This window comes from Pseudomonas sp. 21, from assembly GCF_000955805.1.
In the GTDB taxonomy this organism is placed as follows: domain Bacteria; phylum Pseudomonadota; class Gammaproteobacteria; order Pseudomonadales; family Pseudomonadaceae; genus Pseudomonas.
Genome location: NZ_JYOA01000003.1, coordinates 364,282 through 419,374 on the forward strand (window position 1 = coordinate 364,282; position 55,093 = coordinate 419,374).

Genomic DNA, 55,093 nt, shown 5'->3' on the forward strand with positions numbered 1-55,093 from the left:
TGGCCCGCTCCTACAGGGGGAGCCGGGGAGGGGCTAGAGATCCGCCAGCGGATGCTCGCCCTCCCAGGTCGCGTCGAAGTGCGCATTCACCACAGCATCAGGTATGGCAGCGATATCCGGCCAGTGCCAGTGCGGGGTGTTGTCCTTGTCGATCAGCCGGGCCCGCACGCCCTCCGGGAACTCCGGGTGGCGACAGCAGTTCAGGCTCATCGCGTACTCCATGCGGAACACCTCGGCAGTCGACAGATGGCGCGCGCGGCGAATCTGTTCCCAGACCAGGTGAGCGGTCAGCGGGCAGCCCGAGGCGAGAGTCTTCGCCCCGCGGGCGATCAGCGTGTCCTCGTCGTTGACCAGCGCGGTCAGGGCATTCCAGGCCTGGGCGATATTGGCGCTGTCGAGCACCGCATCCAGGCGTGCGCGGCGCGGCAGCAGCTGGGCTTCGGGCAGTTCGCCGCGGGCTTCATGTTCCAGTGCCTGAAGCAGGCTGTGCAATTGCACGTCGGCCTGTTCGCGCCAGTTCAGTTGCACCAGGCCTTCGATCAGGTCGTCCTGCTGGGTGTCCAGCAGGAAGCGGTCGGCGAGGTCCAGGTCCAGCGCGTCGCGGGCATTCATCTGCGTCGCGGTCAGCCCGAGGAACAGGCCGAGGCGGCCAGGCAGGCGGGCGAGGAACCAGCTCGCGCCGACATCCGGGTACAGGCCGATGTTGACTTCCGGCATGGCCAGGCGGCTGCTGGGAGTGACGATGCGCACGCCGGCGCCCTGCATCAGCCCCATGCCGCCGCCCATCACGTAGCCGTGGGCCCAGCAGATCAGCGGTTTGGAATAAGTGTGGATGAGGTAGTCCAGGCGGTACTCGTCGGCGAAGAAGCGGCGGGCCAGCTCCGGCACCTCGCCGGGCTTCTCGCGGCAGGCATCGACCAGCTTGCGCACGTCGCCGCCGGCGCAGAAGGCCTTGCCGCCGTTGCCGCGCAGCACCACGCAGGCAATCTGCGCGTCGTCCTGCCAGACGCGCAGCTGGTGGTTCATCGCCTCGATCATCGGCAGGCTCAGGGCGTTCAGGCTCTTCTCCGCGTCCAGCGTCACCACGCCGATGCGGAAGCCGTGCAGGCCGGGGCGTTCCTCGAAAATCACATTCATGGTCAGGGCCTTATTGGTTGCGCCAGTGTGGGTCGCGTTTCTCCAGGAAGGCATTCACGCCCTCGCGGGTGTCGTCGGCGTCGAACAGGTCGACGAAGCGCTCGCGCTCCTCCGGCAGCCAGGTGGTCGGGCCGCGCTCGCGGGCGCCCTGGATCAGCGGCTTGATGGTGCGCACCGCCACCGGGCTCTGCCGCGCGACCTTGGCCGCCAGCAGCAGGGCGGTGCCGCGGGCTTCGCCGGTATCGACGATCTGCTCGATGAGGCCGACGCGCAGCGCGGTCTCGGCATCGACGCGCTCGCCGCAGAGGATCATGCGCTTGGCCCAGCCTTCGCCCACCAGCCACGGCAGCGCCTGGGTACCGCCGGCGCAGGGCAGCAGGCCCACGGTGGCTTCGGGCAGGGCCATCTGCGCCTGGCGCTCGGCGATGCGGATGTCGCAGGCCAGCGCGCACTCCAGGCCGCCACCCATGGCGTAGCCGTTGATCGCGGCGATGGACACGCCGCGGAAGTCGCGCAGTGTCTCGAAGGCTTCACCGAAGCGGCGGGCCATCTCGCGGGCGCGGGCCTTGTCGCCGTCGGCGAACATGTTCAGGTCGGCGCCGGCGGAGAAGAATTTCGGGCCCTGGCCGGTCACCACCAGGGCGTAGATGTCGTCATCGCGGTTCAGGTGCTCGACCACCTGGCGCAGGCCGATCAGCGAGTCGCGGTCCCAGGTATTGGCCGGCGGGTGGTTGATGGTGATCAGCGCGGTGTGGCCGTGCTTTTCCACGGTCAGCTTGTGGGTCAGGTCGAAGACTCCGGGCTTGTAGGGTTCCAGGGCGTTGCTCATGGGCATCTCCTTGTCGGTCATGGGCATGGACTCTAGGGGCGTGCGGCGGGGCGCGTCCATGTCCGATCTGTTCGATTGCGCCCGCAGGGGCGGGCGGTTTTTCCAGTGGCAGGTTCTTCGTAGGAGCGAGCTTGCTCGCGAACGAACCCCCGCTGCGGAGATGGTTCGCGAGCAATAACGATGGCGTCCCCCTCGCTCCTACACAAAGGTGGTCACAGCAGGCGGTCCAGCATGCCGCCCTGTTCCAGCAGGCGACGGGCGACGATGACCCGCATGATCTCGTTGGTACCCTCGAGGATCTGGTGCACGCGGCTGTCGCGCACCCAGCGCTCCAGCGGGTAGTCGTTGAGGTAGCCATAGCCGCCGTGCAGCTGCAGCGCCTCGTTGCACAACGCGAAGCAGCGATCGGTGGCGAAGCGCTTGGCCATGGCGCAATACAGGGTTGCCTCGCCGTCCTTGTGGTCCAGCTTGTGCGCGGCCAGACGCACCATCTGCCGGCTGGCGGTGAGGTCGGTGAGCATGTCGGCGAGCTTGAATTGCAGCGCCTGGAACTCGGCCAGCGCCTTGCCGAACTGCTTGCGCTCCTCGACGTAGCGCAACGACTGCTCCAGCGCTGCCTGGGCCGCGCCCAGGGAGCAACTGGCGATGTTCAGGCGGCCACCGTCCAGGCCTTTCATGGCGTAGACGAAGCCCTGGCCTTCCGGGCCGATGCGGTTGCCGGCGGGGATGCGCACGCCTTCGAAGGTGATGGTGCGGGTCGGCTGCGCCTTCCAGCCCATCTTGTCCTCGTTGCGCCCGTAGCGGATGCCCTCGGCGTTGGCCGGCACCAGGAAGCAGGAGATGCCCTTGGCGCCTTCCTCGCCGGTGCGCGCCATGACGATCAGCACGTCGGTGGAGCCGGCGCCGGAGATGAAGGTCTTGGCGCCATCCAGAACGTACTCGTCACCGTCACGCCTGGCGCGAGTGCGCAGGCGCGCGGCGTCGGAGCCGGCGTCCGGCTCGGTCAGGCAGTAGGAAGCCAACAGCTGGCCGCCGATCAGCCCCGGCAGCCACTGCTCCTTGAGCGCGGCGTCGCCGAAGCTGGCAAGCATCCAGCTGGCCATGTTGTGGATGGTCATGTACGCGGTGGTGGCGACACAGCCGGCGGCCAGTTGCTCGAAGATCAGCGAGGCGGACAGGCGCGACAGGCCCAGTCCGCCGTCTTCCTCGGCGATGTACAGGCCCAGGTAGCCCTGTTCGGCGGCGCGGCGGATCACTTCCACCGGGAAGTGGTGCTGGCGGTCCCAGTCGGCGGCGTGGGGCGCCAGTTCGCGGCTGGCGAAGGCGCGGGCGCTGTCCACCAGCAGGCGTTGTTCTTCGGACAGATCGAAATGCATGCAGCTACCTCTGATTGTTCTTGTCGGCTACAGCTGCGCGCTCGTGGCGCGCGCTCTCTATGGCAAAGAGGCTCTTGGGTAAAGAGTCCTTCGGTTATAGCCGTTGTGCCATCGGCTGTGGATTGACGATCTTGTGCTGGGGATGGACGATCTTGGTATTGCCGATCCTGGATGCCTGCCCATGTCCCGCCCATTGATTTCCACCTGGCCGCTGCCGCAGCAGGGCGTGCGCTTTATCACCCCACCGCGCCTGCGCCGTGCGCTGGATCGTCATCCGCTTGGTCAGGCGTGCTATCCGCTGGCCCTGGGCTATTATCCGGCGGCGGTGGGACATCGTATGGAGCGGGAAAGCCCGGACGATCACCTGCTGATCTACTGCAGCGCAGGGCTCGGCTGGCTGGAAACGGCGGATGGACGATTCGAGGTAACCGGTGGCGATCTGCTGGTGCTGCCCAAGGGCCGTGCCCACGCCTACGGGGCCGACGCCCAGCGACCCTGGTCGATCTTCTGGGTACATCTGGAAGGCCGGCTGGCCGAGGACTTCCTGCGCCCCCTGGGCAAGTCGCCGCGCCTGCGCGTGGGCGTGCAGCCGCGCCTTCTGGGAGAGTTCGACGCGCTATTGGCGCTGCGCCGCCAGGGCCTGAGCCTGCCGCACTTCATCCACGCCGCCCATCTGCTGCAGAGCCTGCTGACGTCGCTGGCCCTGCGCCCGGCGCGGGCGAGATTGAAATCCGGGCGGGTGCTGGACGTCGAGGCGGTGCAGGCGATGATGCACGAGCACCTGCACGACGCTCTGAATCTCGACGAACTGGCGGCGCAGTTTCGCCTGTCGCGCTTCCACTTCGCCAAGACCTACCGCGCCCTGACCGGCCAGGCGCCGATCCAGGATTTCATCCGCCTGAAGATGACCCACGCCTGCCGGCTGCTCGACCAGGGCAATCTCGAAGTGCGCCAGGTCGCCGAGCAACTGGGCTACGCCGATCCGTACTACTTCTCGCGATTGTTCAAGAGCGTGGTGGGCATGGCGCCCAGCCATTACCGGGCGCTGCATACCGGCTGAGTCATTGCAGGGTCAGTGGCTTGCCGGCGGCGCTGCGTTCTGCCTGCCATTCGGCGAGGGAAGGGGCCGCCTCGGGGCCGTCCATGTGCTCGACGATCTCGAAGTAGTCCTGGTGCAGCGGGTCGCGCAGGACCTCGTCGCGCGGTTTCACCTTCACCACGTAGACGCGCTGGATGTTCTGGTGGTCGAAGTCGCGCCATTGCTGCTCGCCCTTGAGCAGGCTGTAGCGGTGGCCTTCCAGCGCCTTGACCAGCGCGTCGCTGTCCAGGCTGCCGCTGCGCCGGGCGGCGTCGGCCCACTGGTAGACGATGCTGTAGGCCGAGGCGGCGGAGCTGGCGGGGTAAACGCCGTAGCGCTGGGTGAAATCGCGCACGAAGGCCTGGCCGCGCGCCGAGCCTTCGCGCTCGGGCACCTGCCAGGTCCAGGGTTCGGTGCCGATCACGCCCTGCATCAGGCCGGGGCCGGCCAGCTCGACCATGCTCTGGGTGAGGTTGGGCGCGATGATCTGGTGGTTGCGCGTCAGGCCCAGTTCGTCGGCGATGCGCATCGCATGCACCAGGTCCTCGCCGAACAGCGCCAGGACCAGCACGTCGGCCTGGCTCGCGGCCGCCTGGGTCAGCGCGTCGCGGTAGTCGGAGAGGCGCGCGCCGGGGAAGGGCACCTTGATTGACGGGTGCCGGGCGGCGTCCTCGGTGCCGGTGTAGTGGCGCAGCGAACTTTCGGTGGTCAGGCCCCAGGTGTAGTTGGCGGTGACATAGAAATAGCGTTTGCCCGGCAGCGTTCGGCCCAGGTAGCTGCCCAGGGCGCGGGCGCTCATCCAGGCGCTGTTGCACTCGCGGAACATGTAGCGCTGGCCGTCCTTGCCGGTGGTGTCGTTGGAGTAGGTGAGGGTGCCGAAGTACAGCAGCTTCTTCTGCGCCGCCCGTTCGCCGGCGGCGATGGCCACCGCGCTGGAAGCCCCGCCAAAGAACATCGCCGCGCCGTCGGCGGCCATGGCGTCGATGTTGCGCAGGGCTTTTTCCGGACGCGAGGCGTCGTCCTTGCTCAGCAGGTGCAGCGGGCGCCCGAGCACGCCGCCCTGGGCATTGATCTCATCGATGGCCAGCAGCGCGCCGCGCATCTGCGCGAGTCCTTCTTCCTTGTAGGAGCCGGTGCGGGGGTAATTGAGGCCGAGGTTGATCGGTTCGGCGGCTTGCGCCAGGCCGCTGAGGGCAGCCACCAGCGAGAGTGCGGCAGTCAGAAATCGCATGTTCGTTCCCTGTTGTTTTTATTGGCGGGTGAAGCGAAGAAGGGACTGTGCACAGACTGGCCGGCCACTCCCATTGGCCTTTGGTCGAATCCTGGCGTGGCCGATGGACGCAGGGTGGCGCGCGGCGTCGCCTGCGCTGGCGTGCCCGACCGTGCGCGCAGCGGCGTGGCTGGCTAGTCTTCGCCGACTACCCGGAGAAGGACCCGCCCGATGCTGCCCGTGATTGCCGAACTGTTGTTGACCCTGGCCTGCGCCGTTGCCGCCTGGCGGGCCCTGCGCGAAGAACAGGGATGGCGGGCGCTGGGGGTTGCGTCGATGGGCGTTGCCGCCTTTCTCGGTGCGTTGGAGTACGGCGGTATCGCGGCGCTGAGCGAGCCTCACCATCTGGCGAGTGTGGTGTCCGGCGCGGTTGGCTTGCCGCTGATCGCTCTTGGTCGGCTGTCCGGCGCACCCGTACAGCGCGCCCTGGTGTTGCTGGTATGCATGGCGCTGGTGATGCTGCCTTCGCAGGTCACGCTGGCGAGCAACCTGATTGCCTTGCTGGTGATCGCCTGGCCCGGTCGTTCGCGCCGCTATCCGCTGGCGCTGCTCGGCACGCTGTTGTTCATTGGCAGCGGTTTGCTGATCGGCACCCGGGGCGAGCTGGCGGGCGTGCCGCGTCGCGAGCTGTTTCATCTTGGCTTGACGATAGCTATCGTCGCCTGGGTAGTTGCCGGGCTGGGCAGCGGGCAGCCGCGCCTGTCGCGGTCGCCGGCTGCGCGGCACAAGTCGCCTTGACTTGGCCGGGGCGCTTGCTTAGCGTGCCGGTTCGTTTCACCAGGCAGATGCACCATGACCAACGAAGATCGGATCAAGCTGGAACCCAGCTGGAAAGAAGCCCTCCACGAGGAATTCGACAAGCCCTACATGAAGCAGTTGGGTGAATTCCTCCGCGCGGAGAAGGCCGCCGGCAAGGTGATCTTCCCGCCCGGCCCGCTGATCTTCAACGCGCTGAACACCACGCCGCTGGAGCGCATCAAGGTGGTGATCATCGGCCAGGACCCCTACCACGGCCCCGGCCAGGCCCACGGCCTGTGCTTCTCGGTACAGCCCGGCGTACCGACGCCGCCGTCACTGCAGAACATCTATAAAGAGCTGCAACGCGACCTCAACCTGCCGATTCCCAATCATGGCTACCTGCAGCATTGGGCCGAGCAGGGCGTGCTGCTGCTCAACACCTCGCTGACCGTCGAGCAGGCGAACGCCGGCTCCCATGCCAAGGCCGGCTGGCAGCCCTTCACCGACCGGGTGATCGAAGTAGTCAGCGAGCGCTGCGAGAACCTGGTGTTCCTGCTCTGGGGCTCCCATGCGCAGAGCAAGCAGAAGCTGATCGACCCGCAAAAGCACCTGGTGCTCAAGTCCGCGCATCCGTCGCCGCTCTCGGCCTATCGCGGCTTCCTCGGCAACGGCCACTTCAGCCGCACCAACAAGTTTCTCGAGCAGCACGGGCTCGAACCCATCGACTGGTCGCTGCCGCCGGTGTGATGCCGCTGCTCCGGCGTGGGTGGCTGGTGATCCTGCCGGGCCTGGTGCTCGGCGGGAGCTGCCTTGCTGGCGACACGCTCATCGAGTCCCAGCGTTCCACCGCCACCACCCACGGGCTTTACGAAATCGACCAGGCAGCCCGCGCCTTCATCGCCTCCGAGAATGCTCGCCTGCGGGCGAACTGGACGGTTGCCGATCCCAATCCGAAGATTCTTGTCGCGCGCTGCACGGTGCCGCTGGACAGCCGCTGGGGCGAGATTCGCCTGTTCGCGCCGGATGGGCGCGAGCTTGTGCGCAAGGTTGTGGAAGTCGTTTGCGCCAAGCCGGTCAGCGGCGAGAGCTGGACGATTACGCTGCGCGTTTCCCACGCCACCTGACTCAGTCAAAAAAAGAGGCCCGCACGAAGGCGGGCCTTGAAAGTCGCCGCGCGTCTCGACGCGGCGAGCGTGGTTGCTTTTACGCGGCGTCAGCCAGCGCCTCGCGGGAGCGGCGGGCGCGTTTGCGCCAGGCGCGGACCAGCGGCAGGCCGAGCATCAGCGCGACCAGCGCCCAGGTGCCGATGGCGATGGGGCTGGACCAGAGGATGCCCAGTTCGCCGTTGGAGATGGACAGCGCGCGGCGCAGGTTCTGCTCCATCAGCCCGCCGAGGATGAAGCCCAGCAGCAGCGGCGAGAGCGGGAAGTCCAGTTTGCGCAGGATGTAGCCGAGGATGCCGATGGCGACCATCAGGAACAGGTCGAAGGTGGTGGCGTGCACGGCGTAGACGCCGATCGCGGTGATGATCGCGATGCCCGGCACCAGCGCCCAGTTCGGCACCGAGAGGATGCGGGTGAACACCCGGACCATCGGCACGTTGAGGATGATCAGCATGACGTTGGCGATGAACAGCGAGGCGATCAGGCCCCAGACGATGTTCGGCTGCTCCTGGAACAGCAGCGGGCCGGGGGTGATGTTGTACAGGCTGAGCGCGCCGATCATCACCGCCGTGGTGCCCGAGCCGGGGACGCCGAGGGTCAGCATCGGCACCAGGGCGCCGCAGGCGGAGGCGCCGATGGCGGTTTCCGGGGCGGCCAGGCCGCGCAGGTCGCCCTTGCCGAACTTGCCCGATTCGCCGGCCATTTTCTTCTCGGTCATGTAGGCCACGGCGCTGGCCAGGGTCGCACCGGCGCCGGGCAGCACGCCCATGATGAAGCCGAGCAGGCCGCAGCGCAGGTTGACCACCGCCACCGAGGCGGCTTCCCTGGCGTTGAACAGCATGCGTCCGCTGGCCTCGACCATCTTGTGGCCGTGGTGGGTCTTCTCCAGCAGCAGGAGGATTTCGCTGACCGAGAACAGGCCCAGTACCAGCACGACGAACTGGATGCCGTCGGAGACGTGGATGTTGTCGAAGGTGAAGCGGTACACGCCGCTGTTGGCGTCGATGCCGACGCTGGAGAGGAACAGCCCGAGCAGCGCCGCCAGCAGTGTCTTCAGCGGCCGGTCGCCGGCCAGCCCGCCCAAGGCGACGATGGCGAAGACCATCAGCACGAAGTATTCCGCCGGGCCGAAGGCGATCGCCCATTTCGCCAGCAACGGGGCGAACAGCACCATGCCGCAGGTGGCGATGAAGGCGCCGATGAACGAGCTCCAGGCCGACAGCGACAGCGCCACGCCGGCCAGGCCGTTGCGGGCCATGGGGTAGCCGTCGAGGGTGGTCATCACGGTGGACGCTTCGCCGGGGATGTTCAGCAGGATCGAGGAAATCCGTCCGCCGTACTCGCAGCCCAGGTACACGGCGGCCAGCAGGATCAGCGCCGATTCCGGCGGCAGGCCCAGGGCGAAGGCGACCGGGATCAGCAGGGCCACGCCGTTGATCGGGCCCAGGCCCGGCAGCAGGCCGACGACGGTGCCGATCAGGGTGCCGATCAGTGCGGTGATCAGGTTGTACGGGGTCAGGGCGACGCCGAAGCCCTGGCCGAGGTAGCTCAATGTTTCCATGACGGTTTCCTCAGAGCAGGGGGTCGAGGATGCCCAGCGGCAGCGGGACGTCCAGGGTGCGGTCGAACAGCAGGTAGAGGCCGATGGCGAGCAGCGTGGCGGTGACCACGCTGGCGAGCGGGCGGCCGCCGTAGATCAGCGCGATGAAGGTGCCGACCAGGGCGCTGGCCGGGATGAAGCCGAGCGGCTCGAACAGGCCGGCATAGACCGCCAGCAGGACGACGCAGAGCACCACCTTGCCCAGCAGCGCGCCTTCCAGCGCGGGCTCGTCGTCCTCGCGCTTGATCGGCGTGGGCCGCACGATCAGCCAGGCCAGGCCGGCGGCCATCAGGCCCAGGCAGAGCAGCGGATAGGCGCGCGGGCCGACCGGTTCATAAGAGAAGGGCGCCTGCAGTTGCCAGGCGATCAGGGCGAAGGCGACGCAGGCGAACAGCCAGGCGCCGGCGAACAGCCGCTGGAAGAGGCTGGTACGGGACATGGGGAGTCTCCTTGCGCCGCCTTCGCTGAAGGCGGCGCCACACGGGGCGTTACTGGATGAGGCCGAACTCGCGGGCCAGCTGCTTGTACTGGGCGACCTGCTGCTTCACGTAGGCGTCCAGCTCCGGGCCGGTCATGGCGAAGGGGAACAGCTCGCGCTGGTCGCGCAACTTGGCGAAGTCTTCCGAGGCCAGCAGCTTGTCGAAGGAGGCCTTCCAGAACTGGTAGTCCTCGTCGCTCACCTTCGGCCCGACGTAGAAGCCGCGCACCACCGGCCAGACGATGTCGAAGCCCTGCTCCTTGGCGGTGGGGATGTCGGCCATGCCTTCATCCTTCAGACGCTCCTCGGAGAACACCGCGAGGATGCGCATCTTGCCGGCGCGGATGTGCGGCATGGAGTCGGAGATGTCCGTGCTGCCGACCTGGATGTGCCCGCCCAGCAGCGCCGTGGCGATCTCGCCGCCGCCTTCCAGGGCGACGTAACGCAGCTGCTTCGGATCGATGCCGGCGGCCTTGGCGATCAGCGCGGTCTGCATCCAGTCCTGGCTGCCGACGGTGCCGCCGGAGCCGATCACCACCTTGCCCGGGTCGGCCTTCAGCGCGGCGACCAGGTCACCGAGGTTCTTGTACGGCGAGTCGCTGGGGACCGCGATGGCGCCGTAGCTGGTGCCGACGGCCGCCAGCCACTTCACGGCGTTCTCGTCGAAGCGGCCGAACTTGCCCTGGGCCAGGTTCAGCAGCGAGCCGCTGGAGAAGGCGGTGATGGTGTTGCCATCGGCCGGGCGCTGGGCGACCACCGCGTTGTAGGCCACGGCGCCGACACCGCCGGGCATGTAGGTGACGCGCATCGGCCTGGTCAGCAGCTTCTCGTCCACCAGGGCGCTCTGCGCCAGCTTGCAGGTGAGGTCGAAGCCGCCGCCGGGGGAGGCCGGGGCGATACATTCCGGGCGCTTGGGCTCGGCCATCAGTTGGCTGGCGGCGAGCAGGGTGGCGCCGGCCAGGGTCAGGTTGCGCAGGACGGTGGACATGGTGCGATTCCTCTCTTGTTGTTGTCGGTTTACCAGATCGCCAGGGAGTAGCTGAGGTAGATACGTGTCTCGTCGGCGTCCCGCGCGAAGCTCGAACGGTAGGTGGCGTTACGCACGCGCACTGCCACGTCCTTGAGCGGGCCGCTCTGGATCACGTACTTGATGTCGGTGTTGCGCTCCCATTCCTTGCCGTGACCGTCCATGCCGTTGATTTTGGCATTGTCACCGCTGATGTAGCGATTCATCAGGGTCAGGCCGGGGATGCCGAGGCCGGCGAAGTCGTAGTCGTGGCGCACCTGCCAGGAGCGCTCGTCGGCCTCGGCGAAGTCGCCGACCTGGACGAAGTTGACGAGGTAGGGGTTGCTGCCGTCGATGTAGGGGAAGGCGCTGTCGCCGCTCATCTGCTGCCAGCCGAGGCTGAACTTGTTGGCGCCCAGGACGTAGCCGAGCAGGCCGTTGAAGGCGCGGTTGTCGATTTCGCCGCCGCGCGCCTCGCCCTGGTCGTCGCTGATGGCCAGGCGCACATCCGCGCTGAACTTGCCTGGGCCGAGCGGATAGCTGGCGAGCAGGCCGACGAAGTGCTGGCGGTAGACCTCGTCCAGCTGCGCGTAGTGGTAGCGGCCGGTGAGGTGGTCGGTGAACTGGTAGTCGCCGCCGGCCAGGTCGTAGTGCTTGCCCTCGGCGCTGCCGCCGGAGAAACGGCGGTTCTTGTTGTTCAGCGCCAGGTCGGTGTAGTCGGTGGAGTCGCGGTCCTTGACCTTCTCCAGGCGCCCGCCGGTGAAGTTCAGGCCCGGCAGGTCGGTGGAGTTGAGCAGGCCGCCCTCGAAGGTCTGCGGGAACAGGCGGCTGTCGTTGGGCTGCAGGGTGGGCAGGTCGGGGATCAGGCTGCCGATCTTCAACTCGGTCTCGGAGGCCTTGAACTTGGCGGTCAGGCCCAGCTTGCTGTACTCGTCGGCGGCGCGGCCGTCGTCATGGGTCGGCAGCAGGCCGGTGCCGGTGCGATCCGGCGAGGAGTCGAGCTTCAGGCCGAGCATGCCCATGGCGTCGAGGCCGACGCCGATGGTGCCGGGGGTGTAGCCGGACTGGAAATCGAGGATGAAGCCCTGCGCCCATTCTTCGCGCTTGGACTGGCCGGCGCCGTCACGGAAATCACGGTTGAAGTAGATGTTCTGGGTGCTGAGCGTGGCGCTGCTGTCTTCGACGAAGCCGGCGGCATCGCATAGCGGGGCGACCCCGGCGAAAGCCAGCAGGGCGGGTGTCAGGCAGCGGGAGTTGGGCTTGGCAAAAGCCGGTGCAGCCAAAGGCTGGGCGGTGGGCATCTGTGGTCTCCGTTCTTGTTGTTGTCGCGAAAGGGCACCACGCCGCCTTTCGCTCTGCTGACGGTCTTTGCCGTCGTCGAGTCCGCTGTTCCCGCCGTTGCGCCTGGGCAGTCGGCGCGAAAAAATCGGGGTTGGGAGGCGGCTCGTTGGCGATGCTAACGGGCTAAGCTTTCGCCAGGCTTTCAGTCTCCTTTCGCAGTGATTTCAGCGAATTTCCCCCATTCACAGCGGCTCGCGGATGGGTAAACTGCCGGCCCGAACCTGTAGTCCGAAGGGGTAGTCCTACGTGCGAATCCTCCTGGTTGAAGACCATCCGCAGCTTGGCGAGAGCGTTGCCCAGGCGCTCAAGGGCGCGGGTTGGACGGTGGACCTGCTGCAGGACGGCGTGGCTGCCGACCTGGCCCTGGCCAGCGAGGACTATGCGCTGGCCATCCTCGATGTCGGCCTGCCGCGGCTGGACGGCTTCCAGGTGCTGGCGCGCTTGCGCGAGCGCGGCAAGACCCTGCCGGTGCTGATGCTCACCGCCCGTGGCGAAGTGCGTGACCGCGTGCACGGGCTGAACCTGGGCGCCGACGATTACCTGGCTAAACCCTTCGAACTCACCGAGCTGGAAGCGCGGGTGAAGGCCCTGCTGCGCCGCAGTGTGCTCGGCGGCGAACAGCAGCAACGCTGTGGTGAGCTGGTCTACGACCTCGGCGCGCGGCGCTTCACCCTCGCCGAGCAGGCGATGAACCTGACTTCCCGCGAGCAGGCCGTGCTGGAGGCGCTGATCGCCCGTCCGGGACGGGTGATGAGCAAGGAGCAACTGGCGGCGCAGGTGTTCGGCCTGGACCAGGATGCCAGCGCGGACGCCATCGAGATCTACGTGCATCGCCTGCGCAAGAAGCTCGAGGGCAGCTCGGTGCGCATCGTCACCTTCCGCGGCCTGGGTTACCTGCTGGAAGCCCAGGATGGTTGAACGGCGCTGGGGTTTTCCTGGCACGGGAAGCCTGCGCGGGCGGCTGCTCTGGCGCCTTGGCGGGCTGCTGCTGGTGCTGCTGCTGATCGGTAGCGCGGCCACTTACTGGCGCGCCCGGCACGCTGCCGACATAGCCTATGACCGCACCCTGCTGGCCTCCGCGCGGGACATCGCCGACGGGTTGTACGCCAGCGACGGCACCCTGCGCGCCAACGTGCCCTATGTGGCGCTGGACAGCTTCGAGTACGACAGCGCCGGGCGCATCTTCTACCAGGTGATCGACCCCCAGGGGAAAATGATCTCCGGCTACGAGAACCTGCCGGCGCCGCTGCCGACCACGCCGCGCACCGACGATTACCCGGCGCTGGCCAAGTTCTACGACGCCACCTACGAAGGGCAGGGTGTGCGGGTGGTCAGCCTGCTGCAGCCGGTGAGCCAGCCGACGGTTAACGGCATGGCGGAAATCCGCGTCGCCGAAACCATGGGCGCGCGGGAGCGACTGGCGCGCAACCTGCTCGCCGACACCTTGCTCAACCTGGCGCTGTCGGCCATCGCCGCGCTGATGATGGTCTGGTACGCGGTCAGCGCCGGATTGCGCCCCCTGGACCGCCTGCGCGAGGCGGTGGAAGAGCGCCAACCGGACGACCTGCGGCCGTTGCCGGAAGTCCGCGTGCAGAAGGAGCTGCGCCCGCTGGTGGCGGCGCTCAACCACTTCACCGTGCGCCTGCGCGGGCTGTTCGACCGGCAGTCGCAGTTCATCGCTGAGGCGTCCCACGAACTGCGCACCCCGCTGGCGGCGCTCAAGGCGCGGCTGGAGCTGGGCCTGCGAGAGCAGGACCCGCAGCAATGGCGTGCGACGCTGGCCGAGGCCGTGCAGAACACCGACCGGGTGACCGGGTTGGCCAACCAGCTGCTGTCGCTGGCGCGCGTGGAAAGCGGTGCCCGCGCCATCGCCGAAGGCGCGGGGGAACGTATCGAGCTGGCCCAGCTGGCCCGCGAGCTCGGCCTGGCGCTGGCGCCGCTGGCGTATTCGCGCGGTGTGTCGCTGGCGCTGGAGGCGGACGATCCGGCCTGGGTGAAGGGCGATCCGATGTTGCTCAACGAACTGCTCAGCAACCTGGTGGACAACGCCATCGCCCACGCCCCGGCGGACGGCAACGTCATCATCCGCGTGCGCTCGCCGGCAGAACTGGAGGTCGAGGACGACGGCCCCGGCATCCCGCCCGAGGAGCGCGACAAGGTGTTCCGCCGCTTCTACCGCCGCCGCCAGCAGGGCACCGGCCTGGGCCTGGCCATCGTCGGCGAGATCTGCAGCGCCCACCGTGCCCGCATCGAGTTGGGCCAGGGCGAGCTGGGCGGGCTGCTGGTGCGGGTGACCTTCCCGGCGGAAAACGCCTGAGCCAGAAACACGAAACCCGCCGATCAAGGCGGGTTTCGGTGTGGGGCGTGGCCCTCTCCCTAACCCTAACCCTCTCTCTGAAGGGAGAGGGGACTGTCCCGAGTGCTTGGAAAACCAGGTGCTCGCCGGCTGACTCTGCTATCGCCTCGATACGCCGAACGGCTCCCTCTCCCTAACCCTCTCCCTGAAGGGAGAGGGGACTGTCCCGAGCGCTTGGAAAGCCAGGTGCTCGCCGGCTGACTCTGCTATCGCCTCGATACGCCGACCGGCTCCCTCTCCCTAACCCTCTCCGTGAAGGGAGAGGGGACTGTCCCGAGCGCCTGGAAAGCTAGGTGCTTGCCGGCTGACTCTGCTATCGCCTCGATACGCCGACCGGCTCCCTCTCCCTAACCCTCTCCCTGAAGGAGAGGGGACTGTCCCGAGTGCTTGGAAAGCTAGGTGCTCGCCGGCTGACTCTGCTATCGCCTCGATACGCCGAACGGCTCCCTCTCCCTTCAGGGAGAGGGCGGGGGAGAGGGAGGGCACGGCACGGAATTGCCTGAGGCGTAGGAGCGGACTCCGTCCGCGATCGATCACCGGCGGCGCAATTGCCAGCCGTTACTGCAACATGCTCATCGCCGCTTCCATGGCCGCGGAGAGGTCTTCGTCTTCCTTCACGTCCGCCTTCGGGTCCAGGCCCAGCTTGGCGAACGCCGGGATGGTGGCCCAGTCCAGCTCGGTGTAGGGGTGCTGGCTGCCGAGGTAGCTCTGCAGGGTGGCAACCTGGACGATGTCCACGTAGTCGACCTTGACCGAGTCGCGGCTGAAGTCCAGGTGCTGCCCCGGCACGGCGGCGATCGGCGCCGGGAAGTCCCAGGCCTTGAGGATGCGGTCGCCGATGACCGGGTGGATGCGCTCGATCACGTGGTTGAGGCTGATGGAGTCGGCCAGCAGCTCGCTGTGCTCCTCGGCGTAGGTGAGGATCGGCAGCACGCCGATCTGATGCACCAGGCCGGCCAGGGTCGCCTGATCCGGCGCCAGGCGGGTGTAGTGGCGGCACAGGGCGTGGCAGATGCCGGCAATCTCGGTGCTCTTGTTCCACACCTCGCGCATCTTGCGGTCGACCACATCGGAAGTGGCCTGGAACATCTGCTCCATGGCCAGGCCGGTCGCCAGGTTGCAGGTGTAGTTGATCCCCAGGCGGCTGATCGCCATCTGCAGGTCGGTGATTTCCTTGTTGGTGCGCAGCAGCGGGCTGTTCACCACCTTGATGATGCGCGCGGTCAGGGCAGCGTCGTTGCCGATCACCTTGCTGAGGTCCTGGATGCTGATGTCCGGGTCTTCCGCCGCTTCACGGACGCGCAGGGCGACTTCCGGCAGCGTCGGCAGCACCAGCTCATCGTTGTCGATGGCCCGCAGCAGTTCCTGTTGTACTTTTTCGGCAAGCTTGCTCATGAAGTGTCCTTCAGGGAAAGCCGGGCTCCCCGCCCGGCACGAAATTCAGCGCTGGATCTCGCGGTCGCTGTCCAGAACGTAAGGCAGATCCAGCAGGCGCAGGGGCTGGCCTTCGCCCAGGCGCACGTTGCCGTCGGCAGCGGCGTCGTCCTGCAGCACGGCGAGCAGCTCCACGCCATCGGTCGCGCGGGCGGCCAGTACCACCTCGCCGACGCTGGAGGAGTGCACCGGCGAGAACAGCTCGCGGCCCGGCTCCGGCAGTTCGGCGCTATCGAGTTTCAGGCGCTGCAGGCGGCGCTTGAGGCGGCCGAGGTACTGCATGCGCGCGACGATTTCCTGGCCGGTATAGCAGCCCTTCTTGAAGCTCACGCCGCCCACGGCCTGCAGGTTGATCATCTGCGGGATGAACAGCTCGCGGGTGGCGCCGAACACCTGGCCGACGCCGGCACGCACCTGGCCGAGCAGCCAGTCGTTGAGCTCGGCGTGGGGCAGGCGGGCCTGCAGCAGGTCGGCGATGGCGGCGGCGCGTTCGGCCGGCGCCCAGAGTTCGACGCGGCCCTGGCCGAGGCCGATGGCGATCAGGCCGTCGGCTCGCGCCACCTGGTCGGCTTCACCGGAGAGCGTCAGGCCCAGTTCGGCGAGGACGGCCTCCGCACCGCTCAGGCCGAAGCGCGCCCACTGGGTGCTGTCATCGGAGAGGGTTGCCTTGGAGAACACCGCGTACTTCTTCAGGTCCGTCAGCTGGCTTTCCAGCAGATCGTTGGCCATGGCCAGCAGGAAGCCTTCGCCCTCGGCGAGGATGCGGAAGCTGGAGGTCATGCGGCCCTTGGGCGTGCAGCGGCCGCCGAGGCTGGAATACTCGGCGTTGAGGTAATTGAGATTGCAGGTCAGCTGGCCCTGGAGGAATTTGGCGGCGTCCGCGCCACGGACGGCGAGAATCCCTTCGTGATTGAGTTCGGTGTAGAAAGCAGAGTCGGTCATCACGATTCGCTGGAAGAAAGTTAGGGGCCTCATGATAGAGCCCAGGCCCAGCCTTGTCAGCGGGTGCCGGGTGAGCCGAGCATGCGTATAATGCCGCTCGGCTCGCGCCGTCCGTCGACTTCGCGAGCGACAACACGTATTCGCCCGCTGTTAATCGAGGTGCCCGCAGATGACTGACGAAATCGAACTCAAACGCCTTTTCTGGCACAGCCGCCGCGGCATGCTGGAACTGGACGTCCTGCTGGTGCCTTTTGTCCAGGAAGTCTACCCGGGCCTGCCCGCCGATGATCAGGCGCGCTTCCGCAAGCTGCTGGAGTGCGAGGACCAGGACATGTTCGGCTGGTTCATGCAGCGCGGCGAGCCGGAAGATGCCGACCTGCGCATCATCGTTCGCATGATCCTGGACCGTGTCCAGCCGAAGTGACCCCTTCGAGTGCCGCTGGCAACCGTCCATCGGTTTGCTGGCGGCCTATCTCGCCGCGCAGTTCGGTGCCGTCCTGGCGCTGCTGCTCGCGGAGATTCCCCTTCACGTCAAGACGCTCGGCCTGAGCCTCTGCCTGCTGCATGCCTGCCGGGTCGTGCCTGGGCGGATTCTATTGCGTGCGCCGGATTCGGTGCGTGCGCTGCGCCACAACGCCGAGGGCTGGCAGCTGTGGAGCGAACGGGAAGGGTTCCAGCCGGTGCAGTTGATGCCGGACAGCCTGGCGCTGCCCTCGCTGATCGTCCTGCGTTTCCGCCGTCCCGGCGACTGGCTGGCGCGCAGCGTCTGCGTGCCGGCCGATGCCCTGGCGCCGGAGTTGCACCGGCGCCTGCGCGTGCGGCTGCGCTTCAGTCGCAATAGGTGGACGGCGCCAGGATAGTGTCGCGGGCCTCGGGCAGCAGGTCCGGGTAGTCCAGCGTGTAGTGCAGGCCGCGGCTTTCGTGGCGCTGCATGGCGGAGAGGATGATCAGCTCGGCCACCTGGGCCAGGTTGCGCAGCTCGATCAGGTCGCGGCTGACCTTGTAGTTCGAGTAGAACTCGTCGATCTCGTCCAGCAGCAGGCGTACCCGGTGCTGGGCGCGCGCCAGGCGCTTGTTGGTGCGCACGATGCCCACGTAGTCCCACATGAAGCGCCGCAGTTCGTCCCAGTTGTGGGCGATGATCACGTCCTCGTCCGAGTCGGTCACCTGGCTGGCGTCCCAGCAGGGCAACGCGACCAGGGTCTGGGCCTTGGGCAGTTCGGCGAGGATGTCGGCGGCAGCGGAGCGGGCGTAGACGAAGCACTCCAGCAGCGAGTTGCTGGCCATGCGGTTGGCGCCGTGCAGGCCGGTGAAGGTGGTCTCGCCGATGGCGTAGAGGTTCGGCACGTCGGTGCGACCCTGGGAATCCACCAGCACGCCGCCGCAGGTGTAGTGCGCTGCCGGCACTACCGGGATGGGCTCGCGGGTGATGTCGATGCCGAAGTCCAGGCAGCGCTCGTAGACGGTGGGGAAGTGCTCGCGGATGAACTCGGCCGGCTTGTGGCTGATGTCCAGGTAGACGTAGTCGATACCCAGGCGCTTCATCTCGTGGTCGATGGCGCGGGCCACCACGTCGCGCGGGGCGAGTTCGCCCAGGGCGTGGAAGCGCGGCATGAAGCGCTCGCCATTGGGCAGGCGCAGCAGGGCGCCTTCGCCGCGCAGCGCTTCGGTGATCAGGAAACTCTTGGCCTGCGGGTGGTACAGGCAGGTCGGGTGGAACTGGTTGAACTCCAGGTTGCCGACCCGGCAGCCGGCGCGCCAGGCCATGGCGATGCCATCGCCGGAGTTGCCGTCGGGGTTGCTGGTATAGAGGTAGACCTTGCTGGCGCCGCCGGAGGCGAGCACGGTGAAGCGAGCACTGAAGGTGTCCACTTCGCCGGTGGCGCGGTCCAGCACGTAGGCGCCCAGGCAGCGCTGACCGTCCATGCCCAGTTTCTGCTCGGTGATCAGGTCGACGGCGACCCGTTGCGACAGCAGTTCGATGTTCGGCCGCTGGCGGGCCTGTTCCAGCAGGGCGTTGAAGATCGCGGCGCCGGTGGCGTCGGCGGCGTGGATGATCCGGCGGTGGCTGTGGCCGCCTTCCCGGGTCAGGTGGAATTCGAAGCCACCGTCCTCGCGGCCCGGCTCATGGTCGCGGGTGAAGGGCACGCCTTGTTCGATCAGCCACTGGATTGCCTCGCGGCTATGCTCGACGGTGAATTTCACCGCGTCCTCGCGGCACAGGCCGGCGCCGGCGACCAGGGTGTCTTCGACGTGGGACTCGACGGTATCGGTGTCATCCAGCACGGCGGCGACGCCGCCCTGGGCCCAGAAGGTGGAGCCCTGGGAGAGTTCGCCCTTGCTCAGCACGGCGATCCTCAGGTGCGAGGGCAGCGTCAAGGCCAGCGTCAGGCCGGCGGCCCCGCTGCCGATCACTAGGACATCGTGCTGGAAATGCTGACTCATACCCGGCTCCACAAAATGGCGCCCTAGTATATAGAAGGGGGCCGCGGCACAATACTGGCGAACCGATGACACCGAAGGCGCGTGCGGCGGGGCGGCAGTCGCAGGGCGGGAGACATTCTTCCCCGCTCAAGCCGGCCCGGCGGGCGTCCGGGTGGCGTCGAAATCATTGAAGGACCAAGGCAAATCCCCGGAACTTTTTCAGGCGTTCCGGTTCGAACGCGGAATACCCAATCAGCTTTGCGCGCAGATTGACATTGCGCGGAAGGGGAGCGGGTGTTCCGCCCGGTGCAGTTGAATTTGACGGGCTTCGGACGCATGTCGGGGTCCGATTGCCGCCAATGTGAAAAAACTGTGCGGCGCATGCTTGGAGGGGAGAACTTTTGCAAAAGACCCGAGTCTATCTTGGCAGGACGATTCACCAGGGTGCTCGAAGCTCCTCCAGGTTTTCAGAGGAGCATTCATGCTAACCCAGGAAACGGATCAGCAACTGGTTGAACGGGTACAGCGCGGAGATAAACGGGCATTCGACCTGCTGGTGCTGAAGTACCAGCACAAGATTCTGGGGCTGATCGTGCGATTCGTGCACGACGCCCAGGAAGCCCAGGACGTCGCACAGGAAGCGTTCATCAAGGCGTATCGCGCCTTGGGTAACTTCCGCGGTGACAGTGCCTTTTATACCTGGCTGTACCGTATCGCCATCAACACCGCGAAGAACCATCTGGTTGCGCGCGGTCGGCGGCCGCCGGACAGCGATGTCACGGCAGAGGATGCGGAATTCTTCGATGGCGACCACGCCCTGAAGGATATCGAGTCGCCGGAAAGAGCCATGCTGCGGGATGAGATCGAGGAAACGGTCCATCGCACCATCCAGCAGCTGCCCGATGATTTGCGCACGGCTTTGACCCTGCGTGAGTTCGAAGGTCTGAGTTACGAAGATATCGCCACCGTGATGCAGTGTCCGGTGGGAACCGTCCGCTCACGGATCTTCCGTGCGCGGGAAGCGATCGACAAAGCTTTGCAGCCTTTGTTGCATGATGAAGTCTGATACAGCGGCAGAAGCCAAGAGAGGTACCGCTATGAGTCGTGAAGCCCTGCAGGAGTCGCTGTCCGCTGTTATGGATAACGAAGCGGATGAGCTGGAGCTGCGGCGTGTGCTTGCAGCCTGCGGCGAGGACGCCGAATTGCGGGCCACCTGGTCCCGTTACCAACTGGCCCGTGCAGTGATGCACCGCGAGCCGGCCATGCCCAAGCTGGACATCGCCGCCGCTGTGTCCGCCGCACTGGCTGATGAAGTCGCACCGGCACCGCGCAGCCGTAATCCCTGGCGCAATGTCGGCCGCCTGGCTGTCGCCGCCTCGGTGACCCTGGCCGTGCTGGCTGGTGTGCGCATGTACCACCAGGACGACAGTGTTGCCAACGGCCTTGCCCAGCAAGGCGCCACTCCGCAGATCGCCCTGCCGCAAGTGCAAGGCCCGGCGGTACTGGCAGGCTACACTCAGGACGAGGCGCCGCAGGTGATCACCAATGCCCAGGGCGGGCAGACCACCTGGCATGAGCAGCGTCTTCCGGGTTATCTGCGTCAACACGCGCAGCAGTCCGCCGTCAGCGGCACCGACAGCGCCCTGCCTTACGCACGCGCCGCGAGCCTGGAAAGCCGCTGATTTGCGACCTTAAGGAGCGACATGCGCGCGACAACAGCACTGTTGTTCTTCCTCGGTGGCCTGCTGGCATTGCCAGTCCAGGCCGCCGATGCGTTGGACTGGATCAAGCGCCTCTCCGAGGCTGATCAGCAACAGAACTTCCAGGGTACTTTCATCTACGAACGCAGCGGAGCCTTCTCCACCCACGATGTCTGGCATCGGGTGGAGAGTGATGGTTCGGTGCGCGAGCACCTGGTCCAGGTCGATGGGCCGCGCCAGGAAGTGGTGCGCGTCGATGGCGCCACCCAGTGCGTAGGTGGCGGTATGTCGGGCCAGGTGTCGACCGGCGAGATGTGGCCGGCGCGCAAGCTCAATCCGAGCGAACTGTCCGCTTACTACGATGTTCGTGTCGCCGGCGAGTCGCGCATTGCCGACCGCCCGGCGGTGGTGCTGGCGGTGATCCCGCGTGACCAGCATCGCTATGGCTTCGAGCTGCACGTCGACAAGGAAACCGGCCTGCCGCTCAAGTCCCTGCTGCTCAACGACAAGGGCCAGATCATCGAGCGCCTGCAATTCACCCGCATCGACATGGCAGCGCCGGACGATGGCGAGTTGCAAGCGAGCGCGGCCTGCAAGCCGGTGAAGGAAGCCAAGGTTGCCGAAGTGAAGACCAGCTGGCATTCGGAATGGGTGCCGCCGGGCTTTACCCTGAACAGTACGCTGCAGGAGCGCAGCCCGGTCTCCAATGACCAGGTCCTGTGCCTCGCCTACGGCGATGGCCTGGCACGCTTCTCGGTGTTCCTCGAACCTCTGCACGGCGCCAAGGTCGACGATGCCCGCACCCAGCTGGGCCCGACCACCGTGGTGTCGAGGCGCTTCGCCAGTGAAGATGGCGGCACCATGGTGACCGTCGTTGGCGAGATACCCAGTGGCACGGCCGAGCGCGTGGCGTTGTCCATGCGGCCAACGGGAGCCCAGCCACAGTGATCCATGAGCGGGGGAGGGTGATTGCGGTCGAGTCTGGAGCTGTCCAGGTCGAAACGCTGCGCCGCTCCACCTGCTCGGGATGTTCGGTCAACGCCGGTTGCGGCCAGGGTCTCCTGGAGCGACTGGGCGTCTCCCGGGGGCGTGGCCAGGTGCGAGCGCTGACCCCGCCGGATCTGGCCTCCTTGAATCTGGCGCCCGGCGATGAAGTCGTGCTGGGCGTGGATGAAGACCTTCTGCTGAAAAGCGCCCTGCTTTTCTATCTCTTCCCGCTGATCGGGCTGTTCGCGCTGGCGCTGCTGGCGGAGCGCCTCGATCTGGGGGAACCTCTCATCATCGTGGCCGGGCTGGCGGGTTTCCTGTTGTCCTGGCTGCTGGTGCGTCGCTACACGCGACGCCATGCGGATGATCCGGCGATGCAACCGGTTGTGCTGCGTGCGCTGGTCGGTGGGCCGCCCGGCCCTGTTTAGTGATCTTCCCAATCAACATCACGGGAGCTGTAGTCAATGCAAACCCTGAAACGCAGCATGGCTGCGCTGGTCGCCCTGCTGGCCCTGAGCCTGTCGGTCACCGCGCGGGCTGAACTACCGGACTTCACTCCGCTGGTCGATAAGGCCTCGCCGGCGGTGGTCAACATCAGTACCACCCAGAAGCTCCCCGATCGCTCCAACGCGCAGATGGGCATTCCGGACCTCGACGGCCTGCCGCCGGGCCTGCGCGAATTCTTCGAGCGCAGCATTCCCCGCGGCCAGGGTGGTCAGGGGCAGGCGCCCCGTGGCCAGCAGCGCGAGGCCCAGTCCCTGGGGTCGGGCTTCATCATTTCCGATGATGGCTACATCCTCACCAATAACCACGTGGTGGCCGACGCCGACGAGATCCTCGTGCGCCTGTCCGACCGCAGCGAGCACAAGGCCAAGCTGGTCGGTGCCGACCCGCGCAGCGACGTGGCCGTGCTGAAGATCGACGCCAAGGGCCTGCCGACGCTCAAGCTGGGCGATTCCGACAAGCTGAAGGTCGGTGAGTGGGTGCTGGCCATCGGTTCGCCGTTCGGCTTCGACCACTCGGTGACTGCCGGCATCGTCAGCGCCAAGGGCCGCAGTCTGCCGAACGAGAACTACGTACCGTTCATCCAGACCGACGTGGCGATCAACCCGGGCAACTCCGGCGGCCCGCTGCTGAACCTGCAGGGTGAAGTGGTGGGTATCAACTCGCAGATCTTCACCCGTTCCGGCGGCTTCATGGGCCTTTCCTTCGCGATCCCGATCGATGTGGCGCTGAACGTCGCCGATCAGCTCAAGGCCGGCGGCAAGGTCAACCGTGGCTGGCTGGGCGTGGTGATCCAGGAAGTGAACAAGGACCTGGCCGAATCCTTCGGCCTCGACAAGCCGGCCGGCGCGCTGGTGGCGCAGTTGGTGGAAGACGGCCCGGCAGCCAAGGGCGGCCTGCAGGTAGGCGACGTGATCCTCAGCCTGAACGGCCAGACCATCAACGAATCCGCCGACCTGCCGCACCTGGTGGGCAACATGAAGCCGGGCGACAAGGCATCCCTGGAAGTCATCCGTGACAACAAGCGCCAGACCCTGAGCATGACCATCGGCAGCCTGCCGGACGACGACGATGCCGTCGCCGCCGTCGAGGGCAAGGGCGCCGAGCGCAGCAGCAACCGCATGGGTGTGACCGTGGCGGAGCTGACTGCCGAGCAGCGCAAGTCCCTGGATATCAAGGGCGGCGTGGTCATCAAGGAAGTGCAGGGCGGCCCGGCGGCCATGATCGGCCTGCGTCCGGGCGACGTCATCACCCACCTGAACAACCGCGCGGTGGATTCCTCGAAAACCTTCAGCGAGATCGCCAAGGCGCTGCCGAAGGATCGTTCGATTTCCATGCGCGTACTGCGTCAGGGGCGTGCGAGCTTCATCACGTTCAAACTGACCGAGTAAGGTCGATGCACCAGAAAAGGGCGACTTCGGTCGCCCTTTTTCATGCCTGACCGTCCGGCGCGGCGTGACGCATCAGGCTGTAGTCAGGTAAACTCCCCCGCTATTTTTCGGCGGACCGCCGCCTTCAGCCTTCCGAGTGTGTTCGCCGTGAGTGACCTGAGTCATATCCGCAATTTCTCCATCATCGCCCACATCGACCATGGCAAGTCGACGCTGGCAGACCGCTTCATCCAGATGTGCGGCGGCCTGTCCGACCGCGAGATGGAGGCCCAGGTACTGGACTCCATGGACCTGGAGCGTGAGCGCGGCATCACCATCAAGGCGCACAGCGTCACCCTTCACTACAAGGCGAAGGACGGCAAGACCTACCAGCTGAACTTCATCGACACCCCCGGCCACGTCGACTTCACCTATGAAGTCAGCCGTTCGCTGGCGGCGTGCGAAGGCGCGCTGCTGGTGGTGGATGCCGGCCAGGGCGTGGAAGCGCAGTCGGTCGCCAACTGCTACACCGCCATCGAGCAGGGCCTGGAAGTGATGCCGGTCCTGAACAAGATGGACCTGCCGCAGGCCGACCCGGACCGCGTGAAGGACGAAATCGAAAGCATCATCGGCATCGACGCCACCGACGCCGTGGCCTGCTCGGCCAAGAGCGGCATGGGCGTGGAAGACGTGCTGGAGCGCCTGGTCACTGCCATTCCCGCTCCGGAAGGCGAGATCGACGCGCCGCTGCAGGCGCTGATCATCGACTCCTGGTTCGACAACTACCTGGGCGTGGTCTCGCTGGTGCGCGTGAAGCACGGCCGCGTCAAGAAAGGCGACAAGATCCTGGTGAAGTCCACCGGCAAGGTCCACCAGGTGGACAGCGTCGGTGTCTTCACCCCGAAGCACACCGAGACGCCGGACCTCAAGGCCGGTGAAGTGGGCTTCATCATCGCCGGCATCAAGGACATCCTGGGCGCGCCGGTGGGCGATACCCTGACCCTGAACAACACGCCCGATGTGGACGTGCTGCCGGGCTTCAAGCGCATCAAGCCGCAGGTTTACGCCGGCCTGTTCCCGGTCAGCTCCGATGACTTCGAGGACTTCCGCGAAGCGCTGCAGAAGCTGACCCTGAACGACGCCGCGCTGCAGTACGAGCCGGAAAGCTCCGAAGCCCTGGGCTTCGGCTTCCGCATCGGCTTCCTCGGCATGCTGCACATGGAGATCATCCAGGAGCGCCTGGAGCGCGAATACGACCTGGACCTGATCACCACCGCACCGACCGTGATCTTCGAGATCGTGCAGAAGAACGGCGAGATCCTCTACGTCGACAACCCGTCGAAGCTGCCCGACCTCTCGTCCATCGACGAGATGCGCGAGCCGATCTGCCGCGCGACCATCCTTGTGCCTCAGGAGCACCTGGGCAACGTCATTACCCTGTGCATCGAGAAGCGCGGCGTCCAGCGCGACATGCACTTCCTCAGCGGCCAGGTCCAGGTGATCTACGATCTGCCGATGAACGAAGTGGTGCTGGACTTCTTCGACCGCCTGAAGTCTACCAGCCGTGGCTATGCTTCGCTGGACTACAGCTTCGACCGCTTCGAGCCGGCCAACCTGGTTCGTCTCGATGTGCTGATCAACGGCGAGAAGGTTGACGCCCTCGCCCTGATCGTCCACCGCGACAACGCCCCGTACAAGGGTCGTCAGCTGGTGGAGAAGATGAAGGAATTGATTCCGCGGCAGATGTTCGACGTCGCGATTCAGGCCGCCATCGGCGGGCAGATCATCGCTCGCTCGACGGTCAAGGCGCTCAGGAAGAACGTGCTGGCCAAATGCTACGGTGGTGACGTGAGCCGTAAGCGCAAGCTGCTGGAGAAGCAGAAGGCCGGTAAGAAAAGGATGAAGCAGGTCGGTAGCGTGGAGATTCCGCAGGAAGCCTTCCTCGCTGTGCTCAAAGTGGACAGTTGAACCCTATGACCCTGAATTTCCCGCTGTTGCTGGTGATTGCCGTTGCGGTATGCGGCGTTCTCGCCCTGGTGGACCTGGTGCTTTTCGCACCGCGCCGCCGGGCGGCCATTTCCGCCTACGAAGGTTCGGTCAGCGAAGCTGACCCGGAAGTGCTGGAGAAACTGAACAAGGAGCCGGTGCTCGTCGAGTACGGCAAATCGTTCTTCCCGGTACTGTTCATCGTGCTGGTGCTGCGTTCGTTCCTGGTCGAGCCCTTCCAGATCCCGTCGGGATCGATGAAGCCGACGCTGGAAGTGGGCGATTTCATCCTGGTGAACAAGTTCGCCTACGGCATCCGCCTGCCGGTGCTGGACACCAAGGTGATCCCGGTGGGTGACCCGCAGCGTGGCGATGTCATGGTGTTCCGCTATCCCAGCGACCCGAACATCAACTACATCAAGCGTGTCATCGGCGTACCGGGCGACACCATCCGCTATACCAGCGACAAGCGTCTGTTCATCAACGACCAGGCCGTGGCCGAGTCGCTGGTGGGCGAGGAGCCGGGCACCCTGGGCAGCGTGACCCTGTACCAGGAGAAGCTGGGCGCGGTGGAGCACATGATCCGCAAGGAAATGACCCGCTTCCGCATCGAGCCGGGCAAGCAGTGGAAAGTGCCGGCCGGCCATTACTTCATGATGGGCGACAACCGCGACAACTCCAACGACAGCCGCTACTGGAACGATCCGAAGATTCCGAAGGACCTGCTGGGCATGGTTCCGGACCGCAATATCGTCGGCAAGGCGTTCGCGGTCTGGATGAGCTGGCCGGATCCGAAGATGCGCAATCTGCCGAATTTCTCGCGAGTCGGCGTGATTCACTAAACTTGTGAGACGCTCCAGGCCGGCATGGCTGGAACGGTGCTAGAAAAGGGCGGGGCTGCACGCGGGGAGCGAGGCAGCCCCGCTTCACTTGGACCCGTCGCGGCTGGCGGGCAAATAAGAAAGATACCGACATGAGGTCGATATGACGTACGCACGTTCGCAGAAGGGAATGTCGTTGCTGGGCTGGCTGGTCGTGCTCGCCATCGTGGCGTTTGTCGCCAGTGCCGCGTTCAAGATCATTCCGCATTACCTGGACTATTACGCCATCGAGAAGGCCATCACCTCGGTGGAAACCGACAAGGCCGCTGAAGTGCGTACCGTTCCGGAGTTCTACTCCTATGTGGACAAGGCACTGATGCTCAACAACATCCGCGACCTCAAGCTGGATGACGCGCTGGACGTAAAGCTCGACAACAACGAGTTCCGCGCCCACCTGAAGTACGAAAAACGCGAGCCACTGGTGCAGAACATCGACCTGGTGGTCAAATTTGACAAAGAATTCCGTGTACGAATGCCGTGAGTAACAACAGTCTGGATCGACTCGAGCGCAAGCTTGGCTACACCTTCCGCGACCAGGATCTGATGGTCCTGGCGCTGACCCATCGCAGTTTCGCCGGGCGCAACAACGAGCGCCTGGAGTTCCTCGGTGATGCCATCCTCAACTTCGTCATCGGCGAAGCCCTGTTCACCCACTTCCCCCAGGCCCGCGAAGGCCAACTGTCTCGCCTGCGTGCGCGGCTGGTGAAGGGCGAGACCCTGGCCCTGCTGGCCCGCGGTTTCGAGATCGGGGATTACCTGCGACTGGGCTCGGGCGAGCTGAAGAGCGGCGGTTATCGCCGCGAGTCGATCCTGGCTGACGCCATGGAGGCGCTGATCGGCGCCATCTATCTGGATACCGGCATGGATTCCGCCCGTGAGCGGATCATGGACTGGCTCGGCCCGCAGTTGCGCGAGCTGACCCCGGTGGATACCAACAAGGACCCCAAGACCCGCCTGCAGGAATTCCTGCAGTCCCGCGGGTGCGAACTACCGCGCTACGACGTGGTGGATATCCAGGGCGAACCGCATTGCCGCACTTTCTTCGTGGAGTGCGAGGTGGCCCTGCTGAATGACAAGACCCACGGTCACGGCGGCAGCCGCCGCATCGCCGAGCAGGTGGCAGCCGCCGCCGCGCTGGCAGCCCTGGGCGTGGAGAATGGCCATGAGTGAGCACGAGCAAGACCAGCACGACCCATCCGAGCAGGATGAAGCAGGAGCCGTTCGTTGCGGTTACGTTGCCATCGTCGGCCGCCCCAATGTCGGCAAGTCGACCCTGCTCAACCACATCCTCGGGCAGAAGCTGGCGATCACCTCGCGCAAGCCTCAGACCACCCGCCACACCCTGCTGGGCATCAAGACCGAGGGTGACGTGCAGGCGGTGTATGTCGACACCCCCGGCTTGCACAAGGACAACGACAAGGCGCTCAACCGCTACATGAACCGTTCGGCCAGCGCTGCGCTGAAGGACGTCGACGTGGTGATCTTCGTCGTCGACCGCAACCGCTGGACCGACGAAGACCAGATGGTCTACGACAAGGTCAAGTACGTGAGCTGCCCGGTCCTGCTGGCGGTGAACAAGGTCGACCGCATGGAAGACAAGGGCGAGCTGCTGCCGCATCTGCAGTGGCTGGCCGAGCAACTGCCCAACGCCGAAGTCGTGCCGATTTCCGCCCAGCACGGGCAGAACCTCGACGTGCTCGAAGGCCTGGTGGCCGAGCGCCTGCCGGAGAATGACCACTTCTTCCCCGAAGACCAGATCACCGACCGCAGCAGCCGCTTCCTCGCCGCCGAACTGGTGCGCGAGAAGATCATGCGCCAGCTGGGCGCCGAGCTGCCGTACCAGGTCGCCGTGGAGATCGAAGAGTTCAAGCAGGACGGTCCGATCCTGCACATCCACGCGCTGATCCTGGTCGAGCGCGACGGCCAGAAGAAGATCATCATCGGTGACAAGGGCGATCGCATCAAAAGCATCGGCCAGAACGCCCGCAAGGACATGGAAGTGCTGTTCGACTCCAAGGTCATGCTCAACCTCTGGGTGAAAGTGAAAGGCGGCTGGTCCGACGACGAGCGCGCACTGCGCTCGCTGGGCTACGGCGACCTCTGATCTTCAGCGCCCCGCGAACATCCGCGGGGCACACCCTTCGGGCGCCTGAGCGCGCCCGCCTCCCGACTCCCACTCCAGGCGCAGCGCCATGAGCCTCGCTTCTACTGCCCAAGCCACCTTCGTCCTGCACAGCCGTCCCTACAAGGAAACCAGCGCGCTGGTGGATTTCTTCACCCCGCAGGGGCGTCTGCGTGCAGTCCTTCGCGGTGCACGGGGCAAGGCAGGAGCGCTGGCGCGACCCTTCGTACCGCTGGAGGCCGAATTCCGCGGGCGTAGCGACCTGAAGAACGTCGTGCGCCTGGAACCCAACGGCATCCCCAACCTGCTCAGTGGCGAAGCGCTGTTCAGCGGCCTGTACCTGAACGAGCTGATGATCCGCCTGCTGCCGGCCGAAGACCCGCATCCCGCGCTGTTCGAGCACTACCGTGCGACCTTGCCGTTGCTGGCCGGCGGCAGTCCGCTGGAGCCGCTGCTGCGTTCGTTCGAATGGCGGCTGCTGGACGACCTGGGCTATGGTTTTTCCCTGGACACCGATATCGTCGGCCAGAGCGTCGCGCCGGACGGTCTCTATCGCCTGTTGCCTGACGCGGGCCTCGAGCCGGTCGGCAGCCTGCAGCCGGGCCTGTTCCACGGCGCCGACCTGCTCGCCATGGCCGAAGCCGACTGGAGCGCACCGGGCGCCCTGGCGGCGGCCAAGCGCCTGATGCGCCAGGCGCTGGCACCCCATCTTGGCGGCCGACCGCTGGTCAGCCGCGAGCTCTTCATGAATCGCAAGGACAACTCCCGTGACTGAAGCCAACCGTATCCTGCTCGGCGTGAACATCGACCACGTCGCCACCCTGCGCCAGGCCCGCGGCACCCGTTATCCCGACCCGGTGAAAGCCGCGCTGGACGCCGAGGAAGCCGGCGCCGACGGCATCACCGTGCACCTGCGCGAAGATCGCCGGCACATCCAGGACCGCGACGTGCGCGTGCTCGCCGAAGTGCTGCAGACCCGCATGAACTTCGAGATGGGCGTCACCGAGGAGATGATGAAGTTCGCCGAGATCATCCGCCCGGCCCACGTCTGCCTGGTTCCGGAGACCCGCCAGGAACTGACCACCGAAGGTGGCCTGGACGTCGCCGGCCAGGAAGCGCGTATCCGTGAAGCGGTGCAGCGCCTCGCGGCCGCCGGTTGCGAAGTGTCGCTGTTCATCGATCCGGACCAGCGCCAGATCGAGGCCTCGGCACGTATCGGTGCGCCGGCCGTCGAGCTGCATACCGGTCGCTACGCCGACGCCCACAACCCTGCCGAAGCCGCCCATGAGCTGGCACGTATCCGCGATGGCGTGGAGTTCGGCCTGTCCCACGGCCTGATCGTCAACGCCGGCCACGGCCTGCATTACCACAACGCCGAGCCGGTGGCGGCGATTGCCGGGATCAACGAACTGAACATCGGCCACGCCATCGTCGCCCACGCGCTGTTCGTGGGCTTCAAGCAGGCGGTTGCCGAGATGAAGGCGCTGATCGTGGCGGCGGCTAACCGCTAATTGTTGTCCTTGGTTCGCGAGCAAGGGCGAGGCGCGCCTCGGCCCTGCAGGGAGCGCTGCTCTTCGTAGGAGCGAGCTTGCTCGCGAACCTGGCGATACCTAAGGCTTGCGTGCCACCAGCGTAGCGCGCAGCGGCGCCGGCAGGCCCTCGATGGTGCGGCCGTGGTCTTCCGGATCGAGGAAGTCCGGTAGCGACTGGTAGCGCATCCACTCGGTCGCCCGCTGTTCTTCCACCGAGGTGCGGCTGATGTCCACGCTGCGCACGTCGGTGAATCCGGCGCGACGCAGCCACAACTCCAGCGCCGGCACCGATGGCAGGAACCACACGTTGCGCATCTGCGCGTAGCGGTCCTCGGGCACCAGCACGGTGTTCACATCGCCTTCCACCACCAGGGTCTCCAGCACCAGTTCGCCCCCCTTGCGCAGGCAATCCTTGAGCGCGAGCAGGTGGTCGATGGGCGAGCGGCGGTGGTAGAGCACGCCCATGGAGAACACGGTATCGAAGCCTTCCAGCTTCTCCGGCAGGTCTTCCAGGGCGAAGGGCAGGTGCCACGCCGGCAGGTCCGGCAGGTAGCGCTTCATGGCGAGGAACTGGCAGAAGAACAGCCAGTTCGGGTCGACGCCCACCACGCTGCGCGCGCCGGCGCCGAGCATGCGCCATTGGTAGTAGCCGTTGCCGCAGCCGACATCCAGCACGCGCTTGCCGGTCAGGTCGAGGTGCGGCGAGACGCGCTCCCATTTCCAGTCCGAGCGCCATTCGGTATCGATGTGCACGCCGAACAGGTGGAACGGTCCCTTGCGCCAGGGGATCAGCCCTTGCAGGGCGAGCTTGAGCTGGTCGCGGGTGGCCTCGTCGCAGGCGCCTTCCAGATTGAAGCGCTCGAGCAGTTCGATGGCGGCAGGCTGCAGTGCGGGCAGGCGATCCACCGCCGCCAGCCAGCGCTCCAGGTCGCCATGGCCGTCGTCGACCTTGGCGGCCAGTTGCGCGGGCAGCGTGGCGGCCCAGGATTCCAGCGGGGTGCCGGCCAGTTCAAGGCGCAGGCGGTCGAGGTCGAAGCGTTCGATCATGGCAGGGCAATCAGGGAAGCGAAATTGAGGCATTGGAACCAGGGCACGACCTTGGCGAAACCGGCCGCCAGCAGGCGCTCGCGGTGGGTTTCCAGGGTATCGGGGCGCATGACGTTCTCGATGGCGGTGCGTTTCTGGGCGATTTCCAGTTCGCTGTAGCCATTGGCGCGCTTGAAGTCGATGTGCAGGTTGGTGAGCAGCTCGTGCTCCTGCTCGTCGGCGAAGCGCAGTTTTTCCGAGAGGATCAGTGCGCCGCCGGGCAGCAGGGCGCTGTGCAGGCGGGTGAGCAGTTCCAGGCGTTGTTCGGGGGCGATGAACTGCAGGGTGAAGTTCAGCGCGATCAGCGAGCAGGGCTTGAGGTCCAGCTTGAGGATGTCCGCCTCGATCAGTTCGACCGGCAGCAGTTCCTGGTGCATGGCGTCCTGGGCGCGCAGGTATTCGCCGCAGCGCTCGATCATCGGTGCGGAGTTATCAACGCCGATGACGCGGCAGCCGTCGGTCTTCACGTGGCGGCGCAGTGCCTGGGTCACGGCCCCCAGCGAGCAGCCGAGGTCGTAGAGCACGCTGTTCGGGGCGGCGAAGCGCGCACCGAGCACGCCGATGTTCTCGACGATGGTGGGGTAGCCCGGTACCGATCGCTTGATCATGTCCGGGAAGACGCGCACCACGTCCTCGTTGAAGGTGAAGTCGGGAACCTGGGCTTGCGGCTGGGCGAAGATGCGGTCGGATTCGCTCACGCTGGATGGGGCCTCGTTACGCTGAACAGGCAACGGGGCGCGGCGCGCCCGGTTTGCCGGGGCGCGCATTGTAGCCGAGGCGCGAAGTGCGCCCAAGCGTCAGCCGATAAGGGTCACTTGAGCTGGTCGGAGAAGTATTCGCCAGCACCCTGCAGCGGGCCGAGCGGGTTCTTCTTGTCTTCCATGCGGCGGATGTTCGGCTCGCCGTTGCTGGTCTTGTGCACGACCACATCGTCGATCAGTACGAACACCGGGCGGAACGACCAGCCCTGCACCTGGCGGCGCTTGCGGAAGTTGAAGATGTCGGCCCAGAAGCTGCCCACACGCTGGCTGTCGGTCTTGTTGAAATCGAAGGCGTAGCCGATGCAGCGGTCCTTGGCCTGCAGGCAGGTGACGAGGCCGTCGGGCAGGTAGTCGATGGGGATGTTGGGCTGAACGAAGAGCAGGCGCACGTCGATGAACGAAAGCATCTTGGCGTTGCCCTGGGACAGCGGATCGAAGCCCAGCGCGTAGAGCTGCGACTTGGTGGTCTTGCCAGGATCGACCTGGTTGTAGCGGCTCTGTGCATCCTGGTAATCCAGGAATGGTGATTGCACTTCCGCGCGTTCGCTGGGCAGCAGGCTGCCACAGGCCGAGAGCGTCAGGCAGGCTCCCAGCAACAACATCGAGCGAACTACTGCACGCATGGAGCTCCCCTTTTCCCAGTCTCTTATTAATTGATCTATAGCCGATGACAGAGGGCTCTGCCGGACTTTTCTCACGCCTTCGCAGGACTAGTCAACGGCGATGCCGTAACCCTGCATCAGGGGTTTCCACTGGTCGTTGCGGCGCAGTTCGCGCAGGCCCTCGTCGAGGTCGGCCAGGCGCTCCTGCACGTTTTCCAGGCGCGGGTTGAGCGCGACGTACATGGGACGTTTATCGGCGAGTTCGCCGGCCGCTTGAATACGCTCCGAGAGGCCGTGGCGTTGCAGGTAATGCTCGACGATCTGGCTGTCTTCGAGCAGCACCGTGATGCGCCCCAGCAGCAGCTTCTGGATATTGCGCTCGAGGACCTTCTCGCCGCTGAGCACCTGCACCTGCTCGTGGTTGGACAGGTGCTCGTCGCGCCAGGCGTCCAGTTCCTTGCCGTAGGAATAGCCTTGCGCCAGCCCGATGGACTGGCTGCTCAGCGAGGTCGGACCATGCCAGGTCCAGGGGTTGTCGTTGCGCACGTAGAAACGCATGGTGACCCAGCCGATGGGCTCCTCGCCGATCAGCAGTTCCTCGGACTCCTCGCTGTAGGCGCCGACTACGCCATCCACCAGCCCCTCGCGGGCCATCTGCAGGGCGCGCGGCCAGGGCAGGGGTTCGAACAGCGGTGGCTGCGGCAGCACCTGGCCAAGGGCTTCGAGCAGGTAGCCGGGCTTGTCCGGATCGCCAGGGCAGAGGTAGGGGCACCAGTCGTCGCCGGCCAGGCGCAGGGGTTCGGCGCTGGCCAGCGCCGAACAGAGAAGCAGCAGCGGTGAAGCGATTCGCAGCATGTCAGGCCCGGGAAGTAGTTTGTCCTTCCGAGTATGGCAGAGCGATATGACGGGATGTGACGGACGCGGCGATACCGAACTGGCCGAGCCAGTAGGTGAGCATGATGGCGTAGGAGGAGCCGTCGAAGGCGGCGACGAAGCGGCTGATGCCGATCATCGAGTCGGAGCTGACGAACAGCAGCGCGCCCAAAGCGGCGAACATCCGGCTGGCGTTGGCGATCGAGGGTACGCCCAGGCGGGCGATGGCGCGCCAGAGCATGGCGCTGATGGTCAGGCTGTACAGCGCGATAGGCAGCAACAGCGGGCCGAGGCCGCGGCTGTAGAGCAGCATGAACAGGCCGCCACCCACGCTGCCGGCGATCAGCAGGCCCAGTGGCGCGAGGCGGCGGGTGTCGCCCAGGTAGGCGACCAGGTAGGCGAGATGCGCGAGCAGGAAGGCGGCCAGGCCAGGCACGAAGGCGTTGATCGGCCATTCCAGCAGGATATCGCCGAGCATCGACAGTACCAGGCCGACGGCAACCCAGCGGCGATAGCCGTCTGCAGGTGTAGCGAGAATCCAGAAGAGCATGGCGAGGACCGGCAGCGGCTTGCACAGCATGCGCAGGACGGGCAGGTCGAAGGTCACGGCGAACAGGTAGGCGGCACCGCCGATCAGTGCCAAGAGTGCCCAGCGCATGGGGTTCCCTCCCGAGGAAATGAACGCCCACTGTGCCGCAGCGCGGCGCCTGGCCTACAGGCCGAAGGCGTCAGCGCGAGCGGCTTATGGCGCCGGGTATCGCCGCGTTACTTCACGGCGATGGGGCAGACGAAGGTTTGTGCGGGGGCGACTTCGGCTTCCCAGGGCCGGCGGTAGGCCAGTTCCAGCTTGTCCTCGCCGGCGGCGGTCACGCGGAAGCGCCAGGTGGATTCGCCGGCGCTGCCGACCAGGCCTGCGTCTTCCGGGTTGCTGTAGACCTCGGGGCCAAGGGCGCGCAGCAGGCCGTTGGCGGCGTTGCGCAGTTCCCAGCGGAAACCGGTGGTGGGGTTGCTCGGCAGGATCAGCACGAGTTCCTGGCCGGTGTGCAGTTTCAGTGGCTTGCAGTCGCTGGCGTCTTCCAGGGTGACCACGGGTTTGGTCTGTCCGGCGCAGCCGGCGAGCAGGACCAGGGAGAGGGGCAGCAATGTGCGGTACGACGGCATGACGGCTCCTGGGAGGGGACAGGTTGGGCCGCAGGATAACGCAATCGTATGAGAAGGAGGTGCTTCGTGCATTGCACGCAGGTGTTGGAGCTGACCTGTAGGGGCGCCCCATGGGCGCGATCGCNNNNATGGCCCGCTCCTACAGGTTCATTTGGGACATCAGGCCGGGAACAACACCTTCGCCACATCCCCATAGCGCCTGGCGAAATGCACCGTCAGCCCTTCCTTCAGGTACTCCGGCAGTTCCTCGAAGTCCCCGCGGTTGGGCTCGGGCAGGATCAGCTCGAAGAGCTTCTGCCGACGCGCCGCGATGACTTTCTCGCGCACGCCGCCAATCGGCAGGACCTGGCCGGTGAGGGTCAGCTCGCCGGTCATCGCCACGCCCTTCTTCGGCGCCTGGTTGCGCGCCAGGGACAGCAGGGCGCTGGCCATGGTGACGCCGGCGCTGGGGCCGTCCTTGGGCGTGGCGCCTTCCGGCACGTGCACGTGGACGAAGGCCTGGTCGAAGAAGCTCGACTCGCCGCCGTACTTCTTCAGGTTCGAGCTGATGTAGCTGTAGGCGATTTCCGCTGATTCCTTCATCACGTCACCCAGTTGCCCGGTGAGCTTGAAGCCGCGGTTCAGCGTATGGATGCGCGTCGCCTCGATGGGCAGGGTCGCGCCGCCCATGCTGGTCCAGGCCAGGCCGGTAATCACGCCGACACCGGAGAGGACCTGTTCGGTGCGGAACACCGGGGTGCCCAGGTACTCTTCCAGGTCCTTGGCGCCGATCTTCACCACCGAGTCCGGGTCTTCCAGCAGCTTCATCACCGACTTGCGCACCAGCTTGCCGAGTACCTTCTCCAGCTGGCGCACGCCGGCCTCGCGGGCGTAGCCCTCGATCACCGAGCGCAGGGCGGCGTCGTTGATCGACAGGCGACTCTTCGGCACGCCGGCCTTTTCCAGCTGCTTGGGCCACAGGTGACGCTTGGCGATGGCCAGCTTCTCCTCGGCGATGTAGCCGGACAGGCGGATGACTTCCATGCGGTCCAGCAGCGGGCCGGGGATGGAATCCAGGGTGTTGGCGGTGCAGACGAACAGCACCTTGGACAGGTCCAGGCGCAGGTCCAGGTAGTGGTCGAGGAACTCCACGTTCTGCTCCGGATCGAGCGTCTCCAGCAGCGCCGAGGCGGGGTCGCCCTGGTAGCTGCTGCCGAGCTTGTCGATCTCGTCGAGCATGATCACCGGGTTCATCACCTCGACGTCCTTCAGCGCCTGCACCAGCTTGCCGGGCAGGGCGCCGATGTAGGTGCGGCGGTGGCCCTTGATCTCGGCCTCGTCACGCATGCCGCCGACGCTGAAGCGGTAGAACGGCCGCCCCAGGCTCTCGGCGATGGATTTGCCGATGCTGGTCTTGCCCACGCCGGGCGGGCCCACCAGCAGCACGATGGAGCCCGCAATCTCGCCCTTGAAGGTGCCCACCGCGAGGAATTCGAGGATGCGGTCCTTCACGTCCTCCAGCCCGGAGTGGTGCCGGTCGAGGACCTTGCGCGCGTGCTTGAGGTCGAGCTTGTCGACGCCCATCAGGCCCCACGGGACGGAGGTCGCCCAGTCGAGGTAGTTGCGCGTGACGGCGTACTCCGGCGAGCCGGTCTCCAGGATCGACAGCTTGTTCAGTTCTTCGTCGATGCGCTTCTTCGCCTGGTCGGGCAGGGTCTTGCCTTCCAGGCGTGCGCGGAATTCGTCGGAGTCGGCGCTCTTGTCGTCCTTGGTGATGCCCAGTTCCTGCTGGATGATCTTCAACTGTTCCTGCAGGAAGAACTCGCGCTGGCGCTCGCCGATCTTGCGGTTGACCTCGGCGGACAGCTCCTTCTGCAGGCGCGCGACTTCCACTTCCTTGCGCAGCAGCGGCAGCACCTTCTCCATGCGCTTGAGCATCGGCACGGTGTCCAGCACGCCCTGCAGCTCAGACCCCGGCGCGGTGGTGAGCGCGGCGGCGAAGTCGGTCAGCGGCGACGGGTCGTTGGGGTTGAAGCGGTTGAGGTAGTTCTTCAGCTCCTCGCTGTACAGCGGGTTGAGCGGCAGCAGTTCCTTGATCGCGTTGATCAGGGCCATGCCGTAGGCCTTCACCTCGTCACTGGGGTCGCTGGGGGTGTGCGGATATTCCACCTCCACCAGGAAAGGCGGGCGATGGCGCTTGATCCAGCCGCGAATGCGCACGCGCGACAGGCCCTGGGCGACGAACTGCAGCTTGCCGCCCTCGCGGCTGGCGTGGTGCACGCGCACCAGGGTGCCGTGCTCGGGCAGGCTGTCCGGGTCGAAGTGGCGTGGATCTTCCGGCGGGTTCTCCATGAAGAACAGCGCCAGGCTGTGGTGCTCGGTCTTGGCAACCAGCTCCAGCGTCTCGGCCCACGGCTCCTCGTTGACGATCACCGGCAGCACCTGCGCCGGGAAGAACGGGCGGTTGTGGATCGGGATGACGTACACCGTGGTCGGCAGGTTCTGCCCCGGCAACACCAGCCCGGTGTTGCTGACCTCTTCGGCGCTGTGGATATCGTGAATCTCGTCGTGGTCGCTCATGAGGCACCTGACTGATTGAACATGACAGTCTAGATGGGGAAACCGGCTCGGGGTTTCAATCCCATGCTGCTGCAGGATGTGTCTGGAGGATGTTGCGGCCGATTGTTTACGAACGGAGCTTACGAGCGGATTAGCGTCGCGGGCGCAGGAAATCGCTGGGCGGCCGGCCGAACTGGCGGCTGAACATCGCGCTGAAGGCGCTGGGCGTGCTGTAGCCGACTTCCAGCGCCACGTTCAGCACGCTTTCGCCCTGCGCCAGGCGTTCCAGCGCGGCCAGCAGGCGGGCTTGCTGGCGCCATTGGCCGAAGGTCAGCCCGGTTTCGCGGGAGAACCAGCGCTGCACCGTCTTGCTGTCCACGTTCAGTTTCGCCGCCCACTCGGCCAGGCCGGCGTTTTCTCCGGGCTGGCGCTGGATGGTACGGCAAAGCTCACGCAGGCGCGGGTGCGCCGGCAGGGGCAGGTGCAGCGGCAGCATGGGGTCTTCGCGCAGTTCATCCAGCATCAGGCCGAGGACGCGACCATCGCGGGAATCCGGCGTTACTTCGCCACTGATCGACAGCGCCGCCAGGATCAGCTCTCGCAGCAACGGTGAGACCGCCAGCACGCAGCAGTCCGGCGGCAGGTGCGGGGCGCTGCCCGGCTCCACGTAGAGCGTGCGTACCTGCACGTCGCCGACCATGCGCGTCCAGTGCTCCACGCCGGCGGGTATCCACAGGCCACGGTTGTCCGGCACCACCCACTGGCCGCTGGCGCTGCCCACTACCAGCACGCCACGCACGGCGTAGAGCAGTTGCGCGCGGTGATGGCTGTGCGCAGGCACCTGATGGCCATCGGGAAAATCCAGGGCGACAGCGGCCACCGGGCTGGCGGCCCGTTCGTAGCCGTGGTTTTCCACTGGTTGAGGCGGAATGTCCTTTTTACGCATCTGGATGCCTGTTTGTCGTTAGACGACCACTTTCCTCCATCGTTAGGCTGCTGAACAGTCCCCATCTGCTTCGATGATCCCGCCATGACCGACATGTCCCTGATCGCCGAGCAACTGGCTCGTATCGCCAGCCTGCTCGAACAATCCCTGCCGGCGCGCGCCGAGCTGGCGCTGGAAGAGAGCGCTATCGCCCATCTCTGGGAATACCGCCAGGGCCAGCCGCGCCTGACGCCGGTGATCGAGCCGGCGCTGATCGCCTTTGACGACCTGCGCAACGTCGACCGGCAGAAGGCGCTGATCGAACAGAACACCCGCCAGTTCGTCTCCGGTCGCCCGGCCAACAACGTGCTGCTGACCGGCGCCCGCGGGACCGGCAAGAGTTCGCTGGTGAAGGCCTGCCTGCACGCCTTCCACGCCGAGGGATTGCGCCTGATCGAGGTGGACAAGGAACACCTGGCCGACCTGCCGCAGATCATCGACCTGCTGCGCCATCGCCAGGAGCGCTTCATCCTGTTCTGCGACGACCTCTCCTTCGAGGATGGCGAGACCGGCTACAAGGGCCTGAAGACCGTGCTCGACGGCTCGGTGGCCGGGCAATCCGGCAATGTGCTGATCTACGCCACGTCCAACCGCCGCCACCTGCTCGCCGAACGCGCCGAGGACAACCTGTCCTTCCAGCGCAGCGAGAGCGGCGAGTTGCATCCGGGCGAAGCGGTGGAGGAGAAGATCTCGCTCTCCGAGCGCTTCGGCCTGTGGATATCTTTCTATGCCTTCAGCCAGGAGCAGTACCTGGAGGCGGTCGCGCGCTGGCTGGAATACCACGGCCTGGGCGGCGTTGCGCAGGATGAGTGGGAACAGGCGGCGATCCGCTGGGCGACCCATCGCGGGTCGCGGTCCGGGCGGATCGCCGCGCAATTCGCCCGGGATTACGCCGGGCGTCGGCCTTAGCCTTTAGAACGCCACTTTTACCCCCGCCTGGATGCCACGCCCGCCGGCCGGCACGCTGTCGCGCAGGATCGAACTGGCGTAGCGCACGGTCTGGTTGGTCAGGTTCTCGCCCTTGACGAAGGCCAGCCAGCGGCTGTCGCCCAGGTCGAAGCGGTAGCCGAGGCTGGCGCCGAGGGTGGTGTAGCCGTCGGTGCGCAGTTCGTTCTCCGGCACGCGGTTCTGGTCGGCGGCGTATTCCACGTCCACCCGCGCCTGCCACTGCTGCAATTCCCACAGCAGCGCGCTGTTCAGGCGCAGCGGGGCGATGCGGGGCAGCGCTTCGCCGGTGTCCTTGTTCTTCGCGCGGGTGTAGTCGCCGGACAGTTCCAGGTCGAAGCGGCCGTAGGGGCTGTCCAGCAGGTGGATGCGGTCCTGCGCCTCGACGCCGTAGAAGTCGGCCTTCACGCCGCTGTAGAGGTACTCGGGCAGCGCTTCGTCGTCACCGGCATTCACCACCGCACCTTCCTCGTCGCGGTAGCGCCCGCTGGCCAGCAGGCCGATGTAGTTGGAGAAGCGGCTGTAGAACACGCCGACGCTGCCCTTGTGCCGGCCGCTGTCGAAGCGCAGGGCGAGGTCGGTGGAAACGGCTTTTTCCTTGCTCGCGTCGGCGTCGCCCACTTCGTAGGTGCCGGTGGCCGCGTGGGCGCCGTTGGCGTAGAGCTCGTAGAAGGTCGGCGCGCGTTCGGTGTAGGCGAGGGTGCCAGCCAGCGACCAGATCGGCGTCAGCTTGTACACCGCGCCGCTGGACAGGCTGCCAGCGGTGAAGCTGCGTGAGCCGTCGTTCTCGGCGAAGCGCTCGTTGTCCTTGGCATTGGGATCGATGCGCGTGTGCTCGGCGCGGCCGCCCAGGTTCAGCGCCAGGCGCTCGGTGGCCTGCCAGTTCTCCAGGAAGAACAGCGCCGCGCTGTCGGTCTCGGTATGCGGCACGAAGGCTTCTTCGCCCAGCGCGGAGAAGCGGCTGTTGGCGACCTGCGCGCCGACGATGCCTTCCACCGGCCCGATCGGTTTATGCCGGGCCTCGATACGCGCCTCGTAGCCGTCGTTCTTGAAGGTGGTGCCAGTCTCGCCGTCCTCGATTTCCTTGTGCTGGTACTCGGTGTAGGCCGCGTCCAGCTTCACCGAGCTGAAGGGGCCGTCGAGGTCGCGGATTTCCGAGGCGAAGGCATAGCGGTCCTGCTGCATCTTCAGGCGTACGTCGTCTTCGGCGGGCGAGCCGTAATTGCTGTCGTAGCCGCTGTAGGACAGCCCCGCATAGCCGTGATCCCAGTGGTAGCTGCCACCGATGGCGCCGCTGTCCTGGCGGCCGTCGCTGTTGTTCACGCGGTGCTTGGCGTCGTCGCCGTCGCTCTGGCGCTGGCGCGCGGAATGGGCGTAACCGGGGATGCGCAGGTCGTTGAACTCGCGGGAGCCGGCGTCCAGGTGCAGGGCGAAGGTGCCGTCGCCGGCTTCGAGCGCGCCGGCAGCGCTGCGGGTGGTGTCCGAGCCGCCGTAGCGCAGCTCGCCCTGGCCGTGAATGCCGTCCACCGGTTCGCTGGGGATGCGGTTGTCGAAGCTGTTGACCACCCCGCCGATGGCGTTGCCGCCGTAGAGCAGCGCGGCCGGGCCGCGCACGACTTCGATGCGTTCGACCACGTTGGGGTCTTCCGGCACGGCGTGGTCGTAGGACAGCGACGAGGCGTCCAGCGCGCCCACGCCATTGCGCAGCAGGCGGATGCGGTCGCCGTCCATGCCGCGGATCACCGGGCGGCTGGCGCCGGGGCCGAACCAGGTGGAGGACACGCCCGGCGTGCCATTGAGGGTTTCGCCCAGGCTGCCTTTCTGGCGCAGGGTCAGTTCGTCGCCCTGCAGCACGCTGCTGGGCGCCGCGGGGGAAGCATCGCCCAGCGGATTGGCGGTAATCACCTGAGGCTCCAGCTCGGTGGGGGCGGCATCGGCCAGCGAAGGCGCACCGGCGCAGAGGGCGAGGCCCAGCGGTGCGAAACGCCAGCGCGGGCGGGGAAGGGATGGGGGCATGACGAACTCCTGGTTTTTCTTCTGGCAAAGCGAACCCCTCCCTCGTGGTCAGGGATGCGCCAGGCGGCGGGAAGGGGAAGATGGGGAAGTGTTATTTGTTATAACATAACATATCTGTCGGTTAGCAAGACTTTCCTGCTTAGATGATTTCGTGCGTAGCCCGATGGCGAGTTGCGCCGGGTTGCACCTGCTGGCTGGGCAGGTCGATGGAATTTTCGTACCATGCTCAAAATTTGATCAGATCGCGCCATGTTCGATACCCGTCTCGCCACACTGCCCGACCAGGCTGACCAGCACGCCCATGACCATCACCAGCTGGTGATGTCCCTGAGCGGCCGTGCGGAGTTCGAGATAGGCGGTACCGCCGGCGAGGTCTGCCGCATGCGCGCATGCCTGGTGCCAGGGGAGGTGGGGCACGAGTTCGCCGGGCTGGGCGACAACCGGATGCTGATCGTCGATCTGACCGAGGCGGGTGCCGGCGAGCAGGACCGCGAACTGCTGGCGAGGCTGTTCGAAATGCCGCGCTACCCGACGCTGGATGCGGACTTCCAGAACCTGCTCAGCTACGCCGGGGCGGAAATCGCCCGCTACGGCGATGACCCGCTGCTCGCCCGCGCCCTGGGCGGTGTGTTGCTGCGAGCCTTGCACCTGCGGCTGTTCGGCGAAGACCGTGCGCCGCGCAACGGGCCGCTGGACCTGGAGCGGCTGGACGGCTACATCGCCGATCACCTGTCCCGGCGCATCACCGTGGCCGAGCTGGCGCAGGTCGCCTGCCTGAGCCCCAGTCATTTCCACGCACAGTTCAAGGATCGCGTCGGCCTGACGCCGCACCAGTACCTGCTGCGCCAGCGCCTCGACCGCGCCGCGCGCCTGCTGCGGGAAACCGAGCTGCCATTGGTCGGCGTAGCCGGGGAGTGCGGTTTCTCCAGCCAGAGCGCATTGACCACCGCGATGCGTCGTTACCTGGGTTTGACCCCGGGCAGCCTGCGTCGCTCTTGAGTCCGCTAGCCTGCGCCACCCCTGATTGCTGATCGAATGGTCAATTGTCGACCTGCGGGTGCCGGAGTCTTTTGCAAGAACTCCAGAGCTTTCAGCAAGAATTTCGCAGGGTGCAACCCATAGAGTCCGCCCACCGCGTTGCTGGTGTTCCAAGGTGCAACCCGGTCAGACCAAGAACAACAGCCAGCTCGATACGCGGGAGGGGCAGCATGCCCATCACCGGTTCTGTCTTCGCCTGTAGCGCGCCTGCACCTGGCCGCATACACATCCCCACGGCCCGGCCCGCAGCGCCCGCCCGTGGTCTTGCGCCGTCCGCCCTCGGACCAGCGGCGCCTTCCGTCCCGATGCTTTCTGTACAATCCGCGCCCTCGCGCGCCGGCCACTCCCTGCCGCTTCTTCATGCGTGCGTGTGCTCAATTTCAGTCACTGCCGACGAGCCTCGTCGCCAGCCCCGTATTGTGCGGCTGGAGATAACTCGTCGGGAGCAGGACGCCGACTCCGGCGCCTGAAGGATGACCGGGCAACGCCCGGAAAACGGCCCGCACCTCGCCCACCGGCGAAGGCGGGGCGGAAGTCGCCGTGGTGAGACGGCGGCTGCAGGATGACGCCAGCAAGGACGAGGGCGTGCCTGCGTCGGGATGCGTAGCGGTTCGGTGCCTGTTTGGCATCACGCGCAACCCGGTTTGCCTGTGAGCAAGCGCTAACCGGTCGGCGTCAACCACGCCGGCTGCCAGTCAAGGGTCCGCGATACCCCGCGTACCCGGATAAAAACAAGCTGTAGGGGAGTCCCCATGAGCGTCAACACGCCAACACTGATCACCTTCGTGATCTACATCGCGGCCATGGTTCTGATCGGCTTGGCCGCCTATCGTTCGACCAACAATTTCTCCGACTACATCCTCGGTGGCCGCAGCCTCGGCAGCTTCGTCACCGCGCTGTCGGCCGGTGCTTCGGACATGAGCGGCTGGCTGCTGATGGGCCTGCCGGGCGCCATCTACCTGTCGGGCATCTCGGAAAGCTGGATCGCCATCGGCCTGATCTGCGGCGCCTACCTGAACTGGCTGTTCGTCGCCGGTCGCCTGCGCGTGCACACCGAGCACAACGGCAATGCGCTGACCCTGCCGGACTACTTCAGCACCCGCTTCGAGGACAACAGCCGCATCCTGCGGGTGATCTCCGCGCTGGTGATCCTGGTGTTCTTCACCATCTACTGCGCCTCCGGCATCGTCGCCGGCGCCCGCCTGTTCGAAAGCACCTTCGGCATGTCCTACGAGACCGCGCTGTGGGCCGGTGCCGCCGCGACCATCGCCTACACCTTCGTCGGTGGCTTCCTGGCGGTGAGCTGGACCGACACTGTGCAGGCCTCGCTGATGATCTTCGCGCTGATCCTTACCCCGGTGATCGTGCTGTTCGCCACCGGTGGCGTGGAACCGACCTTCGCCGCGATCGAGCTGAAGGACGCCGCCAACTTCGACATGTTCAAGGGCGCGTCCTTCGTCGGCGTGCTGTCGCTGATGGCCTGGGGCCTGGGCTACTTCGGCCAGCCGCACATCCTGGCGCGCTTCATGGCCGCCGATTCGGTGAAGTCGATCCCGGCTGCCCGCCGCATCTCCATGACCTGGATGATCCTCTGCCTGGGCGGCGCCGTCGCCGTGGGCTTCTTCGGCATCGCCTACTTCCAGGCGCACCCGGAGCAGGCTGGCGCAGTCGGCGAGAACCACGAGCGCATCTTCATCGAACTGGCGAAGATCCTGTTCAATCCGTGGATCGCCGGCGTGCTGCTGTCCGCCATCCTCGCCGCGGTAATGAGCACCCTGAGCTGCCAGCTGCTGGTGTGCTCCTCGGCGCTGACTGAAGACTTCTACAAGGCCTTCCTGCGCAAGAACGCCAGCCAGCTCGAGCTGGTGTGGGTCGGTCGCGCCATGGTGCTGCTGGTGGCGCTGGTGTCCATCGCCCTGGCCGCCAACCCGGAAAACCGCGTCCTGGGCCTGGTGTCCTACGCCTGGGCCGGCTTCGGCGCTGCCTTCGGTCCGCTGGTGCTGTTCTCCGTGCTGTGGAAGGGCATGACCCGCAACGGCGCGCTGGCCGGCATCATCGTCGGTGCGGTCACCGTGATCGTCTGGAAGCAGTTCGGCTGGCTCGGCCTGTACGAGATCATCCCGGGCTTCATCCTCTCCAGCATTTCCATCGTGGTGTTCAGCCTGATCGGCTCGGCACCGTCGAAGGCGATGATCCAGCGCTTCGAGGAAGCCGAGGCGGAATACGCCGAGGCCACTCAGCCGGCAGGCACTCCGGTGACCAGCCGCTGATCCTGAGCTGAATGAAAAAGGCCGCGTTCCCGGAAGGGACGCGGCCTTTTTTGTGGCATCAGGTTTGGCTTTTCTGTAGGAGCGAGCTTGCTCGCGACCCCCCTTGATGCCGTGGGTGTCGGGCAGGTTCGCGAGCAAGCTCGCTCCTACAGGTCATGGCTCCGTGCTGACCTGTAGGAGCGGACTCCGTCCGCGATGCTCCCGGCGCGATGCGAACCTATCGCGGACGGAGTCCGCTCCCACGCTAGTCGGTGAGTCCGGCGTATGGCGATCAATGCGAAGCGTGCCCGCCACTCATCGCCGCCGCATACCGCCAGCAGGCGAACAGGCACAGTGCCAGGCCGACCACTGCCAGCGCGCCGCCGACGTAGCCGATCCACTCCAGCCCCATGCCCACCGCCACGCGGCTGCCCAGCAGCGCACCGCCGCCGATGCCGACGTTGTACAGGCCGGAGAACATCGCCATGGCCACGTCGGTGGCGTCGTGGGCCAGTTGCAGGACCTTGGCCTGCAGCGCCAGGCCGAAGCAGAGGATCGCCGCGCCCCAGAACAGGCTCAGGCCCAGCAGCGCCGTGGGCGAATGGGAAAGCGGCATCAGCAGCAGGAGCGAGCCGCCGAGCACGGCGATGGCCATGCACGGGAAGGCGCGCGGGAAGCGCTCGCTGTAGCGGCTGAAGAGGATCGAGCCGAACATCCCGGCGCCGCCGAACAGCAGCAGGAGCAGCGTGGTCTTCTGGCTGTCCAGCGCGGCGATCTCCCGCGCGAACGGTTCGATGTAGCTGTAGGCGGTGAATTGCGCGGTGATCACCAGCACGGTGAGCACGTACATCGACACCAGCGCCGGGCGGCGCAGCAGCAGTGGCAGGCTGCGCAGCGAACCGGAGTTCTGGCTCGGCAGCTGCGGCAGCGCGCGGGCCAGCCAGAGCACCACGACCACCGAGACGCCGGCAATCGCCAGGAAGGTGGTGCGCCAGCCCATCGCTTCACCCAGCACGCGGCCCAGCGGGATGCCCAGCACCATCGCCAGGATGGTCCCGGTGGCCAGCAGACCGAGGGCTTTCGCCTGCTGGCCGGGGGGCGCCACGCGCACTGCGAGCGAGGCGGTGATCGACCAGAACACCGCGTGGGCGAAGGCGATGCCGAAGCGGCTGATCATCAGCACCGTGAAGTTCCAGGCAAAGCCGGAGAGCACGTGGCTGACGATGAACAGGCAGAAGATCACCACCAGCAGGCGGCGTCGCTCCATGTTGCGGGTCAGCTGCATCAGCGGCAGCGAGGCCAGCGACACCACCCAGGCGTAGAGCGTGAGCATCAGGCCGGTCTGTTCCGGGCGCATGTCGAAGCTGCGGCCGATGTCGCTGAGCAGGCCCACCGGGACGAACTCGGTGGTGTTGAAAATGAAGGCGGCGATGGCCAGGGCGATGACGTTCAGCCAGCTGCCGGTGCGGGTGTCTTGCGCGGTTGTCATGGGAATCCTGAGGTGAAGTGGGGCTCAGGCCGTGCCTTGGGATCACGCAGGGGCGTGTCGCGGGCAAAGAAGAATTGTTGTTGCGGCGGGGTGCAATTCTAACCACGCATCCCGGTCCGCGCACGGCAAAGGGGCGCCTGCGCGGGCGCAGCGGCAGGCTCAGGCGGCGTTGTCGATCAGCGGATCAGCCGCCTGCGCCGCTTCCTCGGCCAGCCAGTCGAGGAAGGCGCGCACTGGCGGATGGCGCTCGCGGCCGGGGACGCAGAGCGCGGTGTAGCGGGCACCGGGCACGTTGATGTCCGGGCGGTAGGGCACCAGCAGGCCCTTCTCCACGCTCTCCGACACCAGCAGCGAACTGGCCAGCACCAGCCCTTGGCCGGCGATGGCCGCCTGCAGGGCGTAGAACTCCTCCTCGTACTCGCGCTGTACCGCCTGGGTCAGCAGGCATTCCTCACCGGCTGCCGCGCACCAGGCCTTCCAGCCGCGCTCGTAGAGCTCGGAGTTGTACCAGCGCACGCTGATCATCTCCGGCACGTCCACGTCGGCGGTCGCCACCAGCGCCGGCGCGCCATACACGGCGAAGCGTTCGGCCAGAAGGAACTGGCTGTGCATGCGCGGGTACTCGCCGAAACCGTAGCGGATCGCCAGGTCGACGCTGGCGTCCTGCTGCAGGTCGAGCAGTTCGCACTGGCTGTCCAGGCGCAGGCGAATGTGCGGATGGCGCGCATAGAAGCGCCCCAGGCGCGGCACCAGCCAGAGCGCTGCGAACGCGGGGGTGGTGGAGATCGTCAGGCTGCTGGCATTGCGCTGCGGACGCAGGCTGTCCACGGACTGCGAGACCTCCAGCAGCGCGCCGTGCAGGCTGCGGAATAACCGCTCGCCGGCCTCGGTCAGGCGCACCTGGCGTGGCAGGCGCTCGAACAGCGGCAGGCCCAGCCATTCCTCCAGCGCGCGGACCTGGTGGGATACCGCCGTGGGCGTCACCGCCAGTTCCTCGGCGGCGGCCTTGAAGCTCAGCTGGCGCGCGGCGGATTCGAAGGTGCGCAGGGCGGGAAGCGGCAGGTTGGCGAACATCGAACGCTCCATGGATGAGTTGAACTCATCTGAGTGCGATTTCCCTCAGTTGTCCGGGAGACCGCCGGAAAATACCTTGGATGGCAAGCAGAGTGGCAATCCAGTGTACCGGATGAATCACCTGGAACAAGTCGAACCGAAGGAGCTATAGATGAGCCGTATTCTTGCCATTCACGCCAGTCCGCGTGCCGAGCGTTCCCACTCCCGTCGCCTGGCCGAGGGTTTTCTTGCCGCGCTGCCGTCCACAGGCATTACTCACCGCGAAGTGGGCCGAGCCAATCTGCCCCACGTCAGCGAAGGCTTCATCGCCGCTGCCTTCCATCCGCAGCGCGAGCATCGTCCGGCCGAACTTCAGGCGGAGCTGACGTTGAGCGATGAGTTGGTGGACGAGTTGCTTGCCCACGACCTGCTGGTGATCTCCACGCCCATGTACAACTTCAGCGTGCCCAGCGGCCTGAAGGCCTGGGTCGACCAGATCGTCCGTATCGGCCGCACCTTCGACCTGCACATCAAGGACGGCGAGGCCGAATACGAGCCGCTGCTCAAGGGCCGCAAGGCGCTGATCATCACCAGCCGCGGTGGCGCCGGCATGGGGCCGGGCGGTGAGCTGGAGTGGATGAACCATGCCGACGCCTGGCTGCGCGTGGCGCTGGGGTTCCTCGGCATCGAGGACGTACAGGTGATCGCCGCCGAGGGCGAGGAGGGCAATCCCGAGGCCTTCCGCGCGTCCTATCAACAGGCTGAACAAGCCCTGGCCGACCTCGCCGAGAGCGAGTGGGCGCGTGCGTGATGGCCTGGGCGATGCTGATGGTGGCGGCGGTGTTCGAGGTGATGTTCGCGGTGTCGATGAAGTACGCCGAGGGCTTTACCCGGCCGCTGCCCACCGTGGTAACGGTATTGGCGGTGATCGGTGGGATCTTCTTCCTCACCCTGGCGATGCGCCAGTTGCCGGTGAGCATCGCCTACCCGATCTGGACCGCCATCGGCACCCTGGGCACGGTGTTCTTCGGCTTCCTGCTGCTGGGCGAGGCGCTGACCCTGACCAAGCTGGCGTCGGTCGCCCTGATCATCGCCGGCGTGGCCGGGCTGCGGGCCTGATGCTAAGGTGCCGCGCATTCTCCGCACGACGACACCGACCATGACCGACAAACCGAAGAACCCGCTTCACGGCGTCACCCTGGAAGCCATCCTCAACCAGCTGGTGGCGCAGTACGGCTGGGACGGGCTGGCCAAGCGCATCGACGTGCGCTGCTTCAAGAATGACCCGAGCATCAAGTCCAGCCTGACCTTCCTGCGCCGTACGCCGTGGGCGCGGGAGCAGGTCGAGGCGCTGTACGTGAAGAGCGTGCAGGGCAAGTGAGGTTGGGTTGTCGTAGGAGCGGACTCCGTCCGCGATAGGCCCGCATCGCGCCGGAAACCATCGCGGACGGAGTCCGCTCCTACGCCCCTGCAGCCCTTGGCGCTCAGCGCCAACTCACCCGCAGGTTATCCAGCCGCTCCTGGCATCCGGTGCTGATCCCCGGCTCCAGGTAGCCGGTCAGCAGCGGCGCCATGCCCTTGAGCACCTGTACTGGCAGCGCCGAGGTGAACTTGAAACCATCCGACTCGCTGCCGGCCACGTAGGCGGTGAGCGTGCCGAAGTGGCGCGGGCCGATGTAGAAGACGAAGGTCGCCGTGCGGTTCATCGCCTTTGAACTCCTCACCCAGCCGCTGCGGGTGACGCTCTCGATGCGGTTGTCGCCGGTGCCGGTCTTGCCGCCCATCACCAGCGCATTGCCATCGGCCAGCTTGAAGGTGCCGGACAGGCGCCGCGCGGTGCCTGCATCCACTACCTGCGATAGCGCGGTGCGCAGTGCCTGGGCGACCTCCGAGCGCATCACCTGGCGGCCATTGCCCGATTCCGGGCCAAGGGTGACTTCATAGGGCGTGGCCGCGGCGAAGTGCAGGCTGTCGATGCGCAGAGTTGGCAGGCGCACGCCATCGTTGAGGATGATCCCCATCAGCTCCGCCAGCGCCGCCGGGCGGTCGCCCGAACTGCCCAGCGCGGTGGCCAGCGACGGCACCAGGTGGTCGAACGGATAGCCCAGGCGCTTCCACTGTTCATGCAGGTCGAGGAAGGCTTCCACCTCCAGCATGATGCGGATGCGCTTGTCGCGGGCGTACTTGTGCCGCGACTTGAACAGCCAGCCGTAGACTTCCTTGCGCTCGGCGCTGCTGGCGGCGACGGCGTCGGCGAAGGTCGCTGCCGGCTGGCGTTGCAGGTAGCCCAGCAGCCAGAGTTCCAGCGGGTGCACGCGGGCGACGTAGCCCTGGTCGTTGAGGTTGAAGGCCCCCGGCCCGTAGCGCGTGTAGAGGTCTTCGATGCGCTTGTCGGTGAGCTTGTCGCCGGCGTACTTGCCCTGCTTCAGGCGATCCTGCAGGAAGGCGGCAAAGGTCGGAACATCCGCCTGCGGCTGCAGGTAACGGTGGATCGCCGCCAGCCGCACCGGCCAGGCGCGCAGGCCATCGAGGAAGGTATTCAGGCGGTCGTCGTTGTCCTTGCCCTTGTACTTCTGCCAGAAGCGCAGCAGGTAGACCTGGCTTTCCTTGTCGACGAAGCGGTCGAGGTAGTCCTGCCGGCGCGGGTCCTTGTCGTCGGCCAGCACGGCGACTTTGCTGCCCTCGTTGGCGTAGATGTCGTGGCGCACCAGGTCGCGCAGCAGGCGCACGAAGGGCAGGTTGATCGACTCGCGCAGGGCGTCCTGCAGGGTCGGGATGCGGCCGTTGTCTTCCTTGCGGAAGTTGCTGAAGGTGTGGATGCCTCCGCCGGTGAAGAAGCTCTCGTAGGGGCTGGCGGAGTACTTGCGCTGCAGGGCGGCGGCGAGCATGTCCGGCAGGTCGCGGTCCTTGGCGGTGATCAGGTAGTCGATGGACCAGCGGGTAAGGAAGTCCAGCGGCTCCACCGGCACCTTCTTCAGCTCCGCGACGCTCATCGGCGCGTACAGCTGGTGCAGGTCTGCGATGGTTTCCAGGTAGGTGGCGAGCACCCGCAGCTTGGCGGTGGAGCCCAGCTCCAGCTTGCTGCCCTCGTTGATGTCGAAGGGCTGCTCGGTGCTGTCGGTCTGCACGCGCACGCGGTTGCCGCTGGGGGTGCGCTCGAACAGGGTGAAGCTGTAGCGCACGTCCCTGGTCTTGTCCTTGGACAGCAGGTGCTCGCCGAACAGGCCGATCTGCTCGGCGAATTCCGGGTCGGACAGACGCCGCAGGTAACCGGTGACCTGCTCCTGCAGCTCATGCTGCAGCGTGGTGGTGAAGCTCATGTCGAAGCGGTCGAGGTCGTACAGCGGCACGTCGAGCATGCCGGCCAGGCGGGTGCGGGCGAGGCCGATGCCCTTGTTGTTCTCCAGCGGGGTGAAGCTCGGCTCGCTGCGCGGATCGCGGAATACCAGTTTCTGCTTGAGCGCGGCGTCTCGCAGCTCGGGGGCGACCACGTTGTTCTGCGCCAGCAGGCGCAGGTAGCTGTCAGTCAGCACGGCGAGCTGGTCACGGCCGCGCGCCAGGTACCAGGACGGCCGACGGTGGGCAATCATCAGCGACACCACCTGGCGCAGCGCCTTGCCCTGGGCGGCCAGTTCGGCGCCGGAGCCGGGCGGGGTGTTGAGCAGCTTGTTGACCTGCTGGTAGTCGGCGCCGTACCAGATCCACAGGCCGTCCGGCAGGCCGCTGACTTCGCCGTAGCCGGGCTGCGCCGAGAGCGGCACCGAATTGAGATAAGTGAGGGCGACGTTGCGCCGTGCGGCCATGTTTTCCGCACCGTTCTGGTAGGTGCGCACGCTGGCCGAAGCCATCTGCCGCAGCTTGTCGGTGATGGAGTTGGTGCGGCCATCCTCGGAGTGGCGGTACTTCTCGATCTGCGTGGCCAGGGTGCTGCCGCCGGGGGCGTGGTTGCCCAGCCCGACCAGCTTGCCCACCTGCGCCACGGAGGCCTGGGTGAAGCGGCTCCAGTCGATGGCCGGGTTCAGGTAGGGGCGGTCGGGGTCGAGCAGGTCGCGGTTCTCGATGTACAGCAGGCTGTTGACGATGGCCGGCGAGATACTTTCGAAGTTGGCGTAGAGCCGCTGCGGGTAGCGGAAGTTGTAGATCGGCAGACCACGGCAGTCGGCGATGTCGACGCCGGCCTGGGCCTTCTCCGGGTAGGGCGGGAACATCCCGTGGCCGGTGTACTGCATCAGCGGATCGGAGAAGCGCGCCTGGCTCAGGGTGACGAAATTGCGCTCGTGCAGGCGGCCGAGGAAGCTCGGCAGTTGCTGGTAACCCAGGCGCCGGTCGAAGGGGCCGCCCTGGGGATAGACCACGTCGCCGGTGCCGCCCTGTTCCAGGCTCCAGGTCAGCCCGGTGGCGTAGCGTGCCAGTTCGCGTGCCTGCAGCTTGGAGGTGCGTGCTTCATAGAGCAGCGCCGCGCCCATGGCAGCCAGCAATGGCAGGAGAAAAAGGAAGAGGATGAGGAAGCGGTGGTGATGCACTTTCTGTGGGGAAAGGCCGGGCCCCAGACTTCCCGGTTGACCTGCCACTTGCGTACCGGAATGCTTCGAGTTGCCCATCTTCACGCCCCGCCCATGCTTGCACGACAGCCCAGGTAGCGGACTCCGCCCACGTGATGGCCGGCACCTTCCTGGTGCCGCGAAAGCCGCAACCCCCGCGGCTTTCCTAACCTCCAGCGTAGTCGGCGGCAAAAAAACTGCGCACCGGCTGGCGCCGTTCATGGCCGTGCGGATTGATTTGCCGACGGCCAGCAGGTGGAATGTACTGACTTCGACAGGAACCCTTACCGATGCGTTCGCCTTTTCTGCCTTGTAGCCTGCCCCGTGTTCTGTCTCTGGCCGTTCTGCTGCTGGCGTCCTTGAGCGCCCAGGCCGCGCCGATGCCGTTCTATCGCTGGCAGAGCAAGCTCGATGGCGCCTATACCTGCCAGCAGACGTCGCCGGGCAGTGGCTGGCAGAAGGTCGGCGGACCGTTCAGTGATGCCGGGTGCCGCAAGGCGTTGCCGCAGACGCCGCCGCCCAAGGGGTTGGCGGTTCCCAAGGTGCTGAAGGGGCAATAGTTCGCTATCCCTGTAGGAGCGCGCCCCGCGCGCGATCGCGGGCATGGCCCGCTCCTACAGGGCGGCAAGCGGTTGGCGTTTCGTAGGAGCGGATTCATCCGCGATGGCTTCACCCCACGCACGGAGTTCGTCATGACCGACCACGACGCCCGAATCCGCCAGAGCTGGCAGGCCAACGCCGATGCCTGGACGCGTGCAGTGCGCGAGCAGCGCATCGAGAGCCGGCGGCTGGTGACTGACGCGGTGATCCTCGGCGCCATCGCCGATGGCCCGGCGCGGCGCGTGCTCGATATCGGCTGCGGCGAAGGCTGGTTGTGTCGCGCACTGGCGGAGCGGGGCAGCGAATGCGTCGGTGTGGATGCCTCGGCACCCCTGATCGATTCGGCGCAGGCTGCAGGTGGCGGGCGCTTCGAGGTGATGGATTACGCGGCGTTGATCGAGTCCGGCAGCAGCCTGGGCCAGTTCGACGTGCTGGTGTGCAACTTCGCGCTGCTCGACGAGTACATCGCGCCCTTGCTGGGCGCATTGCGCGAGCGGCTCAGCCCCGGCGGGCGGCTGCTGATCCAGACCGTTCACCCCTGGGCTGCCTGCGCTGACGAGCCCTATGCGGACGGCTGGCGGCTGGAAACCTTCGCCGCCTTCGGGGGGGAGTTCAGCTCGCCGATGCCCTGGTTCTTCCGCACCCTGGAGTCCTGGCTGGCACTGCTGAACGCCAGCGGCTGGCGTTTGCGGCAACTGCGCGAGCCGCGTCATCCGGACACCGGCCAGCCTTGCTCGCTGCTGCTGGAATTGCAGCCGCTGGGGAGCTGAACCGCTCTAGACCGGCCCTGGCCAGGAACGCGGATGTGGCGATACGCCGCTATTCCTTTGGTCACATTGCACCTTGGTGGTGCAGACGTTTCCCACACACTTGTGTAACACTCGCCCGCGACCTCAGCCGTGGTCCTCCCGCAATGCCCACGTCCGCTTCACAAGAGCGGGCAGCCTCTTCCGGTGTGCCGTCCTGGAACTGCCAGACACTTCTCCCTCCGTGCCGCCCGGCGCGGTGGCGAAGCCTTTCCGGTGGTTCCGCACCCTGACTGCACTCAGAGTCCGCAGCTGATTACTCCCAAGAACAAAATGAGGTTGCATCACCATGTCGTCCCACGATCTCCAAAGGGATCTCAACGAGCGGCACATCCGTCTCATGGCCCTGGGCGCCTGCATCGGCGTCGGCCTGTTCCTCGGCTCCGCCAAGGCCATCCAGATGGCCGGCCCGGCCATCATGCTCTCCTACATCATCGGCGGTCTCGCCATCCTGGTGATCATGCGCGCCCTCGGCGAGATGGCCGTGCACAATCCCGTGGCCGGCTCCTTCGCCCGCTATGCCCAGGACTACCTCGGCCCGCTGGCCGGCTACCTGACCGGCTGGAACTACTGGTTCCTCTGGCTGGTGACCTGCGTCGCGGAGATCACCGCGGTGGCCATCTACATGGGCATCTGGTTCCCCGACGTGCCGCGCTGGATCTGGGCGCTGGCCGCGCTGGCGAGCATGGGCACCATCAACCTCATCGCCGTGCGCGCGTTCGGTGAGTTCGAGTTCTGGTTCGCCCTGATCAAGATCGTCACCATCGTCGCCATGATCCTGGCCGGCGCCGGCATGATCTTCTTCGGCCTGGGCAACGGCGGCATCGCCACCGGTATCTCCAACCTCTGGAGCAACGGCGGCTTCATGCCCCACGGCATCACCGGCGTGCTGATGTCGCTGCAGATGGTGATGTTCGCCTACCTGGGCGTGGAGATGATCGGCCTTACCGCCGGTGAAGCGAAGAACCCGCAGAAGACCATTCCGGGCGCGATCAACTCGGTGTTCTGGCGCATCCTGCTGTTCTACGTCGGCGCCCTGTTCGTGATCATGTCGATCTACCCGTGGAACGAGATCGGCACCCAGGGCAGCCCCTTCGTGATGACCTTCGAGCGCATGGGCATCAAGACCGCCGCCGGCATCATCAACTTCGTGGTGATCACCGCCGCGCTGTCGTCCTGCAACGGCGGCATCTTCAGCACCGGCCGCATGCTCTACAGCCTCGCCCAGCATGGCCAGGCCCCGGCCGTGTTCGCCAAGACCTCCAGGGGCGGCGTGCCGCGCAATGCGCTGCTGCTGTCGATCTTCGCGCTGCTGCTGGGCGTGCTGCTGAACTACCTGGTGCCCGAGAAGGTGTTCACCTGGGTGACCTCCATCGCCACCTTCGGTGCGATCTGGACCTGGGCGATGATCCTGCTGGCGCAGCTGAAGTTCCGCCGCGGCCTCTCCGCCGCCGAAGCCGGCAAGCTGCAGTTCAAGATGTGGCTTTATCCGCTCAGCTCCTACCTCGCCATGGCCTTCCTGGTGCTGGTGGTGGTGCTGATGGCGTTCTTCGAGGACACCCGCATCGCTCTGTACATCGGCCCGGCGTTCCTGGTGTTGCTGACGGTGCTGTACTTTGCGCTCAACCTTGCTCCCAAGGAGCAGGGCAGTGTCGCCAGCCGTGTCTGATGTGCGGTTGAACGATTGAAAAAAAGGGCCTCTTCGGAGGCCCTTTTCTTTTGCCTGGTGATTACGCCGCGGGCAGGCTGCCGGCCATGCGGGTCAGGCTGCGATCGAGTTCGGTGATTTCCAGTTGCAGGCCGATGGGGCGTTGTTCGATGAGTTCGGCGAGGGTCTGCTGTGCGGTGGCGAACAGGGTGTCGACGATGCGCTGGCGTAATTCCTCGGGGCGGCCGGGGGCGATGCGGATCTGGATGTTGATGAAGGCTTCGTCCTGGGTGTTGGCGCCGACGTGGAACTGGTCGATGGCGCGGGCGAAGGTGCGCAGGCCGTTGCTGGGGAACACGCCCAGGCCTTGTGCCGCTTCATGGAGTTTTTTAGGCAGTTCCAGAGGCAGCAGGTCGTCGGTGAGGTTGGCGGTGTAGTCGATGGCGAT

Annotated in this window: 53 protein-coding genes (1 of these 53 cut by a window edge); 29 read left to right on the top strand and 24 right to left on the bottom strand. The window is 66.2% G+C overall.

The features are described from left to right. Positions 1–33: 33 nt before the first annotated feature. The 3 genes from UB43_RS07195 to UB43_RS07210 form a co-directional block, all read right to left on the bottom strand. On the bottom strand, positions 34–1,137 hold the full coding sequence (locus UB43_RS07195; protein ID WP_045209753.1) for an enoyl-CoA hydratase/isomerase family protein: 1,104 nt from the start codon (positions 1,135–1,137) through the stop codon (positions 34–36). A 10-nt stretch (positions 1,138–1,147) separates the two neighbouring features. Beyond that, positions 1,148–1,966: an enoyl-CoA hydratase gene (locus tag UB43_RS07200; protein ID WP_045209754.1), complete on the bottom strand. Its 819-nt coding sequence runs from the start codon at positions 1,964–1,966 to the stop codon at positions 1,148–1,150. A gap of 212 nt (positions 1,967–2,178) precedes the next feature. Then, a complete protein-coding gene (locus tag UB43_RS07210) occupies positions 2,179–3,342 on the bottom strand; it encodes an isobutyryl-CoA dehydrogenase (RefSeq protein ID WP_045209756.1) in 1,164 nt (387 codons plus the stop codon). Positions 3,343–3,523: 181 nt separating this feature from the next. Here UB43_RS07210 and UB43_RS07215 point away from each other — a divergent pair, with 181 nt between their 5' ends. Then, the gene (locus tag UB43_RS07215; protein ID WP_045209757.1) at positions 3,524–4,402 is read left to right on the top strand and encodes an AraC family transcriptional regulator; all 879 of its coding nucleotides are present in this window, start codon (positions 3,524–3,526) and stop codon (positions 4,400–4,402) included. A 1-nt stretch (position 4,403) separates the two neighbouring features. Here UB43_RS07215 and UB43_RS07220 read toward each other — a convergent pair whose 3' ends face one another. Then, positions 4,404–5,651, bottom strand: a complete 1,248-nt coding sequence (locus tag UB43_RS07220; protein WP_045209758.1) for an ABC transporter substrate-binding protein — start codon at positions 5,649–5,651, stop codon at positions 4,404–4,406. 210 nt (positions 5,652–5,861) lie between these two features. Between UB43_RS07220 and UB43_RS07225 the strand changes: the two genes are divergently transcribed. Genes UB43_RS07225 through UB43_RS07235 form a run of 3 tightly spaced genes read left to right on the top strand, consistent with a single transcriptional unit; the run spans position 5,862 to position 7,552 of the window. Then, positions 5,862–6,428: a hypothetical protein gene (locus UB43_RS07225; RefSeq protein ID WP_045209759.1), complete on the top strand. Its 567-nt coding sequence runs from the start codon at positions 5,862–5,864 to the stop codon at positions 6,426–6,428. A gap of 54 nt (positions 6,429–6,482) precedes the next feature. Further along, on the top strand, positions 6,483–7,175 hold the full coding sequence (gene ung / locus UB43_RS07230) for a uracil-DNA glycosylase (RefSeq protein WP_045209760.1): 693 nt from the start codon (positions 6,483–6,485) through the stop codon (positions 7,173–7,175). Further along, positions 7,175–7,552 (top strand): hypothetical protein, encoded by a 378-nt coding sequence (locus tag UB43_RS07235; protein ID WP_052969515.1) that lies wholly within the window; start codon positions 7,175–7,177, stop codon positions 7,550–7,552. The genes ung and UB43_RS07235 overlap by 1 nt, the downstream gene beginning before the upstream one ends. A gap of 79 nt (positions 7,553–7,631) precedes the next feature. Here the strand turns inward: UB43_RS07235 and UB43_RS07240 are convergent, their stop codons facing one another. Genes UB43_RS07240 through UB43_RS07255 form a run of 4 tightly spaced genes read right to left on the bottom strand, consistent with a single transcriptional unit; the run spans position 7,632 to position 11,976 of the window. After that, the gene (locus tag UB43_RS07240; RefSeq protein WP_045209761.1) at positions 7,632–9,152 is read right to left on the bottom strand and encodes a tripartite tricarboxylate transporter permease; all 1,521 of its coding nucleotides are present in this window, start codon (positions 9,150–9,152) and stop codon (positions 7,632–7,634) included. 10 nt (positions 9,153–9,162) lie between these two features. Then, positions 9,163–9,630, bottom strand: coding sequence for a tripartite tricarboxylate transporter TctB family protein (locus tag UB43_RS07245; RefSeq protein WP_045209762.1), 468 nt, complete (start codon positions 9,628–9,630; stop codon positions 9,163–9,165). A 49-nt stretch (positions 9,631–9,679) separates the two neighbouring features. Then, a complete protein-coding gene (locus UB43_RS07250) occupies positions 9,680–10,657 on the bottom strand; it encodes a tripartite tricarboxylate transporter substrate binding protein (protein ID WP_045209763.1) in 978 nt (325 codons plus the stop codon). Positions 10,658–10,686: 29 nt separating this feature from the next. Then, entirely contained in the window at positions 10,687–11,976 is a 1,290-nt protein-coding gene (locus tag UB43_RS07255) for an OprD family porin (protein WP_045209764.1), read from the bottom strand. 286 nt (positions 11,977–12,262) lie between these two features. Between UB43_RS07255 and UB43_RS07260 the strand changes: the two genes are divergently transcribed. Further along, positions 12,263–12,934 carry a response regulator gene (locus UB43_RS07260; RefSeq protein ID WP_024765529.1) on the top strand — a complete coding sequence of 224 codons (672 nt, stop codon included), beginning with the start codon at positions 12,263–12,265 and terminating at the stop codon, positions 12,932–12,934. Further along, positions 12,927–14,333, top strand: coding sequence for a sensor histidine kinase (locus tag UB43_RS07265; protein WP_045209765.1), 1,407 nt, complete (start codon positions 12,927–12,929; stop codon positions 14,331–14,333). The genes UB43_RS07260 and UB43_RS07265 overlap by 8 nt, the downstream gene beginning before the upstream one ends. Before the next feature lie 597 nt (positions 14,334–14,930). Here UB43_RS07265 and UB43_RS07270 read toward each other — a convergent pair. Both UB43_RS07270 and UB43_RS07275 read right to left on the bottom strand, forming a co-directional pair. Further along, positions 14,931–15,767 carry an HDOD domain-containing protein gene (locus UB43_RS07270; RefSeq protein ID WP_045209766.1) on the bottom strand — a complete coding sequence of 279 codons (837 nt, stop codon included), beginning with the start codon at positions 15,765–15,767 and terminating at the stop codon, positions 14,931–14,933. Between the two features lie 45 nt (positions 15,768–15,812). Further along, the gene (locus UB43_RS07275) at positions 15,813–16,748 is read right to left on the bottom strand and encodes a folate-binding protein YgfZ (RefSeq protein WP_045209767.1); all 936 of its coding nucleotides are present in this window, start codon (positions 16,746–16,748) and stop codon (positions 15,813–15,815) included. A gap of 169 nt (positions 16,749–16,917) precedes the next feature. Here UB43_RS07275 and UB43_RS07280 point away from each other — a divergent pair, with 169 nt between their 5' ends. Both UB43_RS07280 and UB43_RS07285 read left to right on the top strand, forming a co-directional pair. Beyond that, positions 16,918–17,172, top strand: a complete 255-nt coding sequence (locus UB43_RS07280; RefSeq protein ID WP_015476083.1) for a succinate dehydrogenase assembly factor 2 — start codon at positions 16,918–16,920, stop codon at positions 17,170–17,172. Continuing rightward, positions 17,156–17,608, top strand: coding sequence for a protein YgfX (locus UB43_RS07285; protein ID WP_045209768.1), 453 nt, complete (start codon positions 17,156–17,158; stop codon positions 17,606–17,608). The genes UB43_RS07280 and UB43_RS07285 overlap by 17 nt, the downstream gene beginning before the upstream one ends. Here the strand turns inward: UB43_RS07285 and nadB are convergent. Next, positions 17,577–19,193, bottom strand: coding sequence for an L-aspartate oxidase (gene nadB, locus UB43_RS07290; protein ID WP_045209769.1), 1,617 nt, complete (start codon positions 19,191–19,193; stop codon positions 17,577–17,579). The genes UB43_RS07285 and nadB overlap by 32 nt on opposite strands. A 460-nt stretch (positions 19,194–19,653) precedes the next feature. On the opposite strand from nadB, the gene rpoE reads away from it, so the two are divergent. The 12 genes from rpoE (at position 19,654) to pdxJ (ending at position 30,233) form a co-directional block, all read left to right on the top strand. Continuing rightward, positions 19,654–20,238 carry an RNA polymerase sigma factor RpoE gene (rpoE, locus tag UB43_RS07295; protein ID WP_024765535.1) on the top strand — a complete coding sequence of 195 codons (585 nt, stop codon included), beginning with the start codon at positions 19,654–19,656 and terminating at the stop codon, positions 20,236–20,238. A 31-nt stretch (positions 20,239–20,269) separates the two neighbouring features. Continuing rightward, the gene (locus UB43_RS07300) at positions 20,270–20,854 is read left to right on the top strand and encodes a sigma-E factor negative regulatory protein (RefSeq protein WP_045209770.1); all 585 of its coding nucleotides are present in this window, start codon (positions 20,270–20,272) and stop codon (positions 20,852–20,854) included. Between the two features lie 21 nt (positions 20,855–20,875). Continuing rightward, positions 20,876–21,820: a MucB/RseB C-terminal domain-containing protein gene (locus tag UB43_RS07305; protein ID WP_045209771.1), complete on the top strand. Its 945-nt coding sequence runs from the start codon at positions 20,876–20,878 to the stop codon at positions 21,818–21,820. Then, a complete protein-coding gene (locus UB43_RS07310; RefSeq protein ID WP_045209772.1) occupies positions 21,817–22,287 on the top strand; it encodes a SoxR reducing system RseC family protein in 471 nt (156 codons plus the stop codon). The genes UB43_RS07305 and UB43_RS07310 overlap by 4 nt, the downstream gene beginning before the upstream one ends. Before the next feature lie 36 nt (positions 22,288–22,323). Beyond that, positions 22,324–23,754, top strand: coding sequence for a DegQ family serine endoprotease (locus UB43_RS07315; protein ID WP_045209773.1), 1,431 nt, complete (start codon positions 22,324–22,326; stop codon positions 23,752–23,754). A 147-nt stretch (positions 23,755–23,901) separates the two neighbouring features. Then, positions 23,902–25,701: a translation elongation factor 4 gene (gene lepA, locus UB43_RS07320; protein ID WP_045210230.1), complete on the top strand. Its 1,800-nt coding sequence runs from the start codon at positions 23,902–23,904 to the stop codon at positions 25,699–25,701. Between the two features lie 5 nt (positions 25,702–25,706). After that, positions 25,707–26,561: a signal peptidase I gene (lepB, locus tag UB43_RS07325; RefSeq protein WP_045209774.1), complete on the top strand. Its 855-nt coding sequence runs from the start codon at positions 25,707–25,709 to the stop codon at positions 26,559–26,561. Positions 26,562–26,703: 142 nt separating this feature from the next. After that, positions 26,704–27,081, top strand: a complete 378-nt coding sequence (locus tag UB43_RS07330) for a DUF4845 domain-containing protein (RefSeq protein WP_045209775.1) — start codon at positions 26,704–26,706, stop codon at positions 27,079–27,081. Continuing rightward, positions 27,078–27,770, top strand: coding sequence for a ribonuclease III (rnc, locus tag UB43_RS07335; protein ID WP_017517395.1), 693 nt, complete (start codon positions 27,078–27,080; stop codon positions 27,768–27,770). Before UB43_RS07330 ends, rnc begins: the two co-directional genes overlap by 4 nt. Beyond that, positions 27,763–28,704, top strand: coding sequence for a GTPase Era (era, locus tag UB43_RS07340; protein ID WP_045209776.1), 942 nt, complete (start codon positions 27,763–27,765; stop codon positions 28,702–28,704). Before rnc ends, era begins: the two co-directional genes overlap by 8 nt. An 88-nt stretch (positions 28,705–28,792) precedes the next feature. Next, a complete protein-coding gene (recO, locus tag UB43_RS07345; protein ID WP_045209777.1) occupies positions 28,793–29,497 on the top strand; it encodes a DNA repair protein RecO in 705 nt (234 codons plus the stop codon). Beyond that, positions 29,490–30,233, top strand: a complete 744-nt coding sequence (gene pdxJ / locus UB43_RS07350; protein ID WP_017517398.1) for a pyridoxine 5'-phosphate synthase — start codon at positions 29,490–29,492, stop codon at positions 30,231–30,233. The genes recO and pdxJ overlap by 8 nt, the downstream gene beginning before the upstream one ends. A 99-nt stretch (positions 30,234–30,332) precedes the next feature. On the opposite strand, the gene cmoB is transcribed toward pdxJ, so the two are convergent. The 8 genes from cmoB to UB43_RS07390 form a co-directional block, all read right to left on the bottom strand. Further along, positions 30,333–31,301, bottom strand: coding sequence for a tRNA 5-methoxyuridine(34)/uridine 5-oxyacetic acid(34) synthase CmoB (gene cmoB, locus UB43_RS07355; protein ID WP_045209778.1), 969 nt, complete (start codon positions 31,299–31,301; stop codon positions 30,333–30,335). After that, positions 31,298–32,038, bottom strand: coding sequence for a carboxy-S-adenosyl-L-methionine synthase CmoA (gene cmoA, locus UB43_RS07360; RefSeq protein ID WP_045209779.1), 741 nt, complete (start codon positions 32,036–32,038; stop codon positions 31,298–31,300). The genes cmoB and cmoA overlap by 4 nt, the downstream gene beginning before the upstream one ends. Positions 32,039–32,151: 113 nt before the next feature. Further along, on the bottom strand, positions 32,152–32,724 hold the full coding sequence (locus UB43_RS07365; protein ID WP_026078837.1) for a hypothetical protein: 573 nt from the start codon (positions 32,722–32,724) through the stop codon (positions 32,152–32,154). An 87-nt stretch (positions 32,725–32,811) separates the two neighbouring features. Beyond that, a complete protein-coding gene (locus UB43_RS07370; protein WP_045209780.1) occupies positions 32,812–33,558 on the bottom strand; it encodes an ABC transporter substrate-binding protein in 747 nt (248 codons plus the stop codon). Position 33,559: 1 nt separating this feature from the next. Then, positions 33,560–34,234, bottom strand: a complete 675-nt coding sequence (locus UB43_RS07375; protein ID WP_045209781.1) for a lysoplasmalogenase — start codon at positions 34,232–34,234, stop codon at positions 33,560–33,562. Between the two features lie 107 nt (positions 34,235–34,341). Then, the gene (locus UB43_RS07380; protein WP_024765550.1) at positions 34,342–34,737 is read right to left on the bottom strand and encodes a protease inhibitor I42 family protein; all 396 of its coding nucleotides are present in this window, start codon (positions 34,735–34,737) and stop codon (positions 34,342–34,344) included. Between the two features lie 159 nt (positions 34,738–34,896). Then, positions 34,897–37,296 (bottom strand): endopeptidase La, encoded by a 2,400-nt coding sequence (gene lon, locus UB43_RS07385; protein WP_045209782.1) that lies wholly within the window; start codon positions 37,294–37,296, stop codon positions 34,897–34,899. A gap of 130 nt (positions 37,297–37,426) precedes the next feature. Then, a complete protein-coding gene (locus UB43_RS07390) occupies positions 37,427–38,221 on the bottom strand; it encodes a helix-turn-helix domain-containing protein (RefSeq protein ID WP_045209783.1) in 795 nt (264 codons plus the stop codon). A gap of 84 nt (positions 38,222–38,305) precedes the next feature. Here UB43_RS07390 and UB43_RS07395 point away from each other — a divergent pair, with 84 nt between their 5' ends. Continuing rightward, a complete protein-coding gene (locus UB43_RS07395; RefSeq protein ID WP_045209784.1) occupies positions 38,306–39,169 on the top strand; it encodes an ATP-binding protein in 864 nt (287 codons plus the stop codon). 3 nt (positions 39,170–39,172) lie between these two features. Here the strand turns inward: UB43_RS07395 and UB43_RS07400 are convergent, their stop codons facing one another. After that, a complete protein-coding gene (locus UB43_RS07400; RefSeq protein ID WP_045209785.1) occupies positions 39,173–41,221 on the bottom strand; it encodes a TonB-dependent receptor in 2,049 nt (682 codons plus the stop codon). 249 nt (positions 41,222–41,470) lie between these two features. On the opposite strand from UB43_RS07400, the gene UB43_RS07405 reads away from it, so the two are divergent. Further along, complete coding sequence (locus UB43_RS07405; protein WP_045209786.1) at positions 41,471–42,220, top strand: AraC family transcriptional regulator; 750 nt, start codon at positions 41,471–41,473, stop codon at positions 42,218–42,220. A 791-nt stretch (positions 42,221–43,011) separates the two neighbouring features. Beyond that, the gene (gene putP, locus UB43_RS07410) at positions 43,012–44,529 is read left to right on the top strand and encodes a sodium/proline symporter PutP (RefSeq protein WP_045209787.1); all 1,518 of its coding nucleotides are present in this window, start codon (positions 43,012–43,014) and stop codon (positions 44,527–44,529) included. 271 nt (positions 44,530–44,800) lie between these two features. On the opposite strand, the gene UB43_RS07415 is transcribed toward putP, so the two are convergent. Both UB43_RS07415 and UB43_RS07420 read right to left on the bottom strand, forming a co-directional pair. Beyond that, entirely contained in the window at positions 44,801–45,997 is a 1,197-nt protein-coding gene (locus UB43_RS07415; protein ID WP_045209788.1) for a sugar transporter, read from the bottom strand. Positions 45,998–46,156: 159 nt separating this feature from the next. Further along, positions 46,157–47,071: a LysR substrate-binding domain-containing protein gene (locus tag UB43_RS07420; protein ID WP_045209789.1), complete on the bottom strand. Its 915-nt coding sequence runs from the start codon at positions 47,069–47,071 to the stop codon at positions 46,157–46,159. Between the two features lie 151 nt (positions 47,072–47,222). On the opposite strand from UB43_RS07420, the gene UB43_RS07425 reads away from it, so the two are divergent. Genes UB43_RS07425 through UB43_RS07435 form a run of 3 tightly spaced genes read left to right on the top strand, consistent with a single transcriptional unit; the run spans position 47,223 to position 48,431 of the window. Further along, positions 47,223–47,861, top strand: a complete 639-nt coding sequence (locus UB43_RS07425) for an FMN-dependent NADH-azoreductase (protein WP_045209790.1) — start codon at positions 47,223–47,225, stop codon at positions 47,859–47,861. Continuing rightward, positions 47,861–48,169 carry a multidrug efflux SMR transporter gene (locus UB43_RS07430; protein ID WP_024765558.1) on the top strand — a complete coding sequence of 103 codons (309 nt, stop codon included), beginning with the start codon at positions 47,861–47,863 and terminating at the stop codon, positions 48,167–48,169. Before UB43_RS07425 ends, UB43_RS07430 begins: the two co-directional genes overlap by 1 nt. A 40-nt stretch (positions 48,170–48,209) precedes the next feature. Then, complete coding sequence (locus tag UB43_RS07435; protein ID WP_045209791.1) at positions 48,210–48,431, top strand: VF530 family DNA-binding protein; 222 nt, start codon at positions 48,210–48,212, stop codon at positions 48,429–48,431. A gap of 103 nt (positions 48,432–48,534) precedes the next feature. Here the strand turns inward: UB43_RS07435 and UB43_RS07440 are convergent, their stop codons facing one another. Next, complete coding sequence (locus UB43_RS07440) at positions 48,535–51,651, bottom strand: transglycosylase domain-containing protein (protein ID WP_082085799.1); 3,117 nt, start codon at positions 51,649–51,651, stop codon at positions 48,535–48,537. A 230-nt stretch (positions 51,652–51,881) separates the two neighbouring features. On the opposite strand from UB43_RS07440, the gene UB43_RS07445 reads away from it, so the two are divergent. From UB43_RS07445 to UB43_RS07455, 3 genes are all read left to right on the top strand, one after another. Then, a complete protein-coding gene (locus tag UB43_RS07445) occupies positions 51,882–52,151 on the top strand; it encodes a hypothetical protein (RefSeq protein WP_177329779.1) in 270 nt (89 codons plus the stop codon). 132 nt (positions 52,152–52,283) lie between these two features. Continuing rightward, positions 52,284–52,961: a bifunctional 2-polyprenyl-6-hydroxyphenol methylase/3-demethylubiquinol 3-O-methyltransferase UbiG gene (locus tag UB43_RS07450; protein ID WP_045209792.1), complete on the top strand. Its 678-nt coding sequence runs from the start codon at positions 52,284–52,286 to the stop codon at positions 52,959–52,961. Between the two features lie 325 nt (positions 52,962–53,286). Beyond that, positions 53,287–54,666: an amino acid permease gene (locus UB43_RS07455; protein ID WP_045209793.1), complete on the top strand. Its 1,380-nt coding sequence runs from the start codon at positions 53,287–53,289 to the stop codon at positions 54,664–54,666. Positions 54,667–54,727: 61 nt separating this feature from the next. Here UB43_RS07455 and UB43_RS28800 read toward each other — a convergent pair whose 3' ends face one another. Continuing rightward, positions 54,728–55,093, bottom strand: the 3' portion of a protein-coding gene (locus UB43_RS28800) for a 5-carboxymethyl-2-hydroxymuconate Delta-isomerase (protein ID WP_052969516.1). The gene runs 9 nt beyond the window's last position; 366 of the gene's 375 nt are visible here — the last part of the coding sequence; its start codon lies beyond the right edge, outside the window; its stop codon occupies positions 54,728–54,730.

What these genes read in the sequence shown, in the direction of transcription:
- recO (WP_045209777.1), top strand. Translation starts at nt 28,793, where the DNA reads ATGAGCCTCGCTTCTACTGCCCAAGCCACCTTCGTCCTGCACAGCCGT.
- lon (WP_045209782.1), bottom strand. Translation starts at nt 37,296, where the DNA reads ATGAGCGACCACGACGAGATTCACGATATCCACAGCGCCGAAGAGGTC.
- rpoE (WP_024765535.1), top strand. Translation starts at nt 19,654, where the DNA reads ATGCTAACCCAGGAAACGGATCAGCAACTGGTTGAACGGGTACAGCGC.
- UB43_RS07425 (WP_045209790.1), top strand. Translation starts at nt 47,223, where the DNA reads ATGAGCCGTATTCTTGCCATTCACGCCAGTCCGCGTGCCGAGCGTTCC.
- UB43_RS07280 (WP_015476083.1), top strand. Translation starts at nt 16,918, where the DNA reads ATGACTGACGAAATCGAACTCAAACGCCTTTTCTGGCACAGCCGCCGC.
- ung (WP_045209760.1), top strand. Translation starts at nt 6,483, where the DNA reads ATGACCAACGAAGATCGGATCAAGCTGGAACCCAGCTGGAAAGAAGCC.
- UB43_RS07435 (WP_045209791.1), top strand. Translation starts at nt 48,210, where the DNA reads ATGACCGACAAACCGAAGAACCCGCTTCACGGCGTCACCCTGGAAGCC.
- UB43_RS07215 (WP_045209757.1), top strand. Translation starts at nt 3,524, where the DNA reads ATGTCCCGCCCATTGATTTCCACCTGGCCGCTGCCGCAGCAGGGCGTG.
- nadB (WP_045209769.1), bottom strand. Translation starts at nt 19,193, where the DNA reads ATGAGTCAGCATTTCCAGCACGATGTCCTAGTGATCGGCAGCGGGGCC.
- UB43_RS07195 (WP_045209753.1), bottom strand. Translation starts at nt 1,137, where the DNA reads ATGAATGTGATTTTCGAGGAACGCCCCGGCCTGCACGGCTTCCGCATC.
- UB43_RS07250 (WP_045209763.1), bottom strand. Translation starts at nt 10,657, where the DNA reads ATGTCCACCGTCCTGCGCAACCTGACCCTGGCCGGCGCCACCCTGCTC.
- UB43_RS07455 (WP_045209793.1), top strand. Translation starts at nt 53,287, where the DNA reads ATGTCGTCCCACGATCTCCAAAGGGATCTCAACGAGCGGCACATCCGT.
- UB43_RS07265 (WP_045209765.1), top strand. Translation starts at nt 12,927, where the DNA reads ATGGTTGAACGGCGCTGGGGTTTTCCTGGCACGGGAAGCCTGCGCGGG.
- UB43_RS07390 (WP_045209783.1), bottom strand. Translation starts at nt 38,221, where the DNA reads ATGCGTAAAAAGGACATTCCGCCTCAACCAGTGGAAAACCACGGCTAC.
- UB43_RS07220 (WP_045209758.1), bottom strand. Translation starts at nt 5,651, where the DNA reads ATGCGATTTCTGACTGCCGCACTCTCGCTGGTGGCTGCCCTCAGCGGC.
- UB43_RS07300 (WP_045209770.1), top strand. Translation starts at nt 20,270, where the DNA reads ATGAGTCGTGAAGCCCTGCAGGAGTCGCTGTCCGCTGTTATGGATAAC.
- UB43_RS07380 (WP_024765550.1), bottom strand. Translation starts at nt 34,737, where the DNA reads ATGCCGTCGTACCGCACATTGCTGCCCCTCTCCCTGGTCCTGCTCGCC.
- putP (WP_045209787.1), top strand. Translation starts at nt 43,012, where the DNA reads ATGAGCGTCAACACGCCAACACTGATCACCTTCGTGATCTACATCGCG.
- UB43_RS07255 (WP_045209764.1), bottom strand. Translation starts at nt 11,976, where the DNA reads ATGCCCACCGCCCAGCCTTTGGCTGCACCGGCTTTTGCCAAGCCCAAC.
- UB43_RS07370 (WP_045209780.1), bottom strand. Translation starts at nt 33,558, where the DNA reads ATGCTGCGAATCGCTTCACCGCTGCTGCTTCTCTGTTCGGCGCTGGCC.
- UB43_RS07445 (WP_177329779.1), top strand. Translation starts at nt 51,882, where the DNA reads ATGCGTTCGCCTTTTCTGCCTTGTAGCCTGCCCCGTGTTCTGTCTCTG.
- UB43_RS07405 (WP_045209786.1), top strand. Translation starts at nt 41,471, where the DNA reads ATGTTCGATACCCGTCTCGCCACACTGCCCGACCAGGCTGACCAGCAC.
- UB43_RS07275 (WP_045209767.1), bottom strand. Translation starts at nt 16,748, where the DNA reads ATGACCGACTCTGCTTTCTACACCGAACTCAATCACGAAGGGATTCTC.
- UB43_RS07415 (WP_045209788.1), bottom strand. Translation starts at nt 45,997, where the DNA reads ATGACAACCGCGCAAGACACCCGCACCGGCAGCTGGCTGAACGTCATC.
- UB43_RS07375 (WP_045209781.1), bottom strand. Translation starts at nt 34,234, where the DNA reads ATGCGCTGGGCACTCTTGGCACTGATCGGCGGTGCCGCCTACCTGTTC.
- UB43_RS07225 (WP_045209759.1), top strand. Translation starts at nt 5,862, where the DNA reads ATGCTGCCCGTGATTGCCGAACTGTTGTTGACCCTGGCCTGCGCCGTT.
- UB43_RS07395 (WP_045209784.1), top strand. Translation starts at nt 38,306, where the DNA reads ATGACCGACATGTCCCTGATCGCCGAGCAACTGGCTCGTATCGCCAGC.
- UB43_RS07400 (WP_045209785.1), bottom strand. Translation starts at nt 41,221, where the DNA reads ATGCCCCCATCCCTTCCCCGCCCGCGCTGGCGTTTCGCACCGCTGGGC.
- era (WP_045209776.1), top strand. Translation starts at nt 27,763, where the DNA reads ATGAGTGAGCACGAGCAAGACCAGCACGACCCATCCGAGCAGGATGAA.
- UB43_RS07270 (WP_045209766.1), bottom strand. Translation starts at nt 15,767, where the DNA reads ATGAGCAAGCTTGCCGAAAAAGTACAACAGGAACTGCTGCGGGCCATC.
- UB43_RS07240 (WP_045209761.1), bottom strand. Translation starts at nt 9,152, where the DNA reads ATGGAAACATTGAGCTACCTCGGCCAGGGCTTCGGCGTCGCCCTGACC.
- lepB (WP_045209774.1), top strand. Translation starts at nt 25,707, where the DNA reads ATGACCCTGAATTTCCCGCTGTTGCTGGTGATTGCCGTTGCGGTATGC.
- UB43_RS07365 (WP_026078837.1), bottom strand. Translation starts at nt 32,724, where the DNA reads ATGCGTGCAGTAGTTCGCTCGATGTTGTTGCTGGGAGCCTGCCTGACG.
- UB43_RS07420 (WP_045209789.1), bottom strand. Translation starts at nt 47,071, where the DNA reads ATGTTCGCCAACCTGCCGCTTCCCGCCCTGCGCACCTTCGAATCCGCC.
- UB43_RS07235 (WP_052969515.1), top strand. Translation starts at nt 7,175, where the DNA reads ATGCCGCTGCTCCGGCGTGGGTGGCTGGTGATCCTGCCGGGCCTGGTG.
- UB43_RS07440 (WP_082085799.1), bottom strand. Translation starts at nt 51,651, where the DNA reads ATGGGCAACTCGAAGCATTCCGGTACGCAAGTGGCAGGTCAACCGGGA.
- UB43_RS07430 (WP_024765558.1), top strand. Translation starts at nt 47,861, where the DNA reads ATGGCCTGGGCGATGCTGATGGTGGCGGCGGTGTTCGAGGTGATGTTC.
- UB43_RS07450 (WP_045209792.1), top strand. Translation starts at nt 52,284, where the DNA reads ATGACCGACCACGACGCCCGAATCCGCCAGAGCTGGCAGGCCAACGCC.
- UB43_RS07315 (WP_045209773.1), top strand. Translation starts at nt 22,324, where the DNA reads ATGCAAACCCTGAAACGCAGCATGGCTGCGCTGGTCGCCCTGCTGGCC.
- UB43_RS07305 (WP_045209771.1), top strand. Translation starts at nt 20,876, where the DNA reads ATGCGCGCGACAACAGCACTGTTGTTCTTCCTCGGTGGCCTGCTGGCA.
- UB43_RS07210 (WP_045209756.1), bottom strand. Translation starts at nt 3,342, where the DNA reads ATGCATTTCGATCTGTCCGAAGAACAACGCCTGCTGGTGGACAGCGCC.
- UB43_RS07200 (WP_045209754.1), bottom strand. Translation starts at nt 1,966, where the DNA reads ATGAGCAACGCCCTGGAACCCTACAAGCCCGGAGTCTTCGACCTGACC.
- UB43_RS07245 (WP_045209762.1), bottom strand. Translation starts at nt 9,630, where the DNA reads ATGTCCCGTACCAGCCTCTTCCAGCGGCTGTTCGCCGGCGCCTGGCTG.
- UB43_RS07330 (WP_045209775.1), top strand. Translation starts at nt 26,704, where the DNA reads ATGACGTACGCACGTTCGCAGAAGGGAATGTCGTTGCTGGGCTGGCTG.
- cmoB (WP_045209778.1), bottom strand. Translation starts at nt 31,301, where the DNA reads ATGATCGAACGCTTCGACCTCGACCGCCTGCGCCTTGAACTGGCCGGC.